Here is a 54,546-nt window from a genome sequence, read left to right as displayed (position 1 = left end):
CGGCCAACACTTGGCGCACCTGGTACGGCTTGGCCGACCCGCGGTTGTTCTGAATGTTCACGCGCGGGTCTCCTTGCCAGGGTGTTGCGTAGATTCGGTGGCTCCCCGACGAGACTCGAGGTGGGCCGAAGTAGTGCTGGCACACGCGCTCGAGGTCCCGAAACGACACCGAGGCCGGCGAGGCGTGCATCGTGCCGATGAGGCGATCGATCTTCCGTTGTGGTGTCACTAATGGTACCGCCAAGTCGCTCGCATGGCGATACAGTGCACGTTCGGGTCTTGCGCACGTGCCCGTCGTGGCCGGGCGGTGAGCAGACACCTCCAGTTCGGCTCCTGGGGAGGAGGCCCTCTCGCGTGCGGTCTGCGGTCGGCTTGGCGGCGGTCGCGCGGAGGGTTAGGCGCTGCCCGAGATCTGGTCGAGCAACTCTTCCAGCGTGACGAAGTCGTGGGCGACGGTCTGCCACAGCAGTTCGGGGTCGATGCGGTGGTAGTGGTGGGCAACGACGTCTCGGTTGCGAGCGGCTGCCGACCAGATCGGTTCGCTGAATCGCTCGGGGTCGAGTGCAACGAGTCGCTTGGCGAGGTCGCCGACGCGGTTGCTGAGCGCTTCGAAGGCGAGCTGCAGGGCTGGGTCGTTGTCGTAGGCGGCGCGGCCCCGGTCGGCGAGCTGTGCGGCGGTGTCGAGGGTGGTGCGCAACTCGGTCGTCCACCGGGCTATCTGCTCGCGCGGGTCGCCTTTCACAGCGGTAGAGCGTCGGCGAGCAGTTCGGAGTCGGTGTCGCGGTTGAGGGATCGTGTGCTGAGCACGTCGACGGGGTGGCCGAGCAGCTGTTCGAGGTCGTCAGCGAACTGGGCGAGGTCGAGCAGGCTGGCGCCAGCCTGGGGGTCGACGATGAGGTCGATGTCGCTGTCAGCCTCCGCGGTGCCTCGCGCGACGGATCCGGTGACGCGAACGCCGTCGAGGTGGGCCGCCTCGGCGAGCCGCAGGATGAGACGTCTCTTGCGGCGAAGCGTTTCGAGAGTGGGGGCGGGTGTATCGGTGGCTGTCGCCCGGTATGTCGTGTAGGGCAGGATGACCGCCTCAGGCTTGCGGTGTGAGCCGAGCACGACCGGCTCGAGGTCTCCGCTGCGGAATCGGCGCAGGGTGCGGCTGAGATCGTCGCGTGCGAGCGCCACGGTGGTCACGGTACTGGTAGCGGCCATGGCCGCAGAATAACCCACTGAGCAGAGAAAACGTACGCATTTATGTACATAAATGGATATCACGTCTCGCCATTAGTTCGCGCAGGGGGTGGGGCCGGCTTGATCCCATGAGCGTTGTACACGCAACGCTCTGATATGAGGTAGCTTCACCCCCAACATGAGGAGGACCCCATGCCCGGACCCGGTTTCGCCGTCATCGACCTGGAGACGACAGGGCTCCTGCCCAGCGCGCACGAGCGCGTCGTCGAGATCGCGATCGTGCATGCCGATCAGTACGGCACCGTGACGGGCCAGTGGGAGACCCTGGTAAACCCGCAGCGCCACGTCGGCGCCGAGCACATTCATGGCATCCGCGCGGCCGACCTCATCGATGCCCCTGCCTTCACGGAGATCGCCGACGATGTCATGGATCTGTTGAGCGGTCGAGTGATCGTGGCACACAACGCGCGCTTCGATCGCGGCTTCCTCACCGCAGAGTTCGGCCGCATCTCGCGCGCTCTGCCCGACGACGCTCCGACGTTGTGCACGATGCAGCTCGCCCGCGAGCTGATTCCCGGTGCGGGCCGCAGTCTGGCGGACTGCTGTGCGGCCTTCGATATCGCGCTGGAGGACGCCCACCGAGCAGCCGTCGACGCCCGTGCCACGGCCGAGCTGCTGGGCGGTTACATCGCGAGTACGGGCCGCGAGTTCTGGTTCTCCCACATCGATCGGGCTCTCAGTGTCGCGTGGCCGTCGCCCGCGAGCACCGCAACCACGGCCCTGGCGCGATGGGTGGCGCGCGGCTCGAGCGCAGCATCCGTGCCGTTCTTGCAGCGCATTGCAGAGCGCATGCCTGACTTCTCGGGGCCCGCCGAGCATGTCGAGTACGTGGCGTTGTTGGATCGCTGCCTCATCGACCGGCACCTCTCTGAGCACGAGTCGCGCCAGCTGGTCGCGCTCGCCAAGGAGCTAGGCATCGGCCGCGACACGGCGGCCGGCCTGCACGCGCAGTACTTCGACCAGTTCGCGGCGGTCGCCTGGGCCGACGGCGTGCTGTCGTCGACGGAGGTGGCCGATCTTGCCGCCGTCGCCTCCCTGCTGCAGGTGCCGGATGCGCGCTTGACCGCGGCACTCGCGCCGCCCGCCGCGCCGGCGGCACACGCGGCGGCGACGGATGCTCCGTTCACGCCCGGCGCGTTCACGCTGGCACCCGGCGACGCGGTGGTGCTCACCGGCGAGATGTCGCGCCCGCGAGCCGACCTCGAAGCGGAGCTGGTCGCGGCGGGATTCCGCGTGGCATCGGGCATCTCGAAGAAGGTTGCTTTGTTGGTCGCGGCCGACCCCGACTCGCTGTCGGGCAAGGCACGCAAGGCGCGGGAGTACGGCATTCCCGTGGTGGGGGAGGAGCACCTCCAGCGGTTGCTTTAGGAGCGCGCCGCGCCTGTTGCGTGCGATCAGCGGCCGGCTGGGTCGCCCCCTCGATCACGCGGGCGACCGGATGCCCGACTCGACCCCCGGCGCCCTCGAGGTGGTGCCCGTGGCGGAGGGTCGCGAGCTGCCCGCCCTGCTCACGGCCCTCAAGGCCCAGCTGGAGCAGTTCGGCCCCGACGAGGTGGTCGTGCTGAGCCCGTTCGGCGAGCAGTCGTCGCTCGTGGGGCGCTTTCTGGCCCGCGAGCCGGCCACCAAGGAGGAGCGGCAGCTGCGCGAGCTGTTGTCGGGGGAGCGCGCGGTCGCGTGGCGTTCCATCTTCAAGGGAAAGGGGCTGGATGCTGCTGCCGTGGTGCTGACCGACATCACGCCCGCCGCTGCAGCCTGGGCCGATGAGCGCCGCCTCAGCTGGAACGACCTTCTCTACGTCGGCATGACGCGGGCGCAGTACCGCTGCACGGTGCTCAGGTCGGATCACGCTCGCCGTTGGCGCGACGCCGACTTCGTCCCAGAGGGGGGCGTCCCTCTCCCATAGAGCGACAACCGGGTCAGACGAGTCATCAGCGGTCTGATCGCCACCAGATCGAGTTTGACCCGCGCCTGCCGGTCCACACTTCCAGCCAGTGGAGTTCGTGTGTCATCGTCACGGCGAGCGATCCAACGGGCGGCGCCACCGGCGAGATCATTATGTCGATCGTCGGGCCGCCGACCTCTTCAATAGTCACCTTGCGCCTCCTTCCTTCTTTCTCGACGCGCGACACGATGAAGACTCCGCTCAGTGCTGCCCCGCCGGGCGAGAGTTGAGATGCGACGATCAGCGCACTCGCGTTTCCAGCGCCCTGCCTCGGTAGGGAAGACTCGCCTCCACCCGAATCTTGATCCATGCAGGGGTGCTTCGGCCATGGCGGCCCAAGGCCATCGAAGTACACGCGACTTCCGTTGTCGTTGCGGTAGAAAAACACCGGCTTCCCGCATTCCGGACACCGTGCATTGGGATCGAAGTCGCCTTGGAGTTGCGTCTCACGGTCAAGTCCCTGGAAGTGGTGTAACGGCTGATCCTTCGCTTTATGCGCTGAGCGCGATGAAGGTATCGGCGACCACCTCGCTTTCGGTGTCGGGCAGGACGCGCATGCGGGAGCGGGCCAGAACCTCCAGCCCGAGGTAGCGGCGCCCCTCGGCCCACTCGTCGGTCTGCTCGGCCAGGACGCCGCCGACCAGGCGGATGATCGCGTCGCGGTTGGGGAAGATGCCGACGGAGTCGGTGCGGCGGCGGATCTCGCGGTTGAGGCGCTCGTTGGGATTGTTCGACCAGATTTGGGACCACACGTCTTTGGGGAACTCGGTGAAGGCGAGGATGTCGGCCCTGGCGGTATCGAGGTGCTCGGCGACCGCGGGGAGCTTCTCTACGACGTAGTCCAGGGTGCGGTCGAACTGGGCGTGGACGTCGCCTGCGGTGGGCTGGTCATAGACGGAGTGCAGCATCGCTTTGACCGCCGGCCACATGCTCTTCGGGCTCACGCTCATCAGGTTCGCCGCGTAGTGGGTGCGGCAACGCTGCCAGGTCGCGCCGGGCAGGTTCGCCCCGATGGCATCTTTCAGGCCGGCGTGGGCGTCACTGGTGACCAGCTGGACGCCGGTGAGGCCGCGAGCGGTGAGGTCGGCGAAGAAGGCATTCCACGCCGACCCGGTCTCAGCTGTCGCGGTTTGCAGGCCGAGGACTTCGCGGCGGCCGTCGCCGTTGACGCCGGTGGCGATCAGCACGACCGTGTTCACCACCCGGCCACCCTCACGAACCTTCATCGTCAGAGCGTCGGCGGCGACGAACGTGAACGGGCCCGCCTCAGCCAAAGAGCGGTGCCGGAACTGGTTCACGTGCTCGTCGAGCTCCGCAGCCATCCGGGACACCTGCGACTTCGACAGGGCGTGAATGCCGAGCGTCTTCACCAGCTTGTCCATCCGCCGCGTGGACACCCCGGCGAGGTAGCAGTCCGCGATCACGGTGATCAGGGCCGCCTCGGAGCGCTTCCTGCGCTCCAACAGCCATTCGGGGAAGTAGGTGCCTTGGCGCAGTTTCGGGATCGCGACATCGATCGTGCCAGCCCTGGTGTCGAGATCGCGGTGGCGGTAGCCGTTGCGATGGGTGAGGCGGTCAGGGGACGGCTGACCCCATTCGGCGCCGACCACAGCATCGGCGTCGGCGGACAGGAGGGCGTTGATCATGGTCTGCAGCAAGTGCCGCATCAAATCCGGGGAAGCGTCGGCAAGGGCTTCACCGAGCAACGTTGCAGGGTCGACAATGTGGGGAGCGGTCATCGTGTTGATGCCTTTCGAGTTGGGGTAAGAGACTTCTCGAAGGATCACACGGTGACCGCGTTCACGTCAGTAACGACGTGCGCGACCACCGTGGGTTACACCACTATGCGGGACTCCACTCCGCAACCCTCGTGCTTCGGTCATGGACCCAGCTATGTCCTCCCACATGCGAACATCATTGAGCATGACCTCCCGAAGCGTTGAGTCGACGAGGTGGGGCCTTCCTAGCTTGGCTCTGTCGATGCCGAGCAACGCAAGCGAGAGCGCGGCCCAACAGGTGCGTCGTGCCATTCCCACCACCACGAATTCGCGCTCGCTGAGCTGCGGGCCTGGGTTGGTGAGCATCCGGCTCGCCAAATAGGCGGCCGCCCAAGTTCTCAGGGCTTCACGCGCGAAGAAGCTCAAGTCTGATTGCAACCGGGCGCTCAGGGTGATGAGGGTCTTGGGTGGTGTGAAATCGTCCGCCTCGTAAGATTCGTTGAGTTTCTCGACCGTGTCGTAGGGCAGGCGCACCATCACGCCGAGCGCGCTGAATGCGTCAATCGTTACCGGGTTGCTGAATAGCGGGTCGGCGGTCGGGGAGTGGGCAACAAGAGAGCCGCCCATGGCGCCCATCAGTTCTGCCGCCCACAGCACCAGTGGGTAGCGGACGTTGCCATCGGCGGTCAAGGTGGCTGTCCATCCATCGCCCGCGCAGATAGCCCACTCTCCGTCGCTGGGCAAACATAGGTACGAAGCGGCGAAGTCCGATGCCATCTCTGCCAGACGGTCTTCGATCAAGAGATGGAGTGTGGCTGTGCCTAGAGAACTCGGTTCGCGCGTGATGGTGATGGGCCGATATGTGTCATCGGGGATGCACTCGCGAAGGTACGGGTCGATGTCGAGCATTCGCTCCAGGTCGTCGCCCTCGATGGGTGCGTGCGAGATGCCCAACCGGTCGAACTCTTCGAGAATCTGTTGCGTCGTCCTGAAGCGGGCAGTGAACCACCATGGCTCGGGAATCTCGCGTTGAGTCACGACGCGGCCCCCGACGCAGTCGACGACTCTCTCGACGATGTCATGCGGGATGATCGAATCGAGTTGGCCGGCGAGTCCAGCGACGCTCCAGCCGTCGCCCGCAACGACGAAGAGCAGGCGTGACCAGTCGCGGAAGTCGTCATCGAAGTGGTCGACCACCGCATCGTGATTCGGGTCAGTCCACGTCGTGACGTGAAGTTCATATGCCGGAATGTCGTCGCCTGACCATTGCGAGTGACAATGCGTGCGGCCCGCGCGCCGCACGATGCCATCGTCGCCGTCCTCTTCCAGGGGGGTGCCAATGCTCTCGAGCAAGGCGAAGTCGTAGAGCAGTTCGATGATGTCGTCGGCGTCGAGAACGTCGTCGTCGAGCTGGTCGTCAGACATGCTTGAATCCTCACATACAGAGGCGACACGGTGAGTCTGTGGCAGGACGACAATTGTGCGGCTCCTGGCGTCAACGAAAGGCCACCCCTAGTGCGCGAAATCATCTGCCCCAACTGCGGCAAGGCCTTCACGATTGACGAGGCCGGATACGCCGACATCCTCAAGCAGGTGCGCGGTACTGAGTTCGATAAGCAGCTTCACGAGCGTCTTGAGCTTGCCGAGCGCGAGAAGAAGCAAGAGCTCAAGCTGGCGCAGACTCAGGCAGATGCGGAGCGGGCGAAGCTGCTCAGTGAGCTTGAGCAGGCATGCGCCGAGAGGCAGTCGGCTGTGGAACTCGCCGAGGCCAAGCTCGCGGCAAAGCTTCAAGACCAGCTGGCCGAGAAGGTTGCGGAGGTCGAGAAGCTGAAGGCGAGCATCCAGGCGTCAGATCAGGCGAAGCAGCTGGCCGTGATCGAAGCGACCACGCGCGTTGAGAAAGAGCGCGACCGGCTCAAGGCCGACCTCGAAATGGCCGAAGCGCAGAAGGCGCTCGGCGAGAAGGCACTGCAAGACAAGTACGAGACGCAGATCAAAGATCGCGACGACGCGATCGAGCGGCTCAAAGACATGAAGGCGCGGCTGTCGACCAAGATGGTCGGCGAGACGCTCGAGCAGCACTGCGAGACCGAGTTCAACCGCATTCGCGCCACGGCTTTTCCGCGCGCGTACTTCGAGAAAGACAACGACGCGCGGTCGGGCAGCAAGGGCGACTACATCTTTCGTGACTCGGATGATGCCGGCACCGAGATCGTGTCGATCATGTTCGAGATGAAGAACGAGAACGACGGCACGGCCACCAAGAAGAAGAACGAAGACTTCTTGCGCGAGCTCGACAAAGACCGCACCGAGAAGGGCTGCGAGTACGCGGTGCTCGTGTCGCTGCTCGAGCCCGAGAGCGAGCTCTACAACTTCCGGCTCTGTCGATGTCTCGCACCGGTACCCGAAGATGTATGTGGTGCGTCCGCAGTTCTTCTTGTCCGTCGATCACGGTGCTGCGTAATGCGGCGCTCGGGTCGCTGCAGTACAAGCAGGAGTTGGCACTGGTGAAGGCGCAGAACGTTGATGTGACGAACTTCGAGAGCGATCTGGATGCGTTCAAGACGGGATTCGCGCGCAACTACGACCTCGCTGCGCGCCGATACAACGAAGCGATCGACGAGATCGACAAGGCGATCGCGCGGTTGCAGAAGGTGAAGGATGCCCTGCAGGGCTCCGAGCGCAACCTGCGGTTGGCGAACGACAAGGCTCAGGATGTGACCATTAAGAAGCTGACGCGGGGGAACCTGACGATGGCGGCGAAGTTTGCTGAGGTGGGGGAGCCCGAGTCGGAGTGAGCTTCCCCTGGCGCTGCGGTAATTTCGTTATACAATAATCGGCATGGCGAACGAAACCATCAACGGCAAGCCCGTGACCGAGGAGCAGATCGTGGCGTGGGCCGCTGAGGCCGAAGCGGGCTACGACGTCGCGGCGCTCAAGAAGCGCGGGCGCGGGCGTCCTGGGCGTGGCGCTCAGCCGTCTCAGGTAGTCGCACTGCGGCTGACCGCAGATGAGATCGCCATGCTCGACGCGCGTGCTGAGCGAGAAGGCAAAAGCCGTTCTGAAGTGATCCGCGAAGCGCTGACTGCGTGAGGGTTCACGACTCGGCGCTCAAGCACGGAGTGCTGCCCGACGACGCGATTCACGCTGCGACGTGGGCGCTGTGGATCGAAGATCTCGACGATGACAGCCCGGCTCGCCAGTTGCGGCTCGGGTTCGACACGAAAGAACTGGGCGAGAGCGACATCACCGACCGGTGCGGCGCTCAGCCAGAAAATTCTCGGCTCCGGCTGATCGGACGAAACCAGCAGGAACCTCGCGACGCTCGAGGCGCGCAGAGTCGACGGTTGAGCGCTTGACGGTACGCTTGACCGCGTCGGAGTCGACGGCGCGACGTTCCATGCTCTCCACCTCCTGGGTTACTGGCTTGAGTGCAACAGTAGCGCTCAACACTCTGCGGCCGATGTAGACCTCGAACGCGGCGACCCGAGCCGGGTTACACGCCGTCGCCGAGACTGAGCAGAATCCAAGTGCAACCAGCAACTACCGTGGTCTCCATGCACGTGCGCCTCTCACTGATCGACTCGGTGCCACCCGTCACGCGCGACATCGCGATCGACCCGAGCACGTCGCTCGACGTCGTGCACCTCGTCATTCAGCGGCTCTTCGGCTGGCAGAACGTGCACCTGCACCGCTTCGACTCGGCTGACCCGTTCGAGCGGTGGCGCGCGGATGCGCCTGAACCCCGCGCGTGGCTGTTGCCGTCCCTACTCGACGAGTTCGACGGCGAACCCGACACTGACGCCACACTCGCCGAGGCCCTCGCCGTGGGCGGCGGCACGCTCTGGTACGAGTATGACTTCGGCGACAGTTGGCGGCTCACGATCACCGCGATCGACGGCGACGACACCCCGCGGTGCGTGCTCGCGGCGGTCGGGCACCCGCCGCGCGACGACTCCGGCGGAGTCCACTCGTTCAACGAACGCCGCGCCGCACGGTCTGCCGCCTCCGAGCCGGTCGACATCGACTCGCTCAACACGAGCGCGCAGACCCTGCTTGCCGCCACGCGCTCCCTGCCACGTCTGCGCCCCCTCCTCACGCGCGTCACAACCGACGTCGGCTCAGAGTGGTGCGCGCGCATCGCGGCCGCGGTGCAGCATCCACCGATCATTGACGACGCCGCAATTGCCGCCAGCATCAGACCCATCGAATGGATGCTGCGCCGCATCGGCCCCGACGGCACAGCCCTCACCGCCGCAGGTTGGCTGCCGCCCGCGATCGTGCGTGACGCCATGCGCGAGCTCAACTGGGAGCACCGCGATGTCGGCATGATGAATCGCGAAGACCGCACGTTCGCGATTGCCGATCTGCGGGCGCTCATGCGGCAGCTCGGGCTTCTGCGCGTTGCGAAAGGCCGCATTGCTCGGACCGCTGTGGCGCGGCGCCTGGTCAACGACTCGCGGACGCTGTGGCAGCACGTCGCCGAGCAACTCGTCGCGCGACAACCGGGCGCGGTCGATCGCGACCTCATGCTGCTGATGGCGCTGCAGTTGGTGTCGGGTGAGGCGCTCGATGAGCATCCGCTGGCGGAGCGCATGGCGCGCGACCTCAGCGCGTTGGGTTGGCGAGATCGCGGCGGCAATCGGCCCGACGAACTGGTGCACGGTCGCGTGACGCCGGCGACGGCGTCGAACATGCTGTCGTGGGCGCTGCAGCCGCTGCGCGACCTGGGCGCGTACCCCGAGGGCGAACGGCGGCGGTGGCAGTGGGGCAGCGAGCCGACCCCGGTCGGGCGAGCGCTCGGGTGGGCGATGCTGGGTGGGCAACTAGCTCAGGTTGACGCGACGTAGTGCTTCGGCTGCCCGCAACACCAGGTCGTCGCGTCCTTCTGAGATCGTGGGTGAGTCTTCGCCGAGCACATCGATAGTCAGATCGGCGATCTCGTCAGCAGTGGTGAGGCCGAGAGAAGTGATGAGCGCCGTGATGTCGGGGTAGTCCTTGCGGGCGTAGCGCGCCATCTTCATTGCGAGCAACGCGCGCGGCGAAGCGACCCTGATCGTGTGAGAGCCGATCGGCACCTCGACGAAATGCGCCTCGTCGGCGATGTCGAAGACGATGAAGGGTCGAGCGTTCTCGTTGACCCAGGTCGGGCTGAGCCCATGCTCCTCGGCCATCGCGCGACCGATTCGCACGACGGCCTCGAAAGGGCGAAAGAGCCCATCGACATCAGGCGTCAGCTGCTCGCGGCCCAGTTGCAGGGCCATGGCGGCACCGCCGACGAGATAGGCGTCGATCTCGATGCCCTCGGCGGCGGCCCGGTCGAGCAGTTCTCGCAGGAGTTCGCGAATCTCGGCCGCGCTGAGTTGCCGATAGCCGTCGCTCACGCAATCGCCCAGTCTTCAGCTCGTGACAGCAGGTTCTTCGCGCGAAACACGGCCGGCGTGCGTTCTCGTAGCCACGCTCGAAACTCAGGGCTCGGGTCGTCGCCCAAAGCCGTCTCACGGTCGAGCGCGGGAACATCGCGCATCCATGCCGGAATCGACACGGTCGCGCCCTCCAGTGCGTATGCGAATGCCGTGGCTAGGAACGTTTGCCACGTACGGTCGGGCACGGGAGTGTGCGGCTCGCGAATGACCCATTGCGGAACCTCGAGGGCACTCTGCGAGACAAAACGCTTGAGGCGGCCTACTGCTTCTGTCAGATCACGGATGCCCGCCTCTTCGTCTCCGCGTCGCAGATGTGTCGTGATCGCGCGCGCGGCACTCGGGGCCGAGATGAGGTCAGCCGCGTCAGTGCGCGTCGGCTCGGCCGCCCAGCCTGCAGCCAGAAGCAGCGCCTGCATGGTCGACCACGTGGGGTCGAGATCATCACTCTCGATGCGGCTCACGGTCGATTGAGCGACACCTGCTCGACGTGCCAGCGCTGACTGCGAAATGCGCGCGCGCGTTCGAGCTGTGCGAACGGTGTCGGCGGCAGTGGGCACGAGCTTCTCCTAGTTATGCGTATACGCATAACTGTACTCTTCGAAACTCCTCCCGTCTACGAGATGCCTCATGCGGATTCACCAGCTAGGCGTCGGGCGGCAGATCGTCGACAGAATTCGGGCATCCTGCCCCGCATGACCGGCGCCTTTCGCACGTACCAGCCCACCGTCACCCGGCCCGTGACCGAAGACGACCTGCGGCCCCCCGAGGCGCAGCTCGCCTACGCGCTCGGGCCGGCGATTCGTTGGCAGCTGTGGCTGTTCTTTCCGGCGAACGACGACGGGTTCGGGGGCGCGGCGATGCCGTGCGACGACCTGCCGCGCCGCGCGCCCGCCGACGCCGCCGACACGCTCTTCACCGTCATCGACGCGGTCGCGCAGCATTCGGGTGCGACCGAACTCATCCTGGGTCTGGAGCGTCGCGGTGGCCCCGACCCCGGCCGCCTTGATCGCGAGTGGATGCTCGCCGCATCCACCGCCGCCGACCGAGCCGCCGTGCGCCTGCGCGCGGTGCTGATCAGCCACACCCGCGGAGTGCGCGAGCACGAGCCGCCCGCCCCGACCCTCGCTGGATTGCACCTCAAGACGGAGCGCTTCGATGCTTAGTTCACTACACTTAGTCAACATGGGGAACCAGGTGAATGTGCACGAGGCGAAGACTCGCCTTTCTGAATTGCTCGCGCGGGTGGAGCGCGGCGACGAGATCGTCATCGCTCGCGGGGGAGTTCCCGTCGCCCGCCTGGTGGCCTTCGAGCCGTCGGCCGAGCGCGAGCTGGGATTCTTGCCCGGGCTCGACACCCCCACGTCGTTCTTCGAACCGCTGCCCGAGTCCGAACTTGCTGCGTGGGAGGGCGTACTCGGTGCCAGCCCCGGGGAGTCGTCGCCGTGACTCTTCTGCTCGATACGCATGTGCTGATCTGGGCGCTGGCTGCACCGCATCGTTTGCCGGAGGCTGTTCGAGCCCGAGTTGCCGATCGTCGCGAGCCCCTGGTGGTGTCGGCGGCGAGCGCGTTTGAGATCGCCACGAAGAACCGCCTGGGGCGGCTGCCCGAAGCGACCGCGCTCGTGCACTCCTTCGACGAACAGGTCACAAGACTCGGGGCAGACCTGATTGCCATCGAGGCGCGCCACGCAATCACTGCAGGCTTGCTGGACTGGCCGCACCGCGATCCCTTTGACCGCATGTTGGCAGCGCAAGCGATGAGCGAAGGCTTCGAGCTGGTGTCTGCTGACGCCGCATTCGCCCGCCTGTCCGGACTGTCAGTGTTGTGGGGGTGATCATCCCCCGGTGATCGCCGCACGAGGTCAAGGTGAACCGGAAGAGCCCACCACCCGTGTCAGAGGTAGGGGTCACAATGAGGACACGAGCAGAGCCCCGGCCAGAGGAGGATTCCCGTGTATGTGACCACGAACGAGCACGGCGAGCGACTGCTCGTCACCTCGGCGAGCGACCTCAGTCGCGCCGCCGAGTGCGAGTTCGCGGTCGCGCGCGACCTCGACGCGCGGCTCGGGCGGCTGCCCGCCGTCGAGCAGCCGAAAGACGCGATGCTCGAGCGCACCTCCGCCATGGGCGACGCCCACGAGGCCGCGATCATCGCCGACTACCGCGCCCGCGCCGCCCACCCCGACGACGTGCTCGAGATTACGCGTGCCGACAGTGCCGGGCTCGACGCCGTCGAACCTTTCGCCGAGCAAACACTCGACGCGTTGCAGCGCGGCGTTCCCGTCATCGTGCAGGCCACCTTCGTCGACCGCGACCACAGCACAGGGGAGCGGGGCGACCTGCCGATCGCCTTCGTCGGGTACGCCGACTTCCTCGTGCGGACGCCCGACGGCGCCTACCGCGTGCAAGACAGCAAACTCGCGCGCCGCGCCAAAGTGACCGCACTCCTGCAGCTCGCCGCCTACGCCGAGCAGCTCGAGCGGCTCGGCATCCCCGTCGACCGGGAGGTGGAGCTGATCCTCGGCAACCGTGAGCTGAGCATCCACCGCCTCGACGACATCGCGCCCGTACTGCGCGCCCGACGCGCCCGCCTGCACCAGCTGCTGCGCGACCGCGACGCCGCCGGCGCACCCATCGCGTGGCGCGACCCCAGTGTCACCTACTGCCGCAGCTGCGCCTGGTGCGAGCACGAGATCGCCGCCCACGACGACGTCAGCCAGGTCGCCGGGCTCACCGGAACGCAGTGGACCAAGCTCGGCGCCGCCGGCATCGAGACCCTCGCCCAGCTCGCCGAGAGCCGCGGTGCGGTCGACGGCATCGCCGCGAGCACGCTCGACACCCTGCGACTGCAGGCCGAACTGCAGCGCCAAGCCGCCGGAGCCGACCCCGGCACGGCCCCGCCCGTGCGCGTGCGCGACCCTGCCGTGCTGCACGCCCTGCCCGCGCCCAGCCCCGGCGACCTCTACTTCGACTTCGAAGGCGACCCGCTCTACACCGAGCACGACCCCGCCCGCTGGGGCCTCGACTACCTCTTCGGCATGGTCGACGCCGACAGCCGGTTCACCGCCTACTGGGCGCACAGCTTCGCCGACGAACGGGATGCCCTGCTCGCCTTCCTCGCCGACGTGCAAGCCCGTCGCGCCATCCACCCCGACCTGCACGTCTACCACTACGCCGCCTACGAGCGCACCCACCTGCGGTCGCTGAGCGCCCGGCACGGGGTGGGGGAAGACATCGTCGACGAGTGGCTGCGCAGCGGCCTGCTCGTCGACCTGTACCCGGTCGTGCGCAAGGCTCTGCGCGTGGGCAGCCCCAGCTACTCGATCAAGTACCTCGAACCCATCTACTGGCCCGAAGCCCGTGAGGGAGCCGCCGTCGCGCGGGGCGACGACTCCGTCGCCGAATACGTGCGGTCGCGCGAGCTGCGGGCCGCGGGCGACACCGCCGCCGCGCAGCAGATACTCGACGACATCGGCGACTACAACCGCGTCGACTGCGTCAGCACGCTGCGGCTCGCCTCGTGGTTGCGCGAGCTCGCGGCGGAGCATCCCGCACCGGCACCCGCCTTTCTCGATGACGAGGATGACGCGGTGAGCGATGGTCCCGAGATCGACGACTCACCCCTGCGCACCGCCCTGCTCGAGCTCGCCGCCAACGTCGACGGCACCCCCTCGACCGAGCCCGACCGCAGCCCCGAGCAGCGCGCCCTCGCCTACGCGGCCGCCGCCATCGACTACCACCGCCGCGAGCACAAGACCTACTGGTGGGAGCACTTCGACCGCCTTGTCGCGCCCCTCGACGAGTGGGCCGATGTGCGCGACGTCTTCACCGTGGCACCGGATGCTCCGCACGACGCCACCCCGTGGGGCAAGACCGGCAAGCAGCGGTCGCTGCGCCGCACGCTCACCCTCCACGGAACGTGGGCCCCCGGCTCCCGCCCGACCGTCGGTGGCATGAGCGGCCCCTTCGCCGTGTACGACCAGCCCGCGCCCATGCAGTCGAACAACCGCGACCGGCTCGCGCGCTCCACCCGCAGCGTCTCCATCGCGGCCGTCGCCGACGACCACATCGTCGTGACCGAAACCCTCGCTGACGGCGTCGACGAGTACAGCGACCTGCCCGTCGCCCTCACGCCCGGGCCGCCCCCGCCTGCCGGGCAGCAGAAACCAGCCATCGAAGAGTGGGGCGCTGCGCTGGTCGATGCCCTGTCGGCGCCGCAGGGCGTGTGGCCCGCCGAACCCGTCGGCGACCTCCTGCGCCGCCGACCGCCGCGCACCCGCAGCGGTGCGCCCCTCGCGCCCGTCACGCCGGGTGCGCACGGGGAGCCCGACCGTGTCGCAGCCGTCGTCGCGAGCCTGCTCGACCTCGACCGCTCCTACCTCGCCGTGCAGGGCCCGCCCGGCACCGGCAAGACCTACCTCGGCTCGCACGTCATCGCCACGCTCGTGCGCGACCACGGCTGGAAGGTCGGCGTTGTCGCCCAGAGCCACACGACCGTCGAGCACGTGCTCGACGGTGTCGTGCAGGCAGGTCTCGACGGTCGGCTCGTCGGCAAGGCACCCAAGCGCGGCGCAGACACCGCCGACTACGCCACGGCGCGCTGGACCGTGCTCGGCGCCGCCGACCAGCTCGACATCTTCACCACCGACCGTCCCGAGGGGTACGTGATCGGCGGCACCGCGTGGGACTTCGCCCACCCCCAGCGCGTCGGCCGCCGCAGCCTCGACCTCCTCGTCATCGATGAGGCCGGCCAGTTCGCCCTCGCCGCCACCATCGCGGCGAGCGTGAGCGCGACGAACCTGCTACTGCTCGGCGACCCGCAGCAGCTGCCCCAGGTGAGCCAGGGCAGCCACCCCGAGCCCATCGATGGCAGCGCACTCGGATACCTCAGCGACGGGCACGACGTGCTGCCCGACGATTTCGGGTACTTCCTCGCCGAAACGCGCCGCCTGCACCCCGCCCTCGCCGAGCCCGTCTCGCGGCTCAGCTACGAGGGGCAGCTGCGCGCGCACGCGAGTGCCGCCGTGCGCGAGCTCGACGGCGTCGCACCCGGACTGCATCCCGTGCCCGTCGAGCACCACGGCAACGCGACCGAATCGGTCGAGGAGGCCGACCAGGTTGTGCGCCTCGTGCAGCAGCACCTCGGCACCGAGTGGTACGACGGCGAGCAGGTGTGCGCCCCCACGCGCACCATTCGGGACGACGACATCATCGTCGTCACCCCCTACAACGCGCAGCAGCAGTGCATCCGCGAACGTCTCGACGCCGCCGGGCTGCACGACACGCGTGTCGGCACCGTCGACAAGTTCCAGGGGCAGGAAGCCGTCATCGCGATCGTCTCGCTCGCCGCCTCCAGCTCACGCGACGCACCCCGCGGCATGGAGTTCCTGCTCAACCGCAACCGCCTCAACGTCGCTATCTCGCGTGCCCAGTGGGCCGCCTACCTCGTGTACTCGCCCGGCTTGCTCGACTCGCTGCCCGCCACACCCGGGGGAGTGGCCGAGCTCAGCGCCTTCATCCGCCTCACCGAGGAACGGCCCGATTGACCGGCACCGGGAGTGCCACCAACCTCTCCTCCCCGTGAAGCTGTCGACGTAGCGAGTCCACGGTCGCCCCTCGAGCATGCGCACGAAGTGACTTAGTAAGGCACTCTTCCTCGAATGATCTCCACTTCATCCACCCGCGATTGATTCGGCCACTTCTGTGAACTATGGTTGGCAACAGATAGAGGTGAGAAAGACGGCCATCTTCGACCGGTGGTTGTCGAATGTCAAGGACATGCGCGCCGTCGCACGCATCCTGGTGCGCATCGATCGACTCGCACAGGGGAACGCAGGCGACGCTCGATCGATAGGTTCAGGACTATGGGAACTGCGCATCGACTGCGGGCCCGGGTACCGGGTCTACTACCTGCGACGCGGAAAGGCTCTCGTGCTTCTGTTGTGCGGCGGTGACAAGTCGACGCAGTCGCGTGACATCGAGCGGGCGTACGAGTTGGCGAGCGAGTGGAGAGGGCGGCACCATGAAAGCTGAGACGGTGAGTCGCTTTGATGCGGCCGACTACCTACCGGACGTGGAAACGGCGGCGGCGTACCTGGAAGCCGCGATCGAAGAAGCCGGAGACGACCCGGCTGTGATCGCTACGGCTCTTGGCGCCATCGCGCGTTCCGGCAACCTCAGCGAGTTGTCACGTCGAACAGGGATAAGCCGCGAAGGTCTGTACAAGGCGCTCTCCGCCGAGGGCAATCCCAGCTTTGCGACGATCGTCAAGGTAGCTAGGGCTCTCGGGCTCTCCATCGAGTTCCACGCCAGCGCACCGTAGGACGCATGCACACAGCCTGTGCCATGGCTTCAGACAGTCAACTATCGCCGTCGCGGCGCGGGTAATTTCGTCATACGATAATGCGCATGGAGAGAGGCGAGACGGTCGTTGGCGAACCGGTCGCCGACGAGCAGATCGTTGCATGGGCCGCCGAGGCTGAGTCCGGCTACGGTGTGGACGCTCTCAAGAAACGTGGCCGCGGTCGACCCGGTCGCGGGGCGGTTGCCTCGCAAGTAGTCGCACTGCGCCTCACCGAGGAGGAACTCGCCGACATCGATGCGCGTGCCGCGCGTGATGGAAAGACGCGCTCTGACGTGATTCGAGAGGCATTGCACAACGCAGTCACGTGAGATCCAGGCTCGCTGCGTCTCTCGCTACCGTGGAGCCATGCGCGTACGACTCCGCCTCGCAGACTCCGCGCCCTTAATCTGGCGCACGCTCGACATCGATCCGAGCACACCCCTCGACGTCATGCACCTCGTGCTGCAGCGGCTCTTCGACTGGCAGAACGTGCACCTGCACCAGTGGCGCACCCTCGACCCCTGCTCTCGCGCCCACGACGGCGTCGACCTCGCGTGGCTGCCCGCCAACCTGCTCGACGAGATGGACGGACTGCCCGACACCGACGAGACGATCGGCGACGCGCTCGCCCTCGCCGACGGCACGCTCCACTACGAGTACGACTTCGGCGACAGCTGGCACGTCGCGATCGAACGGCTCGACGACGAGAGCGACGACATCAAACGCAGCAACGATGCCCGGCCCATGCCCGCGGTCGACGGCGCAAGGCGCGGCCCGCTCGACGACGTCGGAGGTATCCACGCCTGGAACGAGGCCGTCGCCATCCCGCAACGTTCTCGCATGCCCGTCGACCCGGCGCAGTTCGACCCGGCAACGGCGACCGCGTCGGTGCGCCGACTGCTCGACGTCACGACCGAGCTGCCCGCGCTGCGGCCACTGCTGACGCGCGTGAACTCCGAAGTGGGACAGAAGTGGCTCGAGCGCGCTGCGGCGGCGGCCGAACATCCACCGATTGCCACCGACGCCGCAATCGAGGCGAGCATCGCGCCCGTCCGCTGGATGCTCCGCCGTATCGGCCCCGAGGGCACAGCCCTCACCGCTGCAGGCTGGTTGCCGCCCGCCCTCGTGCGCGAGGCCATGCGCGAGCTCGGCTGGGAGCACCGCGATGTCGGGAAGATGAACCGGGAAGATCTCACTCCCGACATCTCCGACCTGCGTGCCCGGATGCGCTGGCTCGGGCTGCTGCGCGTTGCGAAGGGCCGCATCGCGTTGACGGCGGTCGCGCGGCGCCTTGTCGGCGACCCGGGCGGGCTGTGGCGGCACGTCGCCGAGAACCTCGTTTCCCGGCAGACGAGCGACGTCAGCCGCGACCTCATGCTGCTGCTAGCCCTGCACCTGGTCACGGGCCGAACGCTCGACGAGCGGCAGCTCGCGGCGCAACTCGCGCTCGACCTCACCGCTCTCGGCTGGCGCGATCCGGGTAGGGGAGTCCCCGGCGATCAGCTGGAAGGCACCGTGTCGACAGACTCGGTGCGGTACATGCTCTACGAGGTGCTCCCGGCGCTGCACGACCTCGGCGCGTTCGCAGAAGGCCGCAAGCGCTGGGAGTGGAGTGGCGAGCTGACCTCTACTGGTCGTGCGCTGGGCTGGCAGATGCTTGGCAGAATGCTGCCCGCCTAGAGCCGCCTCCTCGGGTTGCTCCTCCCCAGCAGGTCGGGCGGGTTGCCACCGCACGGATGTTGGCACGATCGACATGCGGAGTCGACTCGCGCGGCATCCTTCACGGCATGACCGGCGCCTTCCGCACCTACCGCCCCGTGGCCGCCGACGACCTTGAGCGACTCGAAGCGCGCATCGCCTCCGTGCTCGGCCCCGCCATCCGCTGGCAGCTGTGGTTGTTCTTCCCGCCCAGCGCGTTCGGCGGCGACGGGCTCAGCATGCCGTGCAACGACCTGCCGCGGCGCCCGCCCGCCGACGCGGCCGACATGCTGTTCACGGCGATCGATGAGATCGCCCGCCACACCGCGCACACCGAGCTTATTCTCGCGCTCGAGCGGCGCGGGTCGCCCGACCCCGGTCGCCTCGACCGCGACTGGATGCGCGTCGTCGCCGACGCCTGCGACCGGGCGGGCGTGCACCTGCGGTCCGTCCTCATCAGTCACATGCGCGGCGTACGCGAGCACGCGCCGCCCGAGTCGACCCTCGTCGAAGCCTGATCCGTGAAAGTTATACCCGGTTATACTTTCGGCATGAAGACCGCGATCTCGGTTCCCGACCCGCTGTTCGAGAAGGTGGAACGTGCGCGGCCCGACCTCGGCATGAGCCGCTCGCAGTTCTACGCGACCGCGGCGCAGCACTACCTCGACAGCGTCGAGCGTGAGGCTCTCACGAGCGAGATCGACGCGGCACTGCAGACCGTGCGCGGCGACTCCCACGCGCGGGCTGCGGAGGAGCGCGAGCGCGCCGACCTCTCGCGACAGTCGCTGCGTCGGCTGGAGCTCCTCACTGAGGATGACGACTGGTGATCGCACGCGGCGACGTGTGCTGGGTCGATCTCGGGCCCATCGTCGATCGGGGCCCGGCAAAGCACCGCCCCGTCATCATCGTCCAGAGCAACGACTACACGCGCTCTCGACTCGGCAGGGTCGTCGTCGCGGCGATCTCGAGCAGGACGGCGCGTGCGGGAATCCCTGGGAACGTCTTCGTTCCCGCGAGTGCGAGCGGTTTGCCGAAAGACTCCGTCGTGATCGCCACCGAGGTGCTGACGCTTGACCGAGACCACATCGGCGAGCCGATCGGCCGGCTGCCGACGCCCCTCATGCGGGAGATCGACTCGGGGCTGCGGCGCGTGCTCAGTCTGTAGGGCGGCTCGGCTCGCGCTGAGCATCCCGAACCGCATCATGACCGGGCTTCGCCTGCCACGGCCAGCGGCCCGTGATCTCCAGCTCGAGCACGAAGCTCAAGCCGGTGCGCACGAGCACGATGATGGCGAGCACTCCCACGTTCTCGAGGGTCGGCTCGACCGCGACCGTGCGCACGATGTCGCCCGCGACGAGGAACTCGAGGCCCAGCAGGATCGACCGGCCCAGGTGTCGGCGCAGCGACTCGAAGACGTCACCTGACCGTCGCACCAGGTTGGGCACCGCGAGGGCCGCCGAGACCAGTACGCCCACGAGGACGGCGACGATGCCGACCCCCTCGAGCACGTTTGCGGCCAGAGATGCCCATTCGCGAAACTGCTCATCGATCAGCATGCCGACAGCCTAGGGGCGGTGTGGGCGCAGGCCGAAGCCGTTGACAGTCCAGTACGATTCCTGTGCATGAGCGAGCAGGTGACCGTGCACGAGGTGAAGACGCGCCTGTCAGAACTGCTTGCGCGCGTCGAACTCGGCGGCGACATTGTCATCGCCCGCGGCGGACGGCCCGTGGCGCGACTCGTCGCCGTCGAGCCGGTGGCCGAGCGGGAGCTCGGGTTCCTGCCCGGCGTTGACACAACACCCGCGTTCTTCGAGCCGCTGCCGCACGACGAGCTCGCAGCCTGGCAACCCTGCTCCTGCTCCTGCTCGACGCGCACGCAGACCCGTTCGACAGAATGCTCGCCGCGCAAGCCGCCGCTGAGGGGCTGCCGCTTGCCACCGTGGACCGCGTCTTCGATGAGGCGGCCGGCGTCACCGTTGTCTGGGACTGACGGCGGCCGCTCCTACAGCCCGAGCTCGCCGAGAACGTCCGGCCACGCGAGCGAGCCGGCAGTCGCCCACAGCACGAGCCCGACCGCCGCAGCGCCCACGAGCAGCGACACGACGAGGTACACCCACAGCGGCGCCGAGCCGCGACCCGTTGCGCGGTGCACGTGCGCGGCGCGGGAGATGAGGTAGGGCAGGGGGCCGAGGATGATCCAGAACACGGAGGGACGCGAGGCGTAGCCGAGGGCGCCGAGGCGCCGGAAGTCGGCGACGACGGCGAGCACGAGCCACGCGAGCGTGAGCCCGCTCGCGACCCACGCCGAGATCGCCGCGACCGGCGACGGCGGGTCGCTGAGCACGAGCGCTCCCACGCCGATGACGAGCAGCAGGTTCAGGATGGGGGAGAGCGCGAGCAGCCAAGCACCCGCCGTGCCCGTCGCGAGCGGCGTGCGCCGCACCGGCGCCGACGCGGCAGACGACCCCCACGAGCGCTCCATGGGGGCGTAGTCGACCGACTCCAATTCGGCGACCGACGTGGGTGCCGCGAACGACCCCGCGGCCGTCGGCACGGCGGCGCCCGACTCGGCCCACGGAGGGGTCTCTGTCTTCCAACTGCCGGCACCGAACGGGTCGGCGACCACGGAAGAAGAGACGGCAGCAGAGCCGACCGCCCCAGAACCGACCGCCGCAGAACCCACTGCCGCTGAACCCACCGACGACACCGGCTTCGTGCCCTCGAGCTCCGACGGCACCGCGAAGGTCGTCGCCTCGGTCACCGCGGGGGAGGCGACCGATGCGGCGGAGGCCGCCGAGCGTCGCGGTGAGCCCAACCCGAGCCCAGCATCCTCATCGGGGCGCACGTGATCGGTCCACGCCGTGCCGTCCCACCAGCGTCGCGTCGCCGGCAGCGACGGATCGCGATACCAGCCCTCGGGCAGATTCGTCTCCGTCACGCCGATCCTCTCGCTGGGTAATGCTCAGACTGTGCGGCCAGCGTACGCGCCCCCAGCCCACCTCGCTAGGGTCGACCCGCCATGAACGACCCCCACGACCGCACCGACGGCCCGAGCGCCAACCCGGGCCCCGCGCGCCGCCCCGGCGTCGTGCGCAGCGCCGCCGGGCTCGCCGCCGACCTGGCCTACATCGCGCGATCGCGACTGGGCCCCGTGCGGTACGGGATGCTCCCGCCCCCGCCGAACGACCCGCTTGACGAGGACGGCAGCGGCCCGGCGCGGCCGCCCGTGCTGCTCATCCCCGGCGTGTTCGAGTCGTGGCACTACCTGCGCGCCATCGGCGAGCGGCTCGCGGCGCGCGGGTACCCCGTGCACCGTGTCGCCGAGCTCGGCCTCAACCACCGGCCCATCGACCGCGCCGCGCGCCTGCTCGCCGACTACGTCGTCGACCGCGATCTGCGCGAGGTGGTGCTCGTCACCCACTCGAAGGGCGGGCTCATCGGCAAGGCGATGCTGCTCGCCGATGCCGACGCTGCGGCCACACCGCCGAAGCGGCGCCTCACGCGCCTGATCACCGTCAACACGCCGTTTCGCGGCACGCCCGTCGCGCGCTGGGGGCTCGGGCCGTGGCGGGAGTTCCGCCCCGAGGCGGCCATCATCCGAACGCTGGATGCTCGCACCGAGGTCAACGACCGCATTACGTCGCTCGTGAGCGCCGTCGACCAGTACGTGCCGCGCGCGATCGCGCACCTCGACGGAGCCGAGAACGTCGTCCTCGACCGGGTCGGGCACTTTCGCGTGCTCGCGCTGCCCGACGTCATCGACGAGATTGAGCGCCGCCTGCCCTGACACCCGGGGGTCTCGACCGGCCCGGTGTCCGTGTGGGGGGACCGTCAGCAGACGGCGCTCGCGCCGCGGTCAGCGGTCGGCGTTGCCGCCGTTCACTGACGTGGCGTCCTCGCCCGGGTCGCGATCGACGAAGTCCTCCAGGTCGGGAGCGAACTCGTCGTCCTCGTCCAGTTCGGGGTCCGTCTCGTCGGCCTCGGCCTGCCCGGCGCCGATGTCACCCTGCGCGCCGGGGTTGTCGCCCTGCGTGGGTTCGTCAGCGTGGTCACCGTTCGTGTGCTTCGCCATGGTCGTGCTCCTACTCTGTCGTCTTCTCGTCGGCACTACTCGTCGATACCCGGAACGGGCTCGTCTTCTCCCGCGGCATCCGGTTCGTCGTTCGCGCCCATGCCGTCGTCGATGGGCTCGCCGTCCTCGTCGGTCTGGGGCGGGTCGCTGCGCGGGTCGATGCTCGTCGTGTCGTCGCGCGAGTTCTCGGCATCGCGCGAGCTCGTGGCCTCGCGATCCTCGCCGGGCGGCGGGCCCTCGGGAATCAGCGGGTTGAACTGTCCGTCATCAGCATTGGTTCCGTGGCTGGTGTCGCTCATGCTTCATCTCCTTCGGTCTCGTCTTCGTCGATCTCGGCGCCGATCGCACCGCCGCCGAGTTCGCCCCCCACGTAGCGGTCGTCCGCTCCCTGCCCGCCGGACTCCTCGGTGTCGCTCGCGCCCGGCACCGTCAGATCGGGGTCGGTTCCCTCAACACCGCGGTCGTCGGTGCCGCTGAGGTCGACCTGCTCGTACTCGTCGGAGGTCATCTCGTCCCCGAAGCCGGAGGGGTCGGTGGTGGGGTCGTCGTCACGGCGATCGCCGTGGTGGTTCTCCCGTGCGGTGTCTTCAGTCATGCGGCCAGTGAATCGAGGTGCGAGCATCCGCACAACGGGGTTGACATTGCGCAGAAAGAGGAGGCGAACGACGCACCCGGGTTTCGGGAGCACCTGAGAGGATGCTCGTATGCCCGTCGCCCAGACCAGCCCCGAGATCGCCGCCCCGAAGCCGCTGTGGAGCTGGAAGCTCGCGCCAGCGTTCATCGTCGTCACGAGCGCGATACCGCTCTTCGGCTTCGAGAACCGTCTGGTTGGCTATCCCTGGCTCGTCATCGGCCTCGTCGTGGCCTACTTCGTTGACCGCGAGCTCACGCGCGATCTCGGCATCATCGCGGCGGGCCTCATCGTCGTGAGCACCGTGAGCGTCAAGGCCGACATCTCGTGGCCCAACTTCTTCCTGCTCGGGTTCGTGCTGAGCCTCGCGGTCGCCGTGCCCTTTGTGCTCGACCGGTTCGTGTTCCGGCGCCGGGTGATTCGCTTCCCGTGGCGCAGCGGGCAGAAGTGGCAGCCCTGGGAGAAGTCGTACCTGTTCGCCGTGCCGTTCCTCGGCTGGCTCATCCTGCCGTTCTACTTCATCTCCTCGGGCGCGTACCTCAACTGGCCGGCCGTCTCCGAGTTCTCCGAAGTGGCGCGGCTCTTCGTCGGCGTCAACGCGGTCGGCATCTGGGACGAACTCTTCTTCATCTGCACGTGCTACGTGCTGCTGCTGCGGCACTTCCCCGTGCTCTTCGCCAACATCCTGCAGGCGATCGTGTTCGTCTCATTCCTGTGGGAGCTCGGCTACCAGGAGTGGGGGCCGCTCATGACGATCCCCTTCGCGCTCCTCCAGGGCTGGATCTTCCACCGCACCAAGTCGCTCACCTACGTCATCATCGTGCACCTGCTGTTCGACCTCGTGGTCTTCCTCGCGATCGTGCACGCCCACAACCCGGGCGTCTTCCCGTTCTTCCTCATCCCGGCGCCGCAGTAGCGCGCCGCAGCAGGGCCCTCGCGCCTCGAGCGCGCGGGCATCTCCACAATTCAGGAGTTCGGGATGCTCGCACCCCGTTGACACGCCGTGCGAGCATCCCGAACCGCTGTTGGAGAGTGCCGACTCCTGAATTGTGGAGGCCGGCCCGGTGTCCGGCTTCACACGCGTGGGGACGGTTCAGAGGTGGACCAGTAGCCCAGAACACCGCCCAGGGGCTTCTGCTGCTCCCCTGACCGAGGTATTGCTCGCGCCAGGGCGACTATTGGTCGCTGAGCCGCGCTTCAGTGATCGGGTCGAATAGGTGCGCAGCTGTGGCGCGGACGGCGAGGTCGACTGGCGTGCCGACAGAGAGTTGTGAGAGACCGGCTGCGTCGACGACGCTCGTAAGGCGATCATCACCGGAGTCGACGTGAACGATCGCCCGAGGACCGAGCAACTCGATCAACGCCACACGAGCCGAGGCTGAGTCCGTGGGCGACAGCACGAGATCATCAGGCCGCACACCGAGGATCACAGAATCTCGTGTCGTCACACCTGCAGCGCGGATGCGGCTGCCTCCCGATGAGCGAAAGTCGCCGTCACTGATGGTGCCGGTGATGACATTCATCTTGGGGCTACCGACGAATGTCGCCACGAACACACTGTTGGGGCGAGCATAGATCTCGTCGGGGCGGCCGCTCTGAGCGACCCTGCCGTCACGCATGACGACCATGCGGTCGGACATCGTCATCGCTTCTTCCTGGTCGTGCGTGACGTACACCGCAGTGATTCCCAGTCGACGCTGAATCTGCATCAGCTCGAATCGCGTCTCGACGCGAAGCTTCGCGTCGAGGTTGCTCAGCGGCTCATCAAAGAGGAAGACGGAAGGCTGGCGGATGATCGCACGACCAATCGCGACGCGCTGTTGTTGCCCACCCGAGAGGTCTTTCGGCTTGCGAGACGTCAAGGCACCGAGGCCGAGCGAGTCGGCAACTTCCTGCGCGCGTGCGAGAGCATCCGACCGAGGTGATCGCGTAGCACGCAAGGGAAACGCGATGTTCTCCAGTACCGAGAGGTGCGGGTACAGGGCGTAATTCTGGAACACCATGGCGACGTCACGATCTTTCGGCTCCAAGCCATTCACGACGCGTCCGTCGATCGTGATCTCACCACCGCTGATCTCCTCCAGGCCGGCGAGCATGCGAAGGGAGGTTGACTTTCCGCAGCCGGAGGGACCCACCAGAACGGTGAGCGAGCCGTCGGGAAAGTCGATGTCGACATCGTCGACGATCACCGTGGACCCGTACTGCTTGCGCACTTTGTTGAATCGGACCTCTGCCATGACGACGAACCTCTCGTGAGAACTAGAACTTGACTGCGCCGCCGCTGATGCCTTGCACCAGTCGACGTTGAATGAAGAAACTCGCGATCACCACGGGCACCACGGCGATGATGATGGCAGCGCTCATGGCGCCGAGCTCCACTCCGCGGAAGGTATTGAACGCCGCGATGGCCACCGGGAGGATCGTTTCGCGGGTGGGGGCCAGGATCAGGCCGTAGAACATGTCGTTCCACGACAGTGTGAAGCCGAAGATGGCGGCCGCACCGATTCCTGGCAATACCTGGGGGATCACCACGAGGCGGAACGCGGCGAATCTCGAGAAGCCGTCGACGCGGGCCTGCTCCTCTAACGACCGCGGAACCGCATCGAAGAATCCGATGAGGAACCACGTGATGACCGGCAAGACGAAGCTCAAGTGAGCGAAGATGATCGGGACGTAGGTGTTGTCGATTCTCAGGGCGTAGGCCATCGTCAAGAACGGGAAGACCAAGACCGCGGGCGGGAGCACTTGAGCGGCGAGAATGCCGAATCGTGTGGCCGAGCCACCGGCCTTGTACGCAGAAATCGCGTAGGCGCCCATGGAACCGGCGACGACACTGATCGACACCGTCACTGCGGCGACGAACGCGCTGCGTCCCGCCGCATCAAGGATCCCCGCTTCGAAGACGCGTGCCCAGTTGTCGAGATTGGGAGAGAACAAGAACAACCCGGGGTCGTTGAGCTGCGCTGGCGACTTGAAGCTAGCCAGGGCCACCCAGATGATCGGGAAGGCGACCGTTACGGCGGCCGCCCACAGCAGCAGAGTGCGGGCGATGCCCCACGGGCTGACGCGTCGGGTCATCGTGCGGCGCTCCTTTGCAGTCGGCGGAACAAGAGCACGATCAGGGTCAGCACGATCGCGAGCAGGACGAAAGCAACGGCGGATGCTTCGCCGAGTCGGAAGAACTGGATACCTGTCTGATAGGTGAAGTACTGGATCGTCTCGGTCTCGGTGCCGGGCCCGCCGCGAGTCGTAGCGTAGACATATTCGAACACTTTGAGGGCATCAAGAGAACGCAACAGCACGGCAACGGTCAGTACCGGGGTGAGCAACGGCAACACCACGCGGCGGAAGGCATACCAGGCACTCGCACCGTCGACCTTCGCGGCCTCGAGAGGCTGGCGCGGTACCGATTCCAGTCCGGCCAGGAGCAGCAACACCATGAACGGTGTCCACTGCCAAACGTCCATCAAGGCGAGGGTGAAGAGCGCGTTGCCGGGGCCGAAGAAGTCGTAGTCGATTCCGAGAGATCGCAGCATCGCCGGGAGAGCGCCGAGCTGATCGTTCAGAAGAAATCGGAAGGTCAGGCCGACGGCGATCGGGGTGATGAACATCGGTGCAAGCAGCATCGCCCGGGTGAGGTCGCGTGCCCATTGCTGCTTCTGCAGGGCGAGAGCAATGGCGAGACCCAGCAGGGTCTGCAACGCCACCGCGATGATCACGTAGGTGGCGGTGTTCGAGAAGGCGTTCCACATGCGGGGGTCCGTGAGCACGAAGAAGTAGTTCTCGAGGCCGACCACATCGGGAGCCCCGCGGCTCGTAAGTCGGTAGTCCGTCAGGCTCAGATAGAACGCGTACCCGAGGGGAAACCCGACAGCGACGCCTGTAATGGCCAAGACGGGTGCGAGCATTCCCCACCGGAATCTCGTCATTCGCGTCACTGTCGGGTTCCTTTCCTCAGTTGGTGTGGTGCGAGTCGCTAGCGCTGAATACGCTCGACGGCAGCCTGAGCGTCAGCCAGTGCCTGCTCGACCGTCTTCGTTCCGGCGACCGCTTCACTCAGTTCGGTTCCCACGGCCTGGATCATCTCCTCGCCACCGAGACCCTGCGACAGAGGCGCGGCATCCGACAGAATCTCGATGATCGCCGCGTAGTAGTCCTCCCCGAATCCCGACTCGAGCACCGTCGGGTCAGTCAGCGTGCTTTCACGAATGGCAGCGCCACCGGCCACGACGCGCTCGACGTCGACCTCGGTGGAAGTGATCCAGGCTGCGAAGGCCCAGGCCGCATCGGAGGCCGCGGAGTTTGCCGGAATCGCCCAGCTCCAGGAACCCAAGACCTGCTTGCCGCCGGGCATAGGTGCCAGGGCAAATGACCCCGCGAGGTCGCCGGAAGCGCCCTCGGGGTCGTTGAGCCCTGGCAGGTTCCAGTTGTAGCTGATCATCGCTGCCGACTGATCGCCCGACACCGACCGGAACGCCTCATCGAATGCCCAGTTGGAGCTGTTTGCCGGCGCGGCGGTCGTGAAGGCCTCGATGTACGCCTCGAGCGCAGCCTGGGCCTCCGGGGTGTTCAGGGTGGGTGCCCCCGATTCGTCGTAGATCGAGCCGCCGGCCGCAAAGAGCCAGTTCGCCCATTCTTCGAAAATCTTGTAGCCGCGCTGCGGTTGCATCGCGATGCCTGTCCGCTCGCTCGTGGTGAGAGCCTGCGAGTTGGCGACGAGCTCGTCGAGCGTCGACGGCACGGAGAGCCCGGCCTCTTCGTAGAGGTCGGTGCGGTACAGGTAGCCGAGAGCGTAGTTGTAGAACGGAACGCCGTAGCGCACGCCGTCGACCTCAGTGATGTCGACGAGCGGCTGGAAGAAGTCTTCTGCTGCGTAGTCGGTGGTCGTGGTGATCCTGTCATCGAGAGGCTGCAGGAACCCCGCGTCGACGAAGTCGTCCATCCAGGGGTTGTCCACGACGATCAAGTCGTAGGTCGGCTCGCTCGACTGGAACGAAGCGATGAGCTTGTCGCGCATCTGGTCGAAACCGAGCGTCTCGATCTCCACCGCGATGCCCGGGTACTCCTCGTTGAACGAGTCGACCAGATCTACGACGATGTCGGTGTCGGGAACGCTCTCCATCAAGATACGGACGGTGCCCTCGGTGTCGGAGGGGATGTCGCCCTGCCCGGAGGAGGCGGGGGCTTCCGTGCCACCGGTTCCTGCGCATCCTGAGATGGTCAGGGCGAGTGCTGACGTGAGGCCGATAGCGGCCAGTAGCGCGTTGCGTCGAATACTCATTGCGTCACTTCCTTTCTATGTTGGTGTGGTGCGGGGTCTGCCGCTGACGGTCAGCGGGTCAGTCCATGTAGGCGCCGCCGTTGATCGACAGCGATTCGCCGGTGATGAAGGAGGCGTCATCAGAGAGCAGGAAGGCGACGCCGCGCGCCACGTCTTCCGGCTGCTGTAGGCGGCCAAGCGGAGTCGCGGCAACCCACGAGTCACGAACGGCCTCGGGGGTGGAGTTGCTGAGCTCGGCTTCCCAGGCCAGTTCGCGCTCTTGCATGGCGGTGGCGACGAAGCCAGGGCAGACGGCGTTCACGGTGATCTTGTGCTCCGCCAGTTCGAACGCCATCGCCTGAGTCAGGCCCACGACACCGAACTTGGAGGCCACATAGTCTGCCAAGAATGGGACGCGTCCCTGCTTGCCCGCCATCGACGCGGTGTTGACGATGCGGCCCTCTCGACCGGTGCGGATCATGGCGCGGGCGGCCGCTTGACCGCAGAGGAAGACACCTTTGAGGTTGACGGCCAGTGTGAGGTCGAGCTTCTCCAGAGAGATGTCGACGAATGGCTGCATGAAAGAGACACCAGCGTTGCTGACCCAAGCGTCGAGCCCCAGGGTGTCGGCGATCTCGTCCGCGACCGCCGTCACAGCCGCGGCGTCGGTGACATCGAGCTGTCGGCTCATGTGCTGTTGCCCCCCTGCCGTCGACAGCAACTTGGCGGTCTCGGCGGCGGCGGCCTCGTTCAGGTCGGTGGCGACAACGCTCCAGCCACGGTCGGCAAGCGAGACGGCGATTGATCGGCCGATACCGGATCCGCTTCCGGTGATGACGACGACGGAGGTCATGAGTGTGCCTTTCGAGAGAGGGAGTGGGAGAACGGGGTGAGGGCGACACTGAGTTCGCGCCATTCGCGGTACGCGGCGTCGTACTGTGACACGCGAGCCGGGTCGGGATGAACTATCGGACCGAGGGAGACGTACCGGTCGACATCGGTCCACTCGTCAATCAGGCCGACGCCGATCGCAGCGATGACGGCAGCACCGAAGGAGGCCCCAGGATGATCGACAATCGGGTTGAGGTCGGTGCCGAGAACGTCCGCGTGGATCTGTTTCCAGAGCGTGGATTTCGACCCCCCGTTCGTGACCATAGCCCGGGAGAGGGGCAAGCCCAGGTCACCGAAAACGTCAGCATGGTGTCGGAATCCGAAGGCGATCGATTCCAGTACCGCGCGATACATGGCTCCGCGCGAGGTGCCGAGATGGAGTCCGACGAAAGCCCCGCGGAGGTCGGGGTCGTGGAGGGGGCTCTTCTCGCCGAGGAAATAGGGGAGGCAGAAGAGCGCGCCAGCTGGCTCCATATCAGCTTCATCATCTAGTCGGAGGAGCTCGGCTCCGCCGGTCAATGCTTGGAACCACCGGATGAGACTTCCCGATGTCGCCATACAGCCGTTGGGAAGCCAGAGTCCAGGAACAGGATGCGCATCAAGGTAGAGGCGTTCGTCGACCAGAGCCTTCTCGCTCGCAACCAGGATGTCGCCTGCTCCACCGAGCTTGATGAGCCAGTCGCCGGAAGTCCGCACGCCGGCTGAGTAGGCCGAGAGCACATGATCGGCACCACCGACGACGAGAGGAATTCCGGCGGGAAGGCCGGTGCGCTCCGCCATCTCACGCGACAGCGAGCCCACGACGGTTCCGGGTGCGGCGATATCGGGAACCCTGTCCTGCTCGATCTGCGCTGCCGAGAAGGCCTGCGCAAATCGCTCTCCCGCGATCGTGAATAGACCAGATTCGAGTGCCCAGTTCTGCTCGACGTGCGGTCGACCGCCGAGGTGCATGAGAATCCAGTCGTATCCACCGACGACGACTCGTGTGCGGGACCAGATCTCCGGTTCATGCTTCTGAAGCCAGAGGAGCGTGGGGGCGACGGACTGCTGGCTCACGGCACTGCCGGTCGTCTCCACGGGGGAGAATGGTTCGAGGTAGTCGGCCACCTGCGCAATCTCGTCGACAGCTCGAGCGTCGCTCTGCAGGATGGCGCGCCGAAGCGGCATGCCATCATCACCTAGCAGGAGCACGGCCGGCACCATGCCGGTGGTCGAGATCGCCGCAACGCGGCGGGCATCGAGCTGATGGTGGGCGAGCAAGTCAGCGATCGCTGAAATCGTGTTCTCGATCCACTCCCGAGGATCAGCCTCTGCGATTCCAGGGCCGTCGGCGTTCGCGGTGACGCTTCGACTCACGGCTGTGAGGCGGCCGTCGGCCGCGTCGAAAGCGACCACCTTCGTGCCGGTCGTGCCGATGTCGATCCCGAGCGTGATGCTGGCCTTCATGTGAGCTGCCCCTTCATCGACGAGGCGGGCGGTTGGACACAGATCACGGTGACTCCTGCTGATTGGGCGCTGCGCAACGCGGGGTGCTCAGGAGGCCCATCTGTCACGAGGGTGTCGAGGTCGGCGAGGTCGGCGATTGAGATCAGCTGCACCCGCCCGAGCTTGCTCGAGTCGGCGACCACAATGATGCGCTGGGCCGATCGTGCCGCGGCGCGCTTCACGTGCGCCTCGTCGTAGTGGTAGTCGGTGACGCCAGCGCCCTCGTCTACGCCGGCCACGCCCATCACGAATGTGCTCGCGTTGAATCGATCGAAGCTCTCTTGAGCTCCCGCTCCGATGAGGCTGAGCTCGCCCGGGCGCAACTGGCCGCCGGTGACGTAGACCTCGGAATCGACTTCCGAACTCAATTCCGTCGCGACCAACAGGCTGGGGGTGATGACCGTGAGGGGCAGGTGCCGCGATCGGATCTCTCGAGCTACGGCGAGCGCCGACGAGCCACTGTCGATGATCACCGTTTCTCCTTCATGGAGGAGATCGACCACGGCGGAGGCGATGTGTGCCTTCTCGGTCGCAGCCAGGGCGGCTCTCGCTTCAAAGGAGGGTTCCGCGGCAGCAGACCCGACCGAGATCGCACCGCCCATGACGCGTCGCAACACGCCTTTGAGCTCCAGTGCCTCGATGTCACGACGAATCGTCATTTCCGACACGCCGAGCTCAGTGGCGAGACTGGTGAAGTCGATCTCGCCCTCGTCGAGTACGCGCTGTTCGATCAGCGCTCGTCGCCCTTGAACTGACATGTGACCACAGTAGACGCAAACTGTGATCTTGTAACACCTTTTTGGTTACATTTCTGTAAAAGGTTCCCAGTAGTGCGAGAAATGTGGGAACATTTGACATGTCGCGGGATGACATCTCATCCGCCTTGCGCACTCGATCACGCCGACTCTGATTGTCGGGCAGCAGAAAAGGAGCATCATGACCACCTGGTTGGACGACATCTTCGCGGTGAAGAAGCCTGTGATCGCGATGCTGCACTTGTCTGCGCTGCCGGGCGACCCCGGGTACGATTCGTCAGCGGGCCTCGACGCAGTGATCGCGCGTGCTCGTCAGGAACTACACGACCTGCAGGCAGGCGGTGTCGACGGCGTCATGTTCTCCAACGAGTTCAGCCTTCCGTACCTGACGCAGACCGAGCCAATCACTGCCATCACCATGGCGCGCGTCATCGGGGAGCTGCGCTCGGAAATCACTGCGCCGTTCGGCGTCAACGTGCTCTGGGATGCTCGAGCATCGATCGACCTGGCAATGGCGACCGGCGCCCAGTGGGTACGCGAGATCTTTACTGGGGTCTACGCGAGCGACTTCGGGCTGTGGAACACCAACGTCGGCGAGGTGGCGCGTCACCGCGCTCGGATCGGTGCCTCGCACGTCAAGTTGCTGTTCAACATCGTTCCTGAGTCGGCACAGTACCTGGCCGACCGCGACCTCGCCTCGATCGCCAAGACCACCGTGTTCGCTACTCTGCCCGATGCGCTGTGCGTCTCGGGTGCGACCGCGGGAGCGCCGACTGACACACAAGCCCTTTCGATCGTGAAGAACGCCGCAGGCACCGTTCCGGTATTCGTGAACACGGGTGTTCGGGCCGAGAACGTCGGCGAGCAACTGTCGATTGCTGATGGTGCGGTGGTCGGCACCTACTTCAAGCGAGAGGGTCGCTTTGAGAACACGGTCGACCCTGCACGTGTGGTGCAGTTGATGACGGCCGCCCGCGAATTCCGCGCCACCCTCGCCTAGCGGCGACAACGCGCTCTCGCGCTCGCCCCACTACAACTCCGTCTCCACAATTCAGGAGTTCGGGATGCTCGCACCCCGTCGACACGCCGTGCGAGCATCCCGAACCGCCGTCTCCGAGCAGGCACTCCTGAATTGTGGAGACGAAGCCGGTGTCGGTGAGTCCTGAGCTGTGGAGACTGTGACCCGGGCGGGTGGGGGAGACTGGAGGCGATGACCTCCTCGCTGCTAGACCGCATGCCCGCCCCCTACGAGGCCGGTGCTGCCTTCGACGCGATCGAGAACTGGGCGACCGACGAAGGCCTCACGCTCTACCCCGCGCAGGAGGAGGCGATCTTCGAGCTCGTCGCCGGCGCGCATGTGATCCTCGCCACCCCGACCGGCAGCGGCAAGAGCCTCGTCGCGGTCGCCGCCCACGCGATCGCCCTCGCGCAGGGCCAGCGCAGCTACTACACCGCCCCCATCAAGGCGCTCGTGAGCGAGAAGTTCTTCGCCCTCGTGGAGATCTTCGGCGCGGAGAACGTCGGCATGGTCACGGGCGACAGCAGCGTCAACGGGGATGCGCCCATCGTCTGCTGCACAGCCGAGATTCTCGCGAATCAGGCCCTGCGCCACGGGTCGGACGTCGAGGCGGGGCTTGTCGTCATGGACGAATTCCACTACTACGCCGACCCCGATCGGGGCTGGGCGTGGCAGGTGCCGCTGCTCGAGCTGACCCACGCGCGGTTCTTGCTCATGAGTGCGACCCTCGGCGACGTCACGCCCATCGCCGACGACCTGCAGCGCCGCACGGGCCACCCCGTGAGCGAGGTGACGCACGCCGAGCGGCCGATTCCGCTCACGTTCGACTACGTGAAGACTCCCGTGCACGAGACCGTGCAGACGCTGCTTGACGACGGGCAGGCGCCGATCTACGTCGTGCACTTCAGCCAGGCGGCCGCGATGGAGCGCGCTCAAGCTTTGTCGAGCATCCGCATCATCACCCGGGAGCAGCGCGACGAGATCGCCGCCGCGATCGGCGACTTCCGCTTCACCACCGGATTCGGCACGACGCTCAGCCGCCTCGTGCGCAGCGGCATCGGCGTGCACCATGCCGGCATGCTGCCCAAGTACCGGCGACTCGTGGAGGTGCTCGCCCAGCGCGGACTGCTGCGCGTCATCTGCGGCACCGACACGCTCGGCGTCGGCATCAACGTGCCGATTCGCACGGTGCTGCTGACGGCGCTCAGCAAGTTCGACGGCGAGAAGATGCGGCAGCTGAGCGCGCGCGAGTTCCACCAGATTGCGGGGCGCGCCGGTCGCGCCGGCTACGACACGGCCGGGCTCGTCGTCGTGCAGGCTCCCGACCACGAGGTCGAGAACCACGCCGCGACCACCAAGGCGGGCAGCGACCCGAAAAAGAAGAAGAAGATCGTGCGCAAGTCGGCACCCGCCGGCTTCGTCACGTGGAGCGAGACGAGCTTCGAGCGGCTCATCGGCGGAGCGCCCGAACCGCTCGAGAGTCGCATGCAGGTGTCGGCGGCGATGCTCATCAACCTCATCGCGCGCGGGGGAGATGTCTTCGGCAACGCCCGGGCGCTGCTCACGCAGAACCACGAGCCGCCGCACCGGCAGCGCGAGCTCGTGCGCCGCGCGCTCGGCATCGCCAAGACCCTCGTACGCGCGGGCGTCGTCGTCATCGAGCCCGGCGGGCGCATCACCCTGACGGTCGATCTGCAGCCCAACTTCGCGCTCAATCAGCCGCTCAGCCCCTTCGCACTCGCCGTCATCGAGTCGCTCGACCCGGAGGACGACGCCACGACGGTCGCGCCGCCCGCGCCGGGCGCCGACGATGAGCACACAGTCCCCGGCGCGGCGCCCGAGGCCGCCCCGCACTACGCGCTCGACGTCGTGAGCGTCATCGAGGCCACCCTCGACGACCCGCGGCCCGTGCTGCGGCAGCAGGAGCACAAGGCGCGCGGCGAGGCGATCGGCCGCATGAAGGCGCAGGGCATGGAGTACGACGAGCGCATGGAGGCGCTCGACGACATCACGCATCCGCGCCCGCTCGCCGACCTGCTCGAGGCCATGTTCGAGACCTACGCGGCCACCCAGCCGTGGATCCGCGACGTCGAGCTGCGCCCCAAGGCGGTCGTGCGCGACATGTTCGAGAAGGCCATGAGCTTCACCGAGTACGTGAGCCACTACCAGCTGGCCCGCAGCGAGGGCCTCCTGCTGCGCTACCTGAGCGACGCCGACCGCGCGTTCCGCCAGACGATCCCCGACGACGCCAAGACGCCGGACGTGCTCGACATCATCGAGTGGCTGCGTGAGCTCGTGCGGCAGGTCGACTCGAGCCTGCAGGACGAGTGGGCGCAGCTCACGGCGCCTCACTCCGACGTTGTGGACGGCGAGCCGATCCTGCCGCCGCCCCCGCCGGACGTCACGACCAATCGGCGGGCATTCACCGTGCTCGTGCGCAACGAGCTGTTCCGCCGCGTGCAGCTCGCGGCGCTGCAGCGCGACGACGACCTCGTCGAGCTCGACCCGGAGGCGGGCTGGCCCGAGGCGCTCGACGCCTACTACGCCGAGCACGAGAGCATGGGCACGGCGGGCGGCGCGCGCGCAGCATCCCTCGTGCAGATCTCCGAGAATGATCCGGATGCTGGCCCCGGCTTCTGGAGCGTGCGCCAGGTCATCGACGACCCGGCCGGCGATCACGACTGGGGCATCCACGCGACCGTCGACCTCGCGCAGAGCGCGGAGCGCGGCGAAGCGGTCGTGCGCGTGGAGGGCCTGAAGCGCCTGTAGCCGGGGTGCCCCGCGCTACTGGATGGGCGTCATGAAGACGAGGAACAGGGCGGGGGTGAAGATGCCGAGGCTCACGAGCCCCGCGGTGAGCAGCAGGGTGACGATGAGCGGCCACCAGCCGCGGCCCGCTTGACGCTGCACGACGATGCCTCGTGCCGCGAGATAGCCGACGTTGCCGAGAAGCGCCCACCATCCGGAGGCGCGCTCGAGGTGTCCCCACTCATGCAGCTTCTCGCGGTCGCGCCGCACCCAGACGATGATCCACATGATGGGCAGAAGGCTCGCGGCGAGCACCCAGAACCAGGGCGTCGACTCGATGCCGGTGAGCACCGTCACGGCGAGCTGGGCGAGGAAGGCCACGAGGGGAGTGGCAGCGAGCATCCAGGCCGCGAGGGTCGTGGTGCGCTCCGGGGTGTACTCCATCGACTGGGCGGCCGTGTTCCACAGGTCGCTGCGGGTCACCGATCGCATGCCGAAGGTGCCGAGCTGCGTGCGCGGCCCGGCGTCACCCGTGGAGGCGCTCGACGGAGCCGAGGTCGGCGTGGCGGAGTACGGCACCGAGTACGAGTAGGGTTCCTCGCCGACCGGGGCCGCGACGGCCGCTCCATTCGCGTCGGTCGTCGTGTCGACGCCGGTCACCGCGACGTCGGCCACCGCGGCGGCGGTCGCCGAGGCGTGGCCGTGCGCGACCGCGGCGCCGGGGGAGGCGGGCTCGCCGTGCGCGATCGGCTTGGGTCGAGTGTGCTGGGTCCACCGGGCGCCGTCCCACCAGCGCAGCCGCAGCGCGATCTCAGGGTCGTCGTACCACCCGGCGACGGGGAGGGTCGAACCTTCGGTCATGGTGGGTCCTCGGGGAAGGCGGGAGCGGGAGCGCAGAGGTGCGGGTCACACGACGCGTCGCTCGGCGGAGTGGCCGTGGGGTGAACGCAACGCTCGTCGACGGCAAGTCTACGGCGCGGGGGTGCGGGAGCCTACGAGCACGCAGTCCCCAGTAAGGGGGACTCGATGGGGTACAGAACGGGGGTCGCTTCGCCGCCGAGCAGGTCAGCCAGCGTCGCGCTCCAGGTCGCCGAGCATGCGCCACACCGTCGTCGTGAGGGCCGGGTGGTCGAGCGCGATCTGCCGCAGTACGCGATAGTTGCGGGCCGGGGAGGGCAACCGGTCGTGGTCGGCGCGGATCGACTCGGCCCGGAGCATCCACACCACCAGCTCATCGACGGTGGGGAGCTCCGTCATGAAGTCCCACGGGTCCTCTCCGTCACGGCAGCGAGCGAGGATGACCGTCTGCAGCTCGTCGTGAGCCTCGGCGCGCAGAACCTCGAGGCTCGCGCCTCGGGGCCGGTCACGGTCGCTCACCCTTCGACCCTACGTCGAGGGAGGTGGGGGAAGGGTCAGAGCAGAGGCTCGATGGTCGCGAGCACGCCGGCGGGGTCCAGAGCCCACCACGTGCCGATGACGGCAGCCTGGGCGACCAGCCACACGTACAGCGGCCACGCGATGGCGCCGGTCGTGCGACCGATGCGCACACTGCGCACGGCCAGGTAGACCGGGGGCACGACGAGCGCGGTCACCCAGGGCGCCGTGCGCAGGTGCCCGGCGAGGGCCATGAGCCGGGTGTCCTGCCCCGCGAGCGCCGCGTAGAGGATGAACGGGAAGATGAGCGTGAGGCCGCGCGTCCAGGCCGAGCTCTCGGGCGGCAGGCTCGTGAAGACGGCGAAGATCAGGAGGGCCTGGGTGATGGGCATCGTCGCCATGAGCCAGACGGAGGCGGTGTAGACGCGCTGGCGCGGCTCGAGGGCCTCGGAGACGACGGCGCGGTCACTCTCACGACGCCGACGAGGGCGTGCCGTCTCGAGGTCGACGGCGCTCACGGGCGTCCGCGCGGAACGGCGACCCGCGGGGGCCGGGCTCGGGTACGCCGCGGAGGGCACGGTCGCCGAAGAGCTGGAGTACGCGGAGTCGGTGCTGGGGGAGTGCAGCGACATGCGGTGCGCAGCGCGCGCGGAGTCGCGCGGCGTGAGCGTCACGGGCGCCGACCCTGCGGGTGTGTACACGCTCGGCGCCGCGACCTGGTCGTTGCTCTCCTGCAGGGGCTCGCGCGAGACCGGCGCCTGCACGGGCGCGAGTGCCTCGACGTGCTCGGTCCACTGCGCGCCATCCCACCAGCGCCGGTACGTCGCCTCGCCGCCGTGAGCTGTGGCGATCGGGTCCGGATACCAGCCTGCTGGCACCTGAATCGCGGTCGTCGTCATGATGTGGTCCCCCTGTGTGCTCCCGGCCCCCCGGCCGGGTTGCGATGCTTCACCCGCAGCGTTCGGTGCTGCGGGGCTGTCGCGAAGCTGTTCGGGTTCCACGCGACGTTCGGTGTGCGATCTTCAGTTGTGCGGTGCTGCTGGGTAGGTGGTGCGGTGGTACGTGTTCGGTTGTGAGTATGCCGGGCCTGCGAGGTCGGTGCAGGCGCGCCGTTCGCTTATCGAACGAACGAGAAGATGCCCCAATCGTCGACCTGCCAGGTGATCCAGCCGTTGGCGCGCTGCAGGCTCACGGTGACGACGAGGTTCTCGCCGGAGGAGTTGGTGGCGGGGCACCGCAGCTGCTGTCCGATGAACAGGGGCGGCGAGGCGGGGCAGTTCACCTCCAGCTGGGTGCCGATGGAGCGTGCGTTCGCCTGGATCGTCTCTTCTGCCTGGTCGGCGAAGACGCCGGGCATCGCGGCGATGATGAGGCCGGGAACGGCGAGAATGGATGCCCCCACCAGACCCGAGACGAGCAGCCACACCGCCACGGGGCCGAACCCGGCACCCGAGATGCGGCTCAGTCGCACGGCACGCGCGGCCAGGTACACGGGCGCCGTGCCGAGGGCCCACAGCCAACTGGCGGGGGCGTCGATGCCGCGGCGGCGCAGGGTTCGGGCATCGAAGTAGGCGAGCGCGGCCACGATCGGGTAGGGCACGATCCAGATGGCTGCCATGAAGATGAGGCTCGGGCCGGTCGTGAACGCGGCGACGACGAGCAGACTCAGCAGCAGCTGCAGCATGGGCAGCAGCGCGATCGCCCACGACTCGACGGTCTGCACGTTGCCGCTGGGGGCTCCGAGCGCCTGGTGGGTTCCGGAGCGGCGGGTCTCCGACGCTGCGCGGGGCGACTCCTGCGAGTAGGGGGCGTACTGCGGGGCGCCGGGGGCCGAGGCGAAGCCGGGCGCTGATCCGTACTGGGGCGCGCTGCCGTATTGGGGAGCGGAGCCGTACTGCGGGGCGCTGCCGTACTGAGGTGCCGAGCCGTACTGCGGCGCTGACCCCTGCGGAGCGGAACCGTACTGCGGGGCGGAGCCGTACTGGGGCGCGCTGCCGTACTGCGGCGCCGAACCCCGCTGCGGAGCCGAGCCGTAGTGGGGCGCGCTGCCCTGCTGCGGGGCCGAGCCCGCGCCGAGATCCCACGGCGCACTGCCGCTCGCCGAGACGGGGCCGGGCGTCGACTCCGGCGTCGATCCGGGCGCGCTGTCGGTGTCGCGCTGCAGCGGAACCCAGGGGGAGGGCGCCGGATCCTGCGGCGGTTTGAGCTCGGATTCGGCCTGCAGGTCGGCGAAGGCGGCCGCGGCGAAAGCCTCAGCAGCGGAGTTGGCGGGCCGCCCGCTCGCGGGGGCAGACGAGGCACTGCGGGGCGCGGCCGACTGCTGCTGCGCGGACTGCTGGCCCTGCTCGCCGGGCTCGATGAGCTGCGGCACGGCCCCCGTCGTCGGCGGGGCGAGCTGGCGCAGTACGTTCGCGGTGGGCTGCTGCACGGCCGGCTGCTCGGGCTCGGAGCCCTCCCGTGCGGGGTCGTCGAGCGGAGCATCCTCAGGGGTCGACGCGGTACGGAGGTCTCGACGCCGGGGGAGGTCGTCGTCGGCGAACATCGTCGGGGCCGCGGGAGCGGTGGGAGCCTCGGTCGGCACCATCGGCTGGCGGGCGTCGGAGACGTGCTCGGTCCACGCGGTGTTGTCCCACCAGCGCAGCTGCGGCAGTCCGAGCGGGTCGGGATACCAGCCCGCCGGAACGCGACCGTAGTCGTCTTCTGCCACGATTATCGTTCCCCCTTGTTCGCCGGTTGTGGAACACCGGCCCCCGTCAGTGTAAGGGGCGAGGGGCTCAGGAGCGATGATTCGTCATCCCCCCGTCGTGGTGTCCCCCGTCGTGGTGTCCCCTACTCGGGGGCCCCGCGCAGCCTCTCGTCGCATGCGCACCGCGTCGATCACGAGACCGACCGCGATGGCGACCACGATCGACACGACGACGGCGACCACGGGGTAGTCGCCGAGCCACGCGCCGAAGGCCGCACCCACCCCCACGTTGTAGACCGCCCAGGCCGAGCAGGCGAGCAGGCTCAGGGGCAGGTAGCGGCGGTACGGGAAGCCTGTGGCGCCCGCCACGAGGTTGACGGCGACGCGACCGAACGGAATGTAGCGGGCGATGAGGATGACGAGCGCCGCGCGCCGCTGCAGGTTCTCGCCCGCCCACGCGAACACGGCCCGCACACGGGCGTGCCGCACGCGGGCGAGCAGCGGCGCCCCGAGGCGGCTGCCGAGCAGGAACGTGAGACTGTCGCCCACCACAGCCGCGAGGGCGGCGACGAGCACGAGCAGGAACGGGTTCGGGGTGCCCTCCGACACGGCGAGGGAACCGAGAGCCACGACGACCGTCTCGCTCGGCACGACCACGAGAAACGCGTCGGCGACGGTGAGGAGAGCCGTGACGGGCAGCGCCCAGGGCGATGCGGCCGCGGCGACGACCCACTCGGTGAGGGCATCCACAGGCCCTGGTGTACTCCGCTCAGGTGAACAGCGGGCGACGCGCGGCGCTCAGTGGAGTAGCGGGCGACGGGCGGCGTCGAGCCACACCCGCCCTCGCTCGGCGCGCCCCGGCTCGACAACCAGCTGCGGCCCCTGCACCCAGTCGGTCGCGACCCGCAGGCCGTGCAGGGCGCTCAGCACCCAGAGCTCGGCGCCGTCGAAGTCGCGCGGGTGCGCCTGCACCGCGCGCACCTCGACACCCTCTGCCGTCGCCGCGTCGGTCACGATGCGCTCGGTGACGCTCGGGATGCGCGGCAGAGCGTCATCCACGCGATGCAGTACCCCGTCCCGCCACCACACGAGCGAGCTGTACGCGCCCTCGACGACCTCCGCCGTGGGAGTGAGGATGATCGCCTCCTGCGCGCCGTGCGGCTGCACGAGCGTGCGCAGGCGCTGCAGCGACTCCAGGTCAGGGCCCTTGATGCGCGGCTGGATGCGAGGGTCGTGCGGTGCCGTGGCGACGACGGCCTCCGTGCTCGTGGCGGGGGTGGGGCGCACGCGCAGGGAGAGTTGCGCGCCCTCGCCGCGAGCCCGCAGCTCCACACGGGGAAACCAGTCGCCCTCGCTCGGGATGAGGGCGAGCGCCGCACTCCAGAACGCCTGCGGCTCGGTCGCCTCGCCCAGGAGTGCGGCGACACTGCCGAGGAAGCGATCGCGGTGGTGGTGCAGGCCGCGCGCTGCGCCGTCGACGACGCGCCACGAGTCGGCCGCGAGCACGGCGCCCGCGTGCGGGTCGCACCAGTCGACCGGCTGCCACGGGCCGTCGGTCGCGGTGGACCCGCGCCAGACGTGCAGTGCCTCACTCATAGGATTCAGCGTATGCGTCACGGTCTGCTCGTCGAGCCCCTCGGGCGCGTCGGCGACCACGGTGACTTCGCAGGCCTGCCCGCGCTGGACGCCGAGGCGCTCCTGCTGCGGCTCGACGCCGCCCACCCCGACGCCGACGGCCTCGTCTGGCTCGACAGCGGCGTAGGGGCGCGCACCGGCCGCAGCCTCCTCGCCGTGGGCGAGCGTGTGCCCCTGCCGGAGGGGGAGCCCGTGCTGCCGGCACTGCGGGCGGCGCTCGCCGACATGTCCGCGCTCGGCCGGCAGCGCGACGGTGCAGGCGACAGCGCCGACGACGCGGTGCCGCTCGGGCTCGTCGGCTGGTTCGGCTACGAGCTGCGGGGCGAGACCATGGGCATGCCCGTTCCGCCTGTGCCGGGTCACCACCGTGCGGCGTGGCTGTGCGTCGACCGCGGCGTGCTCATCGACCACGAGGCGGGCACCGTCAGTCTCGTGGCGCTCGACGAAGCAGGTACGGGGCAGTGGAGCGGCGAGCTCGCCGACTGGCGGCACCGGATGCTCGAGCTCGTGCGCGGCGCGAGCGCAGCATCCCCGCCCCCCGTCGCCGACCCGCAACCGGCCACCGCCGTGTGGCGCGACGACGACGCCCACTACGCGGCGCTCGTGGCCCGCTGCCAGGAGGCGATCCGCGAAGGAGAGGCGTACCAGCTGTGCCTCACGACGCAGGCGAGCGTGGTGGGCGCCCACGACGCGGACCACGACCCCGTCGAGGTGTATCGCCGGCTGCGGCGCGGCAGCCCCGCCCACCACGGGGCGCTGCTGCGCATCGGCGGCACCACTCTGCTGAGTGCGAGCCCCGAGACGTTCCTGCGCGTGAGCGATGGCACGGTGAGCACGCGCCCCATCAAGGGCACGCGGCCGCGCCACGCCGACCCCGTGCGGGATGCGGCGCTCGCCGCGGAGCTGAAGGCGAGCGACAAGGAGCAGGCCGAGAACCTCATGATCGTCGACCTCATGCGCAACGACCTCTCCCGCGTGGGCGAGGTCGGCACGGTCGCCGTCACAGGGCTGCTCGAGGTGGAGAGCTACGCGCACGTGCACCAGCTCGTCTCCACCGTGCAAGGGCGGCTGCGGGAGGGCCTCGACGCGCTCGACGCGGTCGCGGCGTGCCTGCCCGCCGGGTCGATGACGGGCGCGCCCAAGCGGCGGGCGATCGAGCTGCTCGCCGAGTGGGAGGCGGGGCCGCGCGGCGTGTACTCCGGCGCCTTCGGCTACCTCGGCGCGGACGGCTCGGCCGACCTGGCGATGGTCATCCGCAGCATCCTGCTGGAGGGGCGGACGGCGACGATCGGAGCGGGCGGCGGCGTGACCGCGCTGAGCGAGCCGGCGGAGGAGACGGCCGAGATGCACCTCAAGGCTGCGGCCCTGCTGCGAGCGCTCGGCGCGCAGGAGCACCCGGTACCCTGAGAGTTCGTGCCGGGCGCGGCCATCGCCGCCTGCCGCCGCACGAGCACCCACCCCCTGTAGCACCGCGAGTGAGAGAACTGTGAGCAGCGTGAGCCACCACGACGAGCACGACGAGAACGACTACGACTTCCGCCGCATCGAGGCGCGCTGGGCGCCGGTGTGGGAGGAGCTCGCGCCGTTCTCGACCTCCGACGCGCCCGAGTCCAAGCCGCGCAAGTACATCCTCGACATGTTCCCCTACCCCTCGGGCGACCTGCACATGGGGCACGCCGAGGTCTACGCGCTCGGCGACATCGTCGCGCGCTACTGGCGCCAGCGCGGCTTCACGGTGCTGCACCCGATCGGCTGGGACTCGTTCGGCCTGCCCGCCGAGAACGCCGCCATCAAGCGCGGCGCCGACCCGCGCGAGTGGACGTACGAGAACATCGAGCAGCAGAAGGCGTCGATGAAGCGCTACGCCGCGAGCTTCGACTGGGACCGCGTGCTGCACACCTCCGACCCCGAGTACTACCGCTGGAACCAGTGGCTGTTCCTCGAGATGTACAAGAAGGGCCTCGCCTACCGCAAGGACAGCTGGGTCAACTGGGACCCGGTCGACCAGACGGTGCTCGCCAACGAGCAGGTGCTGCCCGACGGCACCTCCGACCGGTCCGGCGCGGTCGTCGTGAAGAAGAAGCTCACCCAGTGGTACTTCAAGATCACCGACTACGCCGACCGCCTGCTCGACGACCTCAACCAGCTCGAGGGCTCGTGGCCCGCCAAGGTGCTGTCGATGCAGCGCAACTGGATCGGCCGCTCCGTCGGCGCCGACGTCGACTTCGTCATCGAGGGCCACGAGGCACCCGTGACGGTGTTCACGACGCGCCCCGACACGCTCTTCGGCGCCACGTTCATGGTCGTCGCCCCCGATAGCGATCTTGCCGCCGAGCTCGCGAGTGGGTCGACGCCCGAGGTGCGCGCCGCGTTCCAGGACTACCTCGAGCAGGCGCAGAAGAAGAGCGAGATCGACCGGCAGGACGCCACGCGCGACAAGACCGGCGTCTTCCTCGACCGCTGGGCGATCAACCCCGTGAGCGGCGAGCGCATCCCCGTCTGGGCGGCCGACTACGTGCTCGCCGACTACGGCCACGGCGCGATCATGGCCGTGCCCGCGCACGACCAGCGCGACCTCGACTTCGCCCGCACGTACGACCTGCCCATTCGCATGGTCGTCGACACGACCGCGCCCATGACGGGCACGATTCCCGTCATCACCGAGGAGATGCTCAACGAGGAGCCGCCGACCATCGACCCGGCCATCACGGGGGAGGCTCTCACGGGCGACGGGCGCCTCATCAACTCGGGGCCCCTCGACGGCCTCAGCAAGTCGAACGCCATCAAGCGGGCGATCGAGCTGCTCGAGGAGCGCGGCACGGGCCGAGCATCCAAGACCTATCGCCTGCGCGATTGGCTCATCAGCCGCCAGCGGTACTGGGGCACGCCCATTCCGATCATGTACACGGAGGACGGCGAGGAGGTGCCCCTGGAGCAGGATGCTCTGCCCCTCGAACTGCCGTGGGAGAAGGGCATGGACCTCAAGCCGAAGGGCACCTCGCCCCTCGGCGGCCTCGAGGAGTGGGTCGCGACGACGACGCCCGACGGGCGCCCCGCACGCCGCGACACGGACACGATGGACACCTTCGTCGACTCCTCCTGGTATTTCCTGCGCTTCCTCGACCCGCGCGACTCGACGAAGGCGTTCGACCCCGCACAGGCCGAGAAGTGGGCGCCCGTCGACCAGTACATCGGCGGCGTCGAGCACGCGATCCTGCACCTGCTGTACGCGCGCTTCATCACGAAGGTGCTCTTCGACCTCGGGTACGTGAGCTTCACCGAGCCGTTCAGCGCCCTGCTCAACCAGGGCATGGTCATTCTCGACGGCGCGAAGATGTCGAAGTCGAAGGGCAACCTCGTGTACTTCACCGAGGAGCTCGACCGGTTCGGCGTCGACGCCGTGCGCCTCACGATGGCGTTCGCCGGCCCGCCGGAGGACGACATCGACTGGGCCGACGTGTCGGTCACGGGCTCGCAGAAGTTCCTCGCCCGCGCCTGGCGGCTGTCGGGCGAGGTCACCGCGCCCGTCGGCGCCGACCCGGAGACGGGCGATACGGCGCTGCGCCGCGTGACCCACAAGTACCTCTCGGAAGTGCCGGGGCTCATCGAGGCGTTCAAGTTCAACGTGGGCGTCGCGCGCACGATGGAGCTCGTCAACGCCATCCGCAAGGCCATCGACTCGGGGCCTGGCGCGGGCGACCCCGCGGTGCGCGAGGCCGTCGAGGTCGTCGCGGTCGGTCTCTCGCTCTACGCACCCCACACGGCGGACGACATGTGGCAGCGCCTCGGCCACTTCGACGGCACGAAGGAGACCCTCGTGGCCTTCGCCGGCTGGCGCAAGGCCGACCCTCTGCTGCTCGTCGAGGACCAGGTGACCGCGGTCGTGCAGGTCGACGGCAAGGTGCGCGACCGGCTCGAGGTGAGCCCTAAGATCGGCAACGACGAGCTCGAGGCGCTCGCGCGGGCCTCCGCGGCCGTGCAGCGGGCCATCGGCGACCGCGAGATCGCGCAGGTCATCGCGCGCGCCCCGCGGGTCGTCAACATCGCGACCAAGAAGTAGGGCTCTCCCCGGTTTCCCGCGCGGCGCTCGTGAGTGTCGGGGGTGCGCCTAGCCTCCGTGCGTGAGTGACCTCGCCCCCGCGCAGCTCGGCGGACCGGCCCGGCGCGGCGTGCGCGTGCGGGCGGCCGTCACGGGAGTCGTCGTGCTCGCCCTGCTCGGGGTGGGGGCCGCGGTCGTCGCGGCGATCGTGACGCCGGGCGGTGAGGTCGTTGCCGTGGGTGATGCGGGTGCCGGTGGCGGTGGGTCGACTGACGAGGCTGGCCGGGATGCTGTGCTCGAGCCGCCCAGCGAGCCGGGCATCCTCGATCCGTCGCCCGAGGCCGCACGGCTCGTGCTGCACGTGCACGGCGCGGTCGTCGAGCCCGGCATCGTCGTGCTGCCCGCGGGCTCCCGCGTCGTCGACGCGATCGCTGCCGCACGCGGGCCTACCGACGAGGCCGACCTGGGCGGGGTGAACCTGGCGCGCGTCGTCGTCGACGGGGAGCAGCTGTACGTGCCGCGGGTCGGGGAGGTTCCGCCGCCCGGTGCGGGCGCCGCGAGCGGTGCAGGCGCGGGCACAGGGTCGGGGCTCGTCAACATCAACACTGCCGACGCGGCAGCACTCGAGACGCTGCCCGGCATCGGTCCCGCGCTCGCGGGCCGCATCATCGCGTGGCGCGACGCCAACGGGGGCTTTCGCGCGGTCGATGAGTTGCTCGCCGTCTCGGGCATCGGGCAGAAGACCCTCGACGGCTTTCGTGACCAGGTGACGGTGTGACCGACGCGCGCCTCGCCGTGCCGGTGGGGCTCGGCTGGGTCGTGGTCATGGTGCTCATCGGGCTGCCGTCGGCGGGGGCGGTGGGGTTCGGGGTCGCCACGGTCTCGGCGCTCGGGGCGCTGGGGGTGGTCGTGCTCGAGCGGCGTGGGCGCAGTCGTACAGGCGCACCCGTCGGGCTCCGCGCCGGATCCCTCGTCGTGCCCGCGCTGCTCGTCAGCGCCGCGCTCGGCGCGGCGGTGGGCGTTGCGGCGGGGTCGCGCGAGCCCGCGCCCGTGCGTGACGCGCTGGCCTTAGGGGAGAGGCTCGAGGTCGTGATCGTGCTCGAGCAGACGGTCGCCGGTGCCGCGACCGGGGAGCTCGAGGACGGGGCGGGCTGGCGCGGAGCATCCGTCGATGGCCGCCTGGAGCGCGTGACCGATCGTGATGGCGTCACCTACGCGGTGAGCGTGCCGGTGCGCCTGCTCGGGGTCGAGGCGCAGGGGCGCTGGCCGCTCGGCCTGCGGCTCGAGGGTGCGGTGCGGCTCATCCCGGTGGAGCCGGGCGACGACCGGGTGGCCCTCGCGCGCGTGCTCAGCGAGCTGCAGCCGGTGCGGGGTGCGCCGCCGCTGCTCGGTGCGACGGATGCGCTGCGCGACCGCTTCCTCGACCTCATGCAGCCCTTCGCGGGCGACGGGGCCGCGCTGCTGCCGGGCCTCGCGATCGGCGACACGTCGGCGGTGTCGGACGAGCTCGACGCCGCGATGAAGCGCAGCGCCCTCAGTCACCTCACCGCGGTCTCGGGGGCGAACTGCGCGATCGTCGTCGGCCTCGTGCTCGGGGTCGGCGCGCTGCTGCGGTGGCCGCGGCCCGTGCGCATCGGCGTCGCGCTCGCGGCGCTCGGCGGCTTCGTGCTGCTCGTGACGCCCGAGCCGAGCGTCGTGCGCGCCGCCGTCATGGCCGCCGTCGTGCTGCTCGCCCTCGCGAGCGGGCGGCCCGCGCAGGGGCTGCCCGTACTCGCCGTCGCCGTCTTCGGCATCCTCGTGCTCGACCCGTGGATCGCGCGCTCCTACGGTTTCGTACTGTCGGTGCTGGCGACGGCGGCGCTCCTCGTCCTCGCCGGGCCGCTCGCCGAGCGACTGCGCTCGGTGATGCCTGCGGGGCTCGCGCTGTGGATCGCCGTACCGCTCGCCGCGCAGCTCGTGTGCCAGCCGGTGCTCATCCTGCTCGCGCCTGAGGTGCCGCTCATGGGTGTGCTCGCCAATGTGCTCGCGGCCCCCGCGGCTCCGGTCGCGACGATTCTCGGCATGATCGCGTGCCTGCTCGCGCCCCTCGTGCCGCCGCTCGCGACGGTCGTCGCGGCAGTCGCCTGGTTGCCCTCCGCGTGGATCGCGGGCATCGCGACCGTCGCCTCCTCGCTGCCGGGAGCCGTGCTGCCGTGGCCGGAGGGCGGTCTGGGTGCCGTGCTTCTCGCGGTGCTGACGACGGTGGGGCTGCTCGTTGTCGGCGTGCCCGCGCGGCTCGGATCGGCGCGCTTGCGCCGGAGGCTGGCGCTCTCGGGCGCCGTGCTGCTCGTCGTCGTCGCAGGGGCGACGGCGGGAGCTCACGCACTCGCGCTACTGCAGCGCCCCGCCGAGTGGCGCATCGCGCAGTGCGACGTGGGCCAGGGCGACGCGCTGCTCGTGCGGCACGGCGGCCAGGTCGCGCTCATCGATACGGGGCGGGATGCTGCGCTCTTGCAGCGCTGTCTCGACACCCTCGGCATCCAGCGCGTCGACCTGCTCGTGCTCACCCACTTCGATGACGACCACGTCGGCGCGGTCGAGGTCGTGCACGGAATGGCCGAGCGCGTTCTGGTGGGGCCGACCGGGCGGCCCGCCGACGAGGCCGTGGTCGAGGGGCTCGTCGCTGCCGGTGCGACGGTGCACGAGGTCGCTGCCGGGGAAGTCGGGGCGCTCGGCGGCTACACCTGGCGAGTGCTCGCGCCACCCGACCACCGCGGGGTCGAGCCCGGCAACGACGCGAGCATCGTCCTGGAGTGGCGCCCCGGGCCGCAGTGCGCGGGCTGCCCGAGCCTGCTGACCCTCGGCGATGTGGGTGCGGCTGGCCAGCGCGCGCTGCTCGGTGCCGTGCATCCCGTCGATGCGATCACGGTCGCGCACCACGGTGCGGCCGACCAAGAGGCCGAGCTGTATGCGCGCGCCTCGCCTGCGGTCGCGCTCATCGGGGTCGGCGCGGACAACGGCTACGGCCACCCGACGCCCGAGGCGCTCGACGCCGTTGTCGCGTCGGGGGCACTCACGGCGCGCTCCGACCTGCACGGGCTCGTGCTGCTCGCGCCGGGGGAGCAACCCGGGTCGTGGTTGGTGTGGACGGAACGCGGTGTCGCCGGCGAGCACGCCCGGGGCGGGGCGCGACCGGGCGGCTGACGTCGGCGGCGCTGGCTAGGCTGAGGGGGCCGCACGCGGCACCCGCATGTACCAGCCTGTACCTGCCCGCACTGCCCGCATTGCCCGAACTCGAGCGCCGAAGGAGCGTGATGGCCGCCACGAAGAGGTCGTCAGGCTCCGCGCGGGCGAAGGCGAGCATCCCGCAGATTGCGTGGCACGAGATCAGGTCGGCGCCCATTGTGCTCGTGACCGGCCCCGAATCGTTCCTCGCCGACCGCGCATCGACGATGCTGCGGGATGCCCTGCGCGGGCAGGATCCGAGCCTCGAGGTGCACGACCTGGGTGCCGACACCTACGCGCCCGGCGAGCTGCTCACCCTGGCGAGCCCCTCCCTGTTCGGGGAGCCGAGGCTGATCCGCGTGGCCAACGTCGAGAAGTGCACCGACGCATTCCTGGAGGACGCGCTGTCGTTCCTCGAGCAGCCGGCCGACGACACCGTCGTGCTGCTGCGGCACGGCGGGGGAGTGCGCGGCAAGAAGCTGCTCGACGCCATCCGTGGCGGTGCCGGTGGCGGCATCGAGGTCATCTGCGCGGAGCTCAAGCGCGACAACGACCGCGCCGACTTCGCGGCCGCCGAGTTCCGCCACGCGGGCCGCCCGATCGCGCCGCTCGCTCTGCGCGCGCTCGTGAGTGCGTTCGGCGATGACCTGGGCGAGCTCGCGGGGGCGTGCCAGCAGCTCATGGCCGACACCGAGGGTGAGATCACCGAGCAGACGGTCACGAAGTACTACGGCGGCCGTGTGGAGACGAACGCCTTCGCGGTCGCCGACGCCGCGATCGCCGGGCGGCACGGCGAAGCTCTGGGGCTGCTGCGGCACGCGCTCGACACGGGAGCCGACCCCGTTCCGATGGTCGCCGCATTCGCGATGAAGCTGCGCACGATGGCGAAGGTCGGCGGCACACGCGGATCGGGGGGTCAGGTCGCCTCGCAGCTGGGCCTCGCACCCTGGCAGGTCGATCGCGCCCGCCGAGACCTGCAGGGCTGGGAGGAGGCGGGGCTCGGCCGCGCGATCCTCGCCGCCGCCGAGTGCGACGCGCAGGTCAAGGGCGCGGGCCGCGACCCCGTGTTCGCGCTCGAGACCCTCCTGCGCGTCGTCGCGACCCGCGGCGAGGGCCACTAGCCCGCGCGCTGGCCCCGAGCCGAGCATCCCGCCCGCCGCCCGCCGCCCACCCTCCCTGCGCCGGGCGTCAGCCCACGCCGCGCCGTCTCCACAATTCAGGAGTTGCGGTGCCGCAGGGCTCCTCGACACGCCGAAGCGCCCCGCGCAGGGCGCTGGACGAGGGCGCGCTCCTGAATTGTGGAGATGGCGTGCCCGGATAGGAGCGAGCGTCGACATGCCCGTGAGCGAGCGCCGGTTGGTTCTCCACAATTCAGGAGATCGAGTCCACGCGGGCCCGCCGACACGCCGGTGGAGCGCTCTCACGCCCTGATGCAGCACACCGACTCCTGAATTGTGGAGATAGAGCGCCGGGCGGCGGAGCGGGATGCTCCGCTCGAGCCGGTCGCAGACAGCACGAGGCCCCGCCGACCCTGGAGGGTGCGGCGGGGCCTCGAGTGCTGTGGTGCGGCGCGGAACGCGCGTGAAGCAGCGAGAACGCTAGAGCGCGGCGACCTGCTTGGCGATGGCCGACTTGCGGTTCGCGGCCTGGTTCTCGTGGATGACGCCCTTGCTGGCGGCCTTGTCGAGCTTCTTCGTCGCGACGACGAGAGCCTCGGAGGCGGCGGCCTTGTCGCCGGAGGCGATCGCGGTGTGCGTGCGACGGATCGCCGTCTTGAGCTCGCTCTTGACGGCGCGGTTGCGCTCCTGAGCCTTGAGGTTGGTCTTGATGCGCTTGATCTGCGACTTGATGTTCGCCATGTGTCGACTTTCTGCGTAAGAGGAACGGTGTGAGTGAGCGGCCGGGGTGGGGGTTGCGCGGAGTTCGAGCGCGTGGTGCGCGCTGCGTGCTCCGTGACGAACTGTCCCAGCCGCGTTCCGTGTCGAAAGAGAGAGGGCTTTCTGACACGCAAGCCAACAGGCAACATTACCAGGGCAGGGCGCCGGGCGACAATCACGCGGTCTGTGGGGGCCGTCGTGCATGGGAGAATGGGTCACAATGTCTCCTCGAGCCGCCACGTCCCTCGCCCCTGCCGCGACCGATCCGACGCTGATCCGCAACTTCTGCATCATCGCGCACATCGACCACGGCAAGTCGACGCTCGCCGACCGCATGCTCGGCATCACGGGCATCGTGAGCGACCGCCAGGCGCGCGAGCAGTACCTGGACCGCATGGACATCGAGCGCGAGCGCGGCATCACGATCAAATCGCAAGCGGTGCGGATGCCCTGGGCCCTGTCGCCCGCCGAGGGCGAGAAGCCCGTCACCTACGCCCTCAACATGATCGACACCCCCGGTCACGTCGACTTCACGTACGAGGTGAGCCGCAGTCTGGCGGCGTGCGAGGGCGCGATCCTGCTCGTGGATGCCGCGCAGGGCATCGAGGCGCAGACGCTCGCGAACCTCTACCTCGCGCTCGAGAACGACCTCACGATCATCCCCGTGCTCAACAAGATCGACCTGCCCGCGGCGGATCCCGAGAAGTACGCCCGCGAGCTCGCGAGCCTCATCGGCGGCTCGCCCGACGACGTTCTGCGCGTGAGCGGCAAGACGGGGCAGGGCGTCGACGAACTGCTCGATCGCGTCGTCGACCTCATCCCGCCGCCCACGGGCGACGCGAGCGCCCCGGCTCGAGCGATGATCTTCGATTCGGTGTACGACGCGTACCGCGGCGTCATCACGTACGTGCGCATGGTCGACGGGCATCTGAGCCCTCGGGAGCGCATCCAGATGATGTCGACGCGCGCGACGCACGAGCTGCTGGAGATCGGCGTGAGCTCGCCCGAGCCGGTGCCCAGCAAGGGCCTCGGCGTGGGCGAGGTCGGCTACCTCATCACGGGCGTGAAGGACGTGCGCCTGTCGAAGGTCGGCGACACGATCACGAACGCGCAGAAGCCGGCGACGCAAGCGCTGCCGGGCTACACCGATCCGAAGCCCATGGTCTTCTCGGGTCTGTACCCGATCGACGGCAGCGACTACCCGGTGCTGCGCGAGGCGCTCGACAAGCTCAAGCTCTCGGATGCGAGCCTCAACTACGAGCCGGAGACCTCGGTCGCTCTCGGTTTCGGCTTCCGCTGCGGGTTCCTGGGCCTCCTGCACCTCGAGATCATCACGGAGCGCCTCGAGCGCGAGTTCGGCATCGACCTCATCTCGACGGCGCCGAGCGTGACCTACGAGGTCGTCACGGAGGACGGCAAGGAGTACACGGTCACGAACCCGAGCGAGTTCCCGACGGGGGCGAAGATCGCGAGCGTCACCGAGCCGATGGTAGCGGCGGGCATCCTCGCGCCGAAGGACTACGTGGGCACGATCATGGAGCTGTGCCAGAGCCGCCGCGGTGCGCTCATCGGCATGGAGTTCCTCGGCGAGGACCGCGTCGAGATCAAGTACTCGATACCGCTCGGTGAGATCGTCTTTGACTTCTTTGACCACCTGAAGAGCAAGACGGCCGGCTATGCGAGCCTCGACTACGAGCCGAGCGGCGACCAGGAGGCCGACCTCGTCAAGGTCGACATCCTGCTGCAGGGTGAGGCGGTCGACGCGTTCAGCGCGATCGTGCACCGCGAGAAGGCCTACGCGTACGGCGTGCTCATGACTGAGCGCCTCAAGAAGCTCATCCCTCGGCAGCAGTTCGAGGTGCCCATCCAGGCCGCGATCGGCGCCCGCATCATCGCGCGCGAGTCGATCAGCGCGATGCGCAAGGACGTGCTCGCCAAGTGCTACGGCGGTGACATCACCCGCAAGCGCAAGTTGCTCGAGAAGCAGAAGGAGGGCAAGAAGCGCATGAAGATGGTGGGCCGCGTCGAGGTTCCCCAGGAGGCGTTCATCGCGGCGCTCTCCGGCGACGTCGAGAGCAAGAAAGACAAGAAGTAGCCACCAGCGCGGCATACGCATGCAAGCTACGGTGGAAAATTTGGGTTCACAAACTCGATCGGCGAACCGGAGTAGAGACGGACAGCGCAGTTGCCTTGCGGTGGTCGAGCTTGATGTTATCGACCTCCCGCTTATGTAGAACGCGCCTTGACCGCCGATCGCCACGCGTCCCGCGCGGCAACGAGCTCGGTGGCGTTCTTGGTGATCGTCCGAAAGTCGCGAGCAACGAGCGCTGCGGCGGGGACAAGTCCACTTCCCGTGCCGAGGGCGACGGCGCCGGCGTCGAGCCACGGCCCGACGGTCGCAGGTGAGACCCCCCCAGTTGGGATGAAGGCGACACGAGGAAACGGGCCTCGCAACGCGCGGAGCCACGTGACGCCGAGCACGTCTGCAGGAAAGAGCTTCACAAAGTCCGCTCCGTGCTCGTTCGCGGTCATTATTTCCGAGGGCGTCAGCGCGCCTGCCGCGAACGGGAGTCCGCTTTCAGCAAGTGCCGTGAGAAGCGGTGGCGTGCCGCCCGGACTGACGAGAAACTCTGCCCCCGCGTCGGCCACCCGCTTCACCTCGTCGATCGTCGTCACGGTTCCTGCGCCGACGAGCACGCCGTTGCTGTATCGACGACGCAGCTCGGCAATCGCGAGGTCGCCCTGCGGCACTGTGCACGTGACCTCGATGATGCGGACGCCGCCTTCGACGACCGCGTCAGCCGCGGAGACCGCGAGCTGCCAGTCGTCGGCGCGAATGACGGCGACGAGTCGCTGCTCGGCGATCCGCAACCCGACATCGGTCCTCATCGCGCGACGACTCCCGGCTTCGTGAGGCTTCGACCGAGGCGCGCGCCATGGTCGTCGTACGCACGCTCGAAGAGCTCTCGCGATCGGTGCTCGCCGACGACCGCCCCCGAGGTGATGACCGGGATGTCGACACCGCGCGCGACGAGCAGCTCAGCTGTGCGCACCTTGATCTCGTTGATGATCGCGACGCCCGAGATCGTCGAGCCGGGGCCCACGGGGGTGTCGAGTCCGTCGAGTGTGACCAGCGCGTCGCCGACCGGTGTTCCGAGGTCGAGCACGAGGTCGCCGTACTCGAGCAGTCGCTTGCCGGAGGAGTGCCCGGGCGTGCCCGTCATCGAGTGCTGCACCGAGGTGATGACGATCGTGCGCAGCCCTCGCTCGCGGGCACCACGGGCGATGTCGATCGGCACAGCGGTCGTTCCGCCGTGGCTGATGATGACCATGACATCGGTCGGGGCGAAGGAGAAGTTTTCGAGAATCTTCTCTCCGAGCCCTTCCATGCGCTCGATGAACATCGCCTGCCGCTGCCCGTTGCTCCCGGCGACCTGGGTATGGAACGTCATTGACAGTTCCGCCATCGGGTTGAAGCCCGGGAACGAACCGTAGCGCGGGAACATCTCCTCGAGCGCCATTCGCGAGTGGCCGGTGCCGAACAAGTGCACGAAGCCGCCTGCCTCGATCGCCTCCGCAGACCACTGCGCTGCGGTCTCGAGATGGTCGCCTTCTCGCTCGATGAGGGCCTCCAGCAGCGCGATGGCCGCTCTCGACCACAGGCCAAGAGATGTATACATGTGTACTCCCGACATGATTAGGTTGTCTGGTTCTGTGGATGAATGGATCGGAGGGTCGCGTGGCGCGTTCGGCTGGCTCGGTGCGCTATCTGGAGATTGCCGAGTGGCTGCGCGAGCTGGTGTTCAACGCCGCGCCAGGTGCGCGACTGCCCTCTGACGCGGAGGTTGCGGCGCGGTTCTCCGTGAGCCGCATGACGGCACGCTCGGCGATTCAGCAACTCGTCAACGAGAACCTCATTGTGCGCAGGCAGGGAGCGGGCACGTTCACGCGAGAGGCCCCCCTGCACCGCCATGAGGGCCTGCTCATGAGCTTCACGGCTGACATGGGACGACGCGGACTGCGGGCGTCGTCGCGGCTCATTACCGCTGAGCTGCGCGGAGGTTCGCCACCCGAGACCGCGGCCCTCAGATTGCCTGACGGCAACAAGGTCGTCGCGATCAAGCGCGTGCGACTCGCTGATGAGACGCCGCTCGCCCTCGAGACCGCGGTCATCCCGCCGGACTACGTCTCGGTGCTGAGCACCGACCTCGAGTCGGGATCGCTGCACGACGCGCTCACGGGACTGGGGCACGCACCGGTGGTGGCCCACAGCTGGATCTCGTCGCGCCTTGCCAGTGCGAGCGAGGCGGCACTGCTCAGCGTCTCGACGAGCGAGCCGCTCCTGGTCGAGCGTCGCATCGTCGAAGACGAACGCGGAGAGCCTGTCGAGTTCACGGAGACTGCGTACATCGCGAGCCGGTATGTCATCGACGCGGTGTTCGTCGCGGACACCGCGAACGCTCGCAGGCCGGTGCACGAGATGCGTCATCGCCCACCTCGCT

At 68.4% G+C, this 54,546-nt stretch carries 60 protein-coding genes and 1 pseudogene (2 of these 61 only partly in view); 31 read left to right on the top strand and 30 right to left on the bottom strand.

Features of this window, described 5'->3' with window-relative positions; all coding sequences use genetic code 11:
- Positions 1 to 394: 394 nt before the first annotated feature.
- On the bottom strand, positions 395 to 742 hold the full coding sequence (locus FK219_RS03905; protein WP_165638039.1) for a HepT-like ribonuclease domain-containing protein: 348 nt from the start codon (positions 740 to 742) through the stop codon (positions 395 to 397).
- A complete protein-coding gene (locus FK219_RS03900; protein WP_152583119.1) occupies positions 739 to 1,203 on the bottom strand; it encodes a nucleotidyltransferase family protein in 465 nt (154 codons plus the stop codon). The genes FK219_RS03905 and FK219_RS03900 overlap by 4 nt, the downstream gene beginning before the upstream one ends.
- 171 nt (positions 1,204 to 1,374) lie before the next feature.
- On the opposite strand from FK219_RS03900, the gene FK219_RS03895 reads away from it, so the two are divergent.
- Positions 1,375 to 2,610 carry an exonuclease domain-containing protein gene (locus FK219_RS03895; RefSeq protein WP_152583118.1) on the top strand — a complete coding sequence of 412 codons (1,236 nt, stop codon included), beginning with the start codon at positions 1,375 to 1,377 and terminating at the stop codon, positions 2,608 to 2,610.
- A 70-nt stretch (positions 2,611 to 2,680) separates the two neighbouring features.
- Positions 2,681 to 3,145, top strand: a complete 465-nt coding sequence (locus FK219_RS03890) for an ATP-binding domain-containing protein (RefSeq protein ID WP_152583117.1) — start codon at positions 2,681 to 2,683, stop codon at positions 3,143 to 3,145.
- A 25-nt stretch (positions 3,146 to 3,170) separates the two neighbouring features.
- Here FK219_RS03890 and FK219_RS03885 read toward each other — a convergent pair whose 3' ends face one another.
- The 3 genes from FK219_RS03885 to FK219_RS03875 all read right to left on the bottom strand — a co-directional run bounded on the left by FK219_RS03885 (position 3,171) and on the right by FK219_RS03875 (position 6,327).
- The gene (locus FK219_RS03885; RefSeq protein WP_152583116.1) at positions 3,171 to 3,494 is read right to left on the bottom strand and encodes a hypothetical protein; all 324 of its coding nucleotides are present in this window, start codon (positions 3,492 to 3,494) and stop codon (positions 3,171 to 3,173) included.
- A 181-nt stretch (positions 3,495 to 3,675) separates the two neighbouring features.
- A complete protein-coding gene (locus tag FK219_RS03880) occupies positions 3,676 to 4,923 on the bottom strand; it encodes an IS256 family transposase (RefSeq protein WP_152583115.1) in 1,248 nt (415 codons plus the stop codon).
- A 66-nt stretch (positions 4,924 to 4,989) separates the two neighbouring features.
- Positions 4,990 to 6,327, bottom strand: a complete 1,338-nt coding sequence (locus FK219_RS03875; protein WP_152583114.1) for a hypothetical protein — start codon at positions 6,325 to 6,327, stop codon at positions 4,990 to 4,992.
- Between the two features lie 30 nt (positions 6,328 to 6,357).
- Between FK219_RS03875 and FK219_RS03870 the strand changes: the two genes are divergently transcribed.
- The 5 genes from FK219_RS03870 (at position 6,358) to FK219_RS03855 (ending at position 9,752) form a co-directional block, all read left to right on the top strand.
- A complete protein-coding gene (locus FK219_RS03870; RefSeq protein ID WP_328821595.1) occupies positions 6,358 to 7,413 on the top strand; it encodes a DUF2130 domain-containing protein in 1,056 nt (351 codons plus the stop codon).
- Entirely contained in the window at positions 7,317 to 7,700 is a 384-nt protein-coding gene (locus FK219_RS13610) for a DUF2130 domain-containing protein (protein ID WP_235923722.1), read from the top strand. The genes FK219_RS03870 and FK219_RS13610 overlap by 97 nt, the downstream gene beginning before the upstream one ends.
- Before the next feature lie 43 nt (positions 7,701 to 7,743).
- The gene (locus FK219_RS03865) at positions 7,744 to 7,995 is read left to right on the top strand and encodes a ribbon-helix-helix domain-containing protein (protein ID WP_152583113.1); all 252 of its coding nucleotides are present in this window, start codon (positions 7,744 to 7,746) and stop codon (positions 7,993 to 7,995) included.
- The gene (locus FK219_RS13605) at positions 7,992 to 8,261 is read left to right on the top strand and encodes a hypothetical protein (protein ID WP_328821594.1); all 270 of its coding nucleotides are present in this window, start codon (positions 7,992 to 7,994) and stop codon (positions 8,259 to 8,261) included. Before FK219_RS03865 ends, FK219_RS13605 begins: the two co-directional genes overlap by 4 nt.
- A 198-nt stretch (positions 8,262 to 8,459) precedes the next feature.
- Positions 8,460 to 9,752: a plasmid pRiA4b ORF-3 family protein gene (locus tag FK219_RS03855; protein ID WP_152583112.1), complete on the top strand. Its 1,293-nt coding sequence runs from the start codon at positions 8,460 to 8,462 to the stop codon at positions 9,750 to 9,752.
- Here FK219_RS03855 and FK219_RS03850 read toward each other — a convergent pair.
- Positions 9,729 to 10,286 (bottom strand): hypothetical protein, encoded by a 558-nt coding sequence (locus tag FK219_RS03850; protein WP_152583111.1) that lies wholly within the window; start codon positions 10,284 to 10,286, stop codon positions 9,729 to 9,731. The genes FK219_RS03855 and FK219_RS03850 overlap by 24 nt on opposite strands.
- Complete coding sequence (locus FK219_RS03845; protein WP_152583110.1) at positions 10,283 to 10,885, bottom strand: helix-turn-helix domain-containing protein; 603 nt, start codon at positions 10,883 to 10,885, stop codon at positions 10,283 to 10,285. Before FK219_RS03845 ends, FK219_RS03850 begins: the two co-directional genes overlap by 4 nt.
- A gap of 135 nt (positions 10,886 to 11,020) precedes the next feature.
- On the opposite strand from FK219_RS03845, the gene FK219_RS03840 reads away from it, so the two are divergent.
- The 11 genes from FK219_RS03840 to FK219_RS03790 all read left to right on the top strand — a co-directional run bounded on the left by FK219_RS03840 (position 11,021) and on the right by FK219_RS03790 (position 19,534).
- Entirely contained in the window at positions 11,021 to 11,491 is a 471-nt protein-coding gene (locus FK219_RS03840) for a hypothetical protein (protein ID WP_152583109.1), read from the top strand.
- Positions 11,492 to 11,510: 19 nt separating this feature from the next.
- Positions 11,511 to 11,774, top strand: a complete 264-nt coding sequence (locus FK219_RS03835) for a type II toxin-antitoxin system Phd/YefM family antitoxin (RefSeq protein ID WP_152583108.1) — start codon at positions 11,511 to 11,513, stop codon at positions 11,772 to 11,774.
- The gene (locus FK219_RS03830) at positions 11,771 to 12,163 is read left to right on the top strand and encodes a type II toxin-antitoxin system VapC family toxin (RefSeq protein ID WP_152583107.1); all 393 of its coding nucleotides are present in this window, start codon (positions 11,771 to 11,773) and stop codon (positions 12,161 to 12,163) included. The genes FK219_RS03835 and FK219_RS03830 overlap by 4 nt, the downstream gene beginning before the upstream one ends.
- A gap of 123 nt (positions 12,164 to 12,286) precedes the next feature.
- On the top strand, positions 12,287 to 15,874 hold the full coding sequence (locus FK219_RS03825; RefSeq protein WP_152583139.1) for a TM0106 family RecB-like putative nuclease: 3,588 nt from the start codon (positions 12,287 to 12,289) through the stop codon (positions 15,872 to 15,874).
- A gap of 157 nt (positions 15,875 to 16,031) precedes the next feature.
- A complete protein-coding gene (locus tag FK219_RS03820) occupies positions 16,032 to 16,361 on the top strand; it encodes a type II toxin-antitoxin system RelE/ParE family toxin (RefSeq protein WP_328821593.1) in 330 nt (109 codons plus the stop codon).
- Complete coding sequence (locus FK219_RS03815; RefSeq protein ID WP_152583106.1) at positions 16,351 to 16,650, top strand: addiction module antidote protein; 300 nt, start codon at positions 16,351 to 16,353, stop codon at positions 16,648 to 16,650. The genes FK219_RS03820 and FK219_RS03815 overlap by 11 nt, the downstream gene beginning before the upstream one ends.
- 86 nt (positions 16,651 to 16,736) lie before the next feature.
- Entirely contained in the window at positions 16,737 to 17,000 is a 264-nt protein-coding gene (locus FK219_RS03810) for a ribbon-helix-helix protein, CopG family (RefSeq protein ID WP_152583105.1), read from the top strand.
- 37 nt (positions 17,001 to 17,037) lie between these two features.
- Complete coding sequence (locus tag FK219_RS03805; protein WP_152583104.1) at positions 17,038 to 18,351, top strand: plasmid pRiA4b ORF-3 family protein; 1,314 nt, start codon at positions 17,038 to 17,040, stop codon at positions 18,349 to 18,351.
- A gap of 107 nt (positions 18,352 to 18,458) precedes the next feature.
- Complete coding sequence (locus FK219_RS03800; RefSeq protein ID WP_152583103.1) at positions 18,459 to 18,887, top strand: hypothetical protein; 429 nt, start codon at positions 18,459 to 18,461, stop codon at positions 18,885 to 18,887.
- A gap of 33 nt (positions 18,888 to 18,920) precedes the next feature.
- Positions 18,921 to 19,196, top strand: a complete 276-nt coding sequence (locus FK219_RS03795) for a hypothetical protein (RefSeq protein WP_152583102.1) — start codon at positions 18,921 to 18,923, stop codon at positions 19,194 to 19,196.
- Positions 19,193 to 19,534 carry a type II toxin-antitoxin system PemK/MazF family toxin gene (locus FK219_RS03790; RefSeq protein ID WP_328821592.1) on the top strand — a complete coding sequence of 114 codons (342 nt, stop codon included), beginning with the start codon at positions 19,193 to 19,195 and terminating at the stop codon, positions 19,532 to 19,534. The genes FK219_RS03795 and FK219_RS03790 overlap by 4 nt, the downstream gene beginning before the upstream one ends.
- On the opposite strand, the gene FK219_RS03785 is transcribed toward FK219_RS03790, so the two are convergent.
- On the bottom strand, positions 19,524 to 19,925 hold the full coding sequence (locus FK219_RS03785) for a DUF1622 domain-containing protein (protein WP_152583100.1): 402 nt from the start codon (positions 19,923 to 19,925) through the stop codon (positions 19,524 to 19,526). The genes FK219_RS03790 and FK219_RS03785 overlap by 11 nt on opposite strands.
- Positions 19,926 to 19,991: 66 nt before the next feature.
- Here FK219_RS03785 and FK219_RS13600 point away from each other — a divergent pair.
- Positions 19,992 to 20,066, top strand: a pseudogene (locus FK219_RS13600) (hypothetical protein); the annotation flags it as partial.
- Here FK219_RS13600 and FK219_RS13595 read toward each other — a convergent pair.
- Entirely contained in the window at positions 20,034 to 20,216 is a 183-nt protein-coding gene (locus FK219_RS13595; protein ID WP_235923747.1) for a hypothetical protein, read from the bottom strand. The pseudogene FK219_RS13600 and the gene FK219_RS13595 overlap by 33 nt on opposite strands.
- On the opposite strand from FK219_RS13595, the gene FK219_RS14225 reads away from it, so the two are divergent.
- Positions 20,210 to 20,359, top strand: coding sequence for a PIN domain-containing protein (locus FK219_RS14225; protein ID WP_407941881.1), 150 nt, complete (start codon positions 20,210 to 20,212; stop codon positions 20,357 to 20,359). The genes FK219_RS13595 and FK219_RS14225 overlap by 7 nt on opposite strands.
- A gap of 12 nt (positions 20,360 to 20,371) precedes the next feature.
- Here FK219_RS14225 and FK219_RS13590 read toward each other — a convergent pair whose 3' ends face one another.
- A complete protein-coding gene (locus FK219_RS13590) occupies positions 20,372 to 21,307 on the bottom strand; it encodes a DUF2510 domain-containing protein (protein ID WP_152583099.1) in 936 nt (311 codons plus the stop codon).
- A gap of 81 nt (positions 21,308 to 21,388) precedes the next feature.
- Here FK219_RS13590 and FK219_RS03770 point away from each other — a divergent pair, with 81 nt between their 5' ends.
- Positions 21,389 to 22,156, top strand: coding sequence for an esterase/lipase family protein (locus FK219_RS03770; protein WP_152583098.1), 768 nt, complete (start codon positions 21,389 to 21,391; stop codon positions 22,154 to 22,156).
- A 69-nt stretch (positions 22,157 to 22,225) separates the two neighbouring features.
- Here FK219_RS03770 and FK219_RS03765 read toward each other — a convergent pair whose 3' ends face one another.
- Genes FK219_RS03765 through FK219_RS03755 form a run of 3 tightly spaced genes read right to left on the bottom strand, consistent with a single transcriptional unit; the run spans position 22,226 to position 23,036 of the window.
- Entirely contained in the window at positions 22,226 to 22,441 is a 216-nt protein-coding gene (locus FK219_RS03765; protein WP_152583097.1) for a hypothetical protein, read from the bottom strand.
- A gap of 35 nt (positions 22,442 to 22,476) precedes the next feature.
- Positions 22,477 to 22,740: a hypothetical protein gene (locus tag FK219_RS03760; protein ID WP_152583096.1), complete on the bottom strand. Its 264-nt coding sequence runs from the start codon at positions 22,738 to 22,740 to the stop codon at positions 22,477 to 22,479.
- Positions 22,737 to 23,036: a hypothetical protein gene (locus tag FK219_RS03755; RefSeq protein ID WP_152583095.1), complete on the bottom strand. Its 300-nt coding sequence runs from the start codon at positions 23,034 to 23,036 to the stop codon at positions 22,737 to 22,739. The genes FK219_RS03760 and FK219_RS03755 overlap by 4 nt, the downstream gene beginning before the upstream one ends.
- Before the next feature lie 109 nt (positions 23,037 to 23,145).
- Here FK219_RS03755 and FK219_RS03750 point away from each other — a divergent pair, with 109 nt between their 5' ends.
- A complete protein-coding gene (locus FK219_RS03750; RefSeq protein ID WP_152583094.1) occupies positions 23,146 to 23,988 on the top strand; it encodes a CPBP family intramembrane glutamic endopeptidase in 843 nt (280 codons plus the stop codon).
- 259 nt (positions 23,989 to 24,247) lie between these two features.
- Here FK219_RS03750 and FK219_RS03745 read toward each other — a convergent pair whose 3' ends face one another.
- The 7 genes from FK219_RS03745 to FK219_RS03715 form a co-directional block, all read right to left on the bottom strand.
- Entirely contained in the window at positions 24,248 to 25,309 is a 1,062-nt protein-coding gene (locus tag FK219_RS03745) for an ABC transporter ATP-binding protein (protein ID WP_152583093.1), read from the bottom strand.
- Between the two features lie 22 nt (positions 25,310 to 25,331).
- Positions 25,332 to 26,150, bottom strand: a complete 819-nt coding sequence (locus FK219_RS03740) for a carbohydrate ABC transporter permease (RefSeq protein ID WP_152583092.1) — start codon at positions 26,148 to 26,150, stop codon at positions 25,332 to 25,334.
- Complete coding sequence (locus FK219_RS03735) at positions 26,147 to 26,980, bottom strand: carbohydrate ABC transporter permease (RefSeq protein WP_152583091.1); 834 nt, start codon at positions 26,978 to 26,980, stop codon at positions 26,147 to 26,149. The genes FK219_RS03740 and FK219_RS03735 overlap by 4 nt, the downstream gene beginning before the upstream one ends.
- 68 nt (positions 26,981 to 27,048) lie before the next feature.
- Positions 27,049 to 28,353 carry an ABC transporter substrate-binding protein gene (locus FK219_RS03730; RefSeq protein ID WP_152583090.1) on the bottom strand — a complete coding sequence of 435 codons (1,305 nt, stop codon included), beginning with the start codon at positions 28,351 to 28,353 and terminating at the stop codon, positions 27,049 to 27,051.
- Between the two features lie 58 nt (positions 28,354 to 28,411).
- Positions 28,412 to 29,185: an SDR family NAD(P)-dependent oxidoreductase gene (locus tag FK219_RS03725; RefSeq protein ID WP_152583089.1), complete on the bottom strand. Its 774-nt coding sequence runs from the start codon at positions 29,183 to 29,185 to the stop codon at positions 28,412 to 28,414.
- Entirely contained in the window at positions 29,182 to 30,669 is a 1,488-nt protein-coding gene (locus FK219_RS03720; protein WP_152583088.1) for an FGGY-family carbohydrate kinase, read from the bottom strand. The genes FK219_RS03725 and FK219_RS03720 overlap by 4 nt, the downstream gene beginning before the upstream one ends.
- Positions 30,666 to 31,466, bottom strand: coding sequence for a DeoR/GlpR family DNA-binding transcription regulator (locus tag FK219_RS03715; RefSeq protein ID WP_152583087.1), 801 nt, complete (start codon positions 31,464 to 31,466; stop codon positions 30,666 to 30,668). Before FK219_RS03715 ends, FK219_RS03720 begins: the two co-directional genes overlap by 4 nt.
- 178 nt (positions 31,467 to 31,644) lie before the next feature.
- On the opposite strand from FK219_RS03715, the gene FK219_RS03710 reads away from it, so the two are divergent.
- Both FK219_RS03710 and FK219_RS03705 read left to right on the top strand, forming a co-directional pair.
- Positions 31,645 to 32,463, top strand: a complete 819-nt coding sequence (locus tag FK219_RS03710; RefSeq protein ID WP_152583086.1) for a BtpA/SgcQ family protein — start codon at positions 31,645 to 31,647, stop codon at positions 32,461 to 32,463.
- Between the two features lie 210 nt (positions 32,464 to 32,673).
- Positions 32,674 to 35,250 (top strand): DEAD/DEAH box helicase, encoded by a 2,577-nt coding sequence (locus FK219_RS03705; protein WP_152583085.1) that lies wholly within the window; start codon positions 32,674 to 32,676, stop codon positions 35,248 to 35,250.
- 15 nt (positions 35,251 to 35,265) lie between these two features.
- Here FK219_RS03705 and FK219_RS03700 read toward each other — a convergent pair whose 3' ends face one another.
- From FK219_RS03700 to FK219_RS03675, 6 genes are all read right to left on the bottom strand, one after another.
- Entirely contained in the window at positions 35,266 to 36,090 is an 825-nt protein-coding gene (locus FK219_RS03700) for a DUF2510 domain-containing protein (RefSeq protein WP_152583084.1), read from the bottom strand.
- A 204-nt stretch (positions 36,091 to 36,294) separates the two neighbouring features.
- Positions 36,295 to 36,606 (bottom strand): tryptophan synthase subunit alpha, encoded by a 312-nt coding sequence (locus FK219_RS03695; protein ID WP_152583083.1) that lies wholly within the window; start codon positions 36,604 to 36,606, stop codon positions 36,295 to 36,297.
- Positions 36,607 to 36,641: 35 nt separating this feature from the next.
- Positions 36,642 to 37,502, bottom strand: a complete 861-nt coding sequence (locus FK219_RS03690; RefSeq protein WP_152583082.1) for a DUF2510 domain-containing protein — start codon at positions 37,500 to 37,502, stop codon at positions 36,642 to 36,644.
- A 218-nt stretch (positions 37,503 to 37,720) separates the two neighbouring features.
- Positions 37,721 to 39,310 (bottom strand): DUF2510 domain-containing protein, encoded by a 1,590-nt coding sequence (locus tag FK219_RS13585; protein WP_328821591.1) that lies wholly within the window; start codon positions 39,308 to 39,310, stop codon positions 37,721 to 37,723.
- An 84-nt stretch (positions 39,311 to 39,394) separates the two neighbouring features.
- Positions 39,395 to 40,039, bottom strand: a complete 645-nt coding sequence (locus FK219_RS03680; RefSeq protein ID WP_152583081.1) for a DedA family protein — start codon at positions 40,037 to 40,039, stop codon at positions 39,395 to 39,397.
- Between the two features lie 48 nt (positions 40,040 to 40,087).
- Complete coding sequence (locus tag FK219_RS03675) at positions 40,088 to 40,885, bottom strand: aminotransferase class IV (RefSeq protein WP_152583080.1); 798 nt, start codon at positions 40,883 to 40,885, stop codon at positions 40,088 to 40,090.
- Positions 40,886 to 40,897: 12 nt separating this feature from the next.
- On the opposite strand from FK219_RS03675, the gene FK219_RS03670 reads away from it, so the two are divergent.
- The 5 genes from FK219_RS03670 (at position 40,898) to holA (ending at position 49,288) form a co-directional block, all read left to right on the top strand.
- Positions 40,898 to 42,331: an anthranilate synthase component I family protein gene (locus FK219_RS03670; protein ID WP_235923721.1), complete on the top strand. Its 1,434-nt coding sequence runs from the start codon at positions 40,898 to 40,900 to the stop codon at positions 42,329 to 42,331.
- Positions 42,332 to 42,419: 88 nt separating this feature from the next.
- Complete coding sequence (leuS, locus tag FK219_RS03665; RefSeq protein ID WP_152583079.1) at positions 42,420 to 44,984, top strand: leucine--tRNA ligase; 2,565 nt, start codon at positions 42,420 to 42,422, stop codon at positions 44,982 to 44,984.
- Between the two features lie 61 nt (positions 44,985 to 45,045).
- A complete protein-coding gene (locus FK219_RS03660) occupies positions 45,046 to 45,741 on the top strand; it encodes a ComEA family DNA-binding protein (protein WP_328821590.1) in 696 nt (231 codons plus the stop codon).
- On the top strand, positions 45,738 to 48,146 hold the full coding sequence (locus FK219_RS03655; RefSeq protein ID WP_152583078.1) for a ComEC/Rec2 family competence protein: 2,409 nt from the start codon (positions 45,738 to 45,740) through the stop codon (positions 48,144 to 48,146). Before FK219_RS03660 ends, FK219_RS03655 begins: the two co-directional genes overlap by 4 nt.
- Positions 48,147 to 48,256: 110 nt before the next feature.
- Positions 48,257 to 49,288, top strand: coding sequence for a DNA polymerase III subunit delta (gene holA / locus FK219_RS03650; RefSeq protein ID WP_152583077.1), 1,032 nt, complete (start codon positions 48,257 to 48,259; stop codon positions 49,286 to 49,288).
- Between the two features lie 477 nt (positions 49,289 to 49,765).
- Here holA and rpsT read toward each other — a convergent pair whose 3' ends face one another.
- Positions 49,766 to 50,026: a 30S ribosomal protein S20 gene (rpsT, locus tag FK219_RS03645; RefSeq protein WP_152583076.1), complete on the bottom strand. Its 261-nt coding sequence runs from the start codon at positions 50,024 to 50,026 to the stop codon at positions 49,766 to 49,768.
- Between the two features lie 238 nt (positions 50,027 to 50,264).
- Between rpsT and lepA the strand changes: the two genes are divergently transcribed.
- Entirely contained in the window at positions 50,265 to 52,139 is a 1,875-nt protein-coding gene (gene lepA, locus FK219_RS03640) for a translation elongation factor 4 (protein WP_152583075.1), read from the top strand.
- Between the two features lie 131 nt (positions 52,140 to 52,270).
- Here lepA and FK219_RS03635 read toward each other — a convergent pair whose 3' ends face one another.
- Complete coding sequence (locus FK219_RS03635; protein WP_152583074.1) at positions 52,271 to 52,933, bottom strand: bifunctional 4-hydroxy-2-oxoglutarate aldolase/2-dehydro-3-deoxy-phosphogluconate aldolase; 663 nt, start codon at positions 52,931 to 52,933, stop codon at positions 52,271 to 52,273.
- Positions 52,930 to 53,724, bottom strand: a complete 795-nt coding sequence (locus tag FK219_RS03630; RefSeq protein WP_152583073.1) for a sugar isomerase domain-containing protein — start codon at positions 53,722 to 53,724, stop codon at positions 52,930 to 52,932. The genes FK219_RS03635 and FK219_RS03630 overlap by 4 nt, the downstream gene beginning before the upstream one ends.
- Before the next feature lie 59 nt (positions 53,725 to 53,783).
- Here FK219_RS03630 and FK219_RS03625 point away from each other — a divergent pair, with 59 nt between their 5' ends.
- Positions 53,784 to 54,546: the 5' portion of a GntR family transcriptional regulator gene (locus tag FK219_RS03625; protein WP_165638038.1), read on the top strand. It continues 44 nt past the right edge of the window; the window shows 763 of its 807 coding nt (coding positions 1-763); it begins with the start codon at positions 53,784 to 53,786; its stop codon lies off the right edge, out of view.
- Positions 54,530 to 54,546, bottom strand: the 3' end of a protein-coding gene (locus FK219_RS03620) for an ROK family protein (RefSeq protein WP_165638037.1). 889 nt of this gene lie beyond the right edge of the window; the window shows 17 of its 906 coding nt (coding positions 890-906); the start codon falls outside the window, past its right edge — the gene reads right to left on this strand; the stop codon is at positions 54,530 to 54,532. The genes FK219_RS03625 and FK219_RS03620 overlap by 61 nt on opposite strands.

The organism is Microcella pacifica, from assembly GCF_009371975.2.
Taxonomy (GTDB): domain Bacteria; phylum Actinomycetota; class Actinomycetes; order Actinomycetales; family Microbacteriaceae; genus Microcella; species Microcella pacifica.
The sequence above is the reverse complement of the archived record's forward strand: the minus strand, read 5'-3'. Positions and strand labels throughout refer to the sequence as shown.

Excerpts from the sequence above, each read along its gene's own strand:
- FK219_RS03750 (WP_152583094.1), top strand. The coding sequence starts at position 23,146 with ATGCCCGTCGCCCAGACCAGCCCCGAGATCGCCGCCCCGAAGCCGCTG.
- FK219_RS03795 (WP_152583102.1), top strand. The coding sequence starts at position 18,921 with ATGAAGACCGCGATCTCGGTTCCCGACCCGCTGTTCGAGAAGGTGGAA.
- FK219_RS03690 (WP_152583082.1), bottom strand. The coding sequence starts at position 37,502 with ATGACGACGACCGCGATTCAGGTGCCAGCAGGCTGGTATCCGGACCCG.
- FK219_RS03745 (WP_152583093.1), bottom strand. The coding sequence starts at position 25,309 with ATGGCAGAGGTCCGATTCAACAAAGTGCGCAAGCAGTACGGGTCCACG.
- FK219_RS03770 (WP_152583098.1), top strand. The coding sequence starts at position 21,389 with ATGAACGACCCCCACGACCGCACCGACGGCCCGAGCGCCAACCCGGGC.
- FK219_RS03785 (WP_152583100.1), bottom strand. The coding sequence starts at position 19,925 with ATGCTGATCGATGAGCAGTTTCGCGAATGGGCATCTCTGGCCGCAAAC.
- FK219_RS03700 (WP_152583084.1), bottom strand. The coding sequence starts at position 36,090 with ATGACCGAAGGTTCGACCCTCCCCGTCGCCGGGTGGTACGACGACCCT.
- FK219_RS03735 (WP_152583091.1), bottom strand. The coding sequence starts at position 26,980 with ATGCTCGCACCCGTCTTGGCCATTACAGGCGTCGCTGTCGGGTTTCCC.
- FK219_RS03840 (WP_152583109.1), top strand. The coding sequence starts at position 11,021 with ATGACCGGCGCCTTTCGCACGTACCAGCCCACCGTCACCCGGCCCGTG.
- FK219_RS03890 (WP_152583117.1), top strand. The coding sequence starts at position 2,681 with ATGCCCGACTCGACCCCCGGCGCCCTCGAGGTGGTGCCCGTGGCGGAG.
- FK219_RS03635 (WP_152583074.1), bottom strand. The coding sequence starts at position 52,933 with ATGAGGACCGATGTCGGGTTGCGGATCGCCGAGCAGCGACTCGTCGCC.
- FK219_RS03900 (WP_152583119.1), bottom strand. The coding sequence starts at position 1,203 with ATGGCCGCTACCAGTACCGTGACCACCGTGGCGCTCGCACGCGACGAT.
- FK219_RS03885 (WP_152583116.1), bottom strand. The coding sequence starts at position 3,494 with ATGGATCAAGATTCGGGTGGAGGCGAGTCTTCCCTACCGAGGCAGGGC.
- FK219_RS03800 (WP_152583103.1), top strand. The coding sequence starts at position 18,459 with ATGACCGGCGCCTTCCGCACCTACCGCCCCGTGGCCGCCGACGACCTT.
- FK219_RS03855 (WP_152583112.1), top strand. The coding sequence starts at position 8,460 with ATGCACGTGCGCCTCTCACTGATCGACTCGGTGCCACCCGTCACGCGC.
- FK219_RS03675 (WP_152583080.1), bottom strand. The coding sequence starts at position 40,885 with ATGAGTGAGGCACTGCACGTCTGGCGCGGGTCCACCGCGACCGACGGC.
- FK219_RS03815 (WP_152583106.1), top strand. The coding sequence starts at position 16,351 with ATGAAAGCTGAGACGGTGAGTCGCTTTGATGCGGCCGACTACCTACCG.
- FK219_RS03755 (WP_152583095.1), bottom strand. The coding sequence starts at position 23,036 with ATGACTGAAGACACCGCACGGGAGAACCACCACGGCGATCGCCGTGAC.
- FK219_RS03810 (WP_152583105.1), top strand. The coding sequence starts at position 16,737 with ATGGAGAGAGGCGAGACGGTCGTTGGCGAACCGGTCGCCGACGAGCAG.
- FK219_RS03880 (WP_152583115.1), bottom strand. The coding sequence starts at position 4,923 with ATGACCGCTCCCCACATTGTCGACCCTGCAACGTTGCTCGGTGAAGCC.
- FK219_RS03705 (WP_152583085.1), top strand. The coding sequence starts at position 32,674 with ATGACCTCCTCGCTGCTAGACCGCATGCCCGCCCCCTACGAGGCCGGT.
- FK219_RS03805 (WP_152583104.1), top strand. The coding sequence starts at position 17,038 with ATGCGCGTACGACTCCGCCTCGCAGACTCCGCGCCCTTAATCTGGCGC.
- FK219_RS03740 (WP_152583092.1), bottom strand. The coding sequence starts at position 26,150 with ATGACCCGACGCGTCAGCCCGTGGGGCATCGCCCGCACTCTGCTGCTG.
- FK219_RS03730 (WP_152583090.1), bottom strand. The coding sequence starts at position 28,353 with ATGAGTATTCGACGCAACGCGCTACTGGCCGCTATCGGCCTCACGTCA.
- FK219_RS03630 (WP_152583073.1), bottom strand. The coding sequence starts at position 53,724 with ATGTATACATCTCTTGGCCTGTGGTCGAGAGCGGCCATCGCGCTGCTG.
- FK219_RS03865 (WP_152583113.1), top strand. The coding sequence starts at position 7,744 with ATGGCGAACGAAACCATCAACGGCAAGCCCGTGACCGAGGAGCAGATC.
- lepA (WP_152583075.1), top strand. The coding sequence starts at position 50,265 with ATGTCTCCTCGAGCCGCCACGTCCCTCGCCCCTGCCGCGACCGATCCG.
- holA (WP_152583077.1), top strand. The coding sequence starts at position 48,257 with ATGGCCGCCACGAAGAGGTCGTCAGGCTCCGCGCGGGCGAAGGCGAGC.
- FK219_RS03835 (WP_152583108.1), top strand. The coding sequence starts at position 11,511 with ATGGGGAACCAGGTGAATGTGCACGAGGCGAAGACTCGCCTTTCTGAA.
- FK219_RS03710 (WP_152583086.1), top strand. The coding sequence starts at position 31,645 with ATGACCACCTGGTTGGACGACATCTTCGCGGTGAAGAAGCCTGTGATC.
- FK219_RS13610 (WP_235923722.1), top strand. The coding sequence starts at position 7,317 with ATGTGGTGCGTCCGCAGTTCTTCTTGTCCGTCGATCACGGTGCTGCGT.
- FK219_RS03875 (WP_152583114.1), bottom strand. The coding sequence starts at position 6,327 with ATGTCTGACGACCAGCTCGACGACGACGTTCTCGACGCCGACGACATC.
- FK219_RS03760 (WP_152583096.1), bottom strand. The coding sequence starts at position 22,740 with ATGAGCGACACCAGCCACGGAACCAATGCTGATGACGGACAGTTCAAC.
- FK219_RS03895 (WP_152583118.1), top strand. The coding sequence starts at position 1,375 with ATGCCCGGACCCGGTTTCGCCGTCATCGACCTGGAGACGACAGGGCTC.
- FK219_RS03725 (WP_152583089.1), bottom strand. The coding sequence starts at position 29,185 with ATGACCTCCGTCGTCGTCATCACCGGAAGCGGATCCGGTATCGGCCGA.
- rpsT (WP_152583076.1), bottom strand. The coding sequence starts at position 50,026 with ATGGCGAACATCAAGTCGCAGATCAAGCGCATCAAGACCAACCTCAAG.
- FK219_RS03715 (WP_152583087.1), bottom strand. The coding sequence starts at position 31,466 with ATGTCAGTTCAAGGGCGACGAGCGCTGATCGAACAGCGCGTACTCGAC.
- FK219_RS03720 (WP_152583088.1), bottom strand. The coding sequence starts at position 30,669 with ATGAAGGCCAGCATCACGCTCGGGATCGACATCGGCACGACCGGCACG.
- FK219_RS03765 (WP_152583097.1), bottom strand. The coding sequence starts at position 22,441 with ATGGCGAAGCACACGAACGGTGACCACGCTGACGAACCCACGCAGGGC.
- FK219_RS03670 (WP_235923721.1), top strand. The coding sequence starts at position 40,898 with ATGCGTCACGGTCTGCTCGTCGAGCCCCTCGGGCGCGTCGGCGACCAC.